The following is a 57,671-nucleotide window of genomic DNA, read 5'->3' as shown; positions in this document are numbered from 1 at the left end:
TGCGCATGGCCGTCCTGTTCCGCCTCCTCATCGGATCGGAGGAGACGCGATGAGCGTGCTGCTGCGGCGGGTGCGTCCGTACGGCGAGGGCGACCCGGTGGACGTACTGATCGAAGACGGGATCATCACGCGGATCGAGGCGGACCTGGACGCGCCGTCGGCCGAGGTGGTCGACGGCGCGGGCGCGATCGTGCTGCCCGGTTTCGTCGATCTGCACACCCACGTCCGGGAGCCCGGACGGGAGGACACCGAGACCATCGAGACGGGGTCGGCCGCCGCGGCGCGCGGGGGTTACACCGCGATCTTCGCCATGGCCAACACCTCGCCGGTCGCCGACTCGGTGGTGGTGACGGACCACGTGTGGCGTCGCGGTCGCGAGGTCGGGCTGGTGGACATCCACCCGGTGGGTGCGATCACGGTGGGTCTGAAGGGCACCGCGCTGGCCGAGATGGGCACGATGCACGCCGGGGAGGCCGGAGTGCGGCTCTTCTCCGACGACGGTCACTGCGTCGCCGATCCGCTGCTGATGCGGCGGGCGCTCGAGTACGCCGCCGGTCTCGGTGTCGTCGTCGCGCAGCACGCGGAAGAGCCGCGCCTGACGGAGAACGCCGTGGCCCACGAGGGCGCCACCGCGGCACGACTGGGCCTGACGGGGTGGCCCCGCTCCGCCGAGGAGGCCATCGTCGCGCGCGACGCGATCCTGGCCCGCGACGCCGGCGCCCGCGTCCACATCTGTCACGCCTCGACCGCGGGAACGGTGCAGCTGCTGGACTGGGCGAAGAAGCAGAACATCGCCATTACCGCCGAGGTGACCCCGCACCACCTCTTCCTCGACGACTCCCGTCTCGAGACCTACGACGCCGTGAACCGGGTCAACCCGCCCCTGCGCGAGGTCTCCGACGTCGCCGCGCTGCGCGAGGCCCTGGCGTCGGGCGTCGTGGACTGCGTCGCCACCGACCACGCGCCGCACGCCGAGCAGGACAAGTGCTGCGAGTTCTCGCAGGCGCGCCCCGGCATGCTCGGTCTCGAGACCGCGTTGTCGGTGGTCGTGGCCTCGATGGTCGAGACCGGCCTGCTGGACTGGCGCGGCGTCGCCCGCGTCATGAGCGAACGGCCCGCGGAGATCGTCGGTCTCACCGATCAGGGGCGTCCGATCGCCGTCGGCGAGCCCGGGACGCTGACCGTCGTCGATCCGGACACGCGCTGGACCGTCGCGGCGCAGGATCTGGCCTCGCTGTCCGCCAACACCCCGTTCGACGCGCTGGAGCTGCCGGCGGTGGTGACCACCACGGTGCTGCGCGGCCGCGTGACGCACCGCCGCACGACGAGTGAGGTGTCCTGATGGATCGTGTGCTGCTCGTGCTGGCCTTCCTGCTCTTCTGGTTGGCGATGATCGCGCTGATCCTGTGGGGCTGGCGAAACCGACAGCGACGCCAGCAGGACGTGATCGGTGAGCTGCCGGCCGTGCCCGCCGACCTCGGGGCCGTGCTCGTCCCGCCCTGCACGGGCCTCTACGTGGGCTCCACCATCGCGCCGAGCTGGCAGAACCGCATCGCCGTCGGTGACCTCGGGCATCGCGCCACCGGCACCCTCACGCGCTACGAGGCGGGCATCCTCCTCGAGCGCACGGGGGAGTCGGCGGTGTTCGCGCCGACGGACTCGCTGCGCGCGATCCGGACCGAGCGGGGACTGGCCGGGAAGGTCATGACCCGCGACGGCCTGTTGGTGATCCGGTGGGAGTTGCCCACCGGCACCGAGATCGACACCGGCTTTCGAGCCGACGACAAATCGGTCTACCCCGCGTGGGTGGACCGTCCCGACACCACACCGGACGACGGTCCGGACGATTCGATCGAGAAGAAGGAGACGGCGTGAGCAAGCCCGACGCCGCGGCACTGGTCCTCGAGGACGGGCGGGTCTTCCGCGGAGCCGCGTACGGCGCCGTGGGTCAGACCCTCGGCGAGGCCGTGTTCTGCACCGGTATGACCGGCTACCAGGAGACCCTGACCGATCCCAGCTACCACCGCCAGATCGTGGTCGCGACCGCACCGCAGGTGGGCAACACCGGTTGGAACGGCGAGGACAACGAATCCGTCGGCCCCGACGGGTCCGCGAACGACGCGAAGATGTGGGTGGCGGGGTTCGCCATCCGCGACGCGAGCCGCCGCGCCTCGAGCTGGCGCGCGAACGGCACGCTCGACGAGGAGATGCGTCGCCAGGACGTCGTCGGCATCGCCGAGATCGACACCCGCGCGGTGGTCCGTCACCTGCGCACCCGCGGCTCGATGAAGGCGGGCATCTTCTCCGGCGACGCGCTGGCCGACGTCGACACGCTCGTCGAGCGGGTGCAGTCCCAGCCGTCGATGGCCGGGGCGGACCTGGCCGGCGAGGTCAGCACCACCTCGGGCTACGTGGTCGAGCCCGAGGGTGAGGCCCGCTACTCGGTGGTGGCGGTGGACCTCGGGATCAAGTCCAACACTCCGCGCATGTTCGCGCGACGCGGGATCCGCGTTCACGTGGTGCCGGCGACGGCGACCATCGATCAGGTGCGCGAGATCGGCGCGGACGGCTTCTTCCTCTCCAACGGTCCGGGCGACCCGGCGACCGCCGACTCGGTGGTGCGTCTGACCGAGGAGGTCCTCGGCGACGGGACGCCGATGTTCGGCATCTGCTTCGGCAACCAGATTCTCGGCCGCGCCCTGGGCCGCGGGACCTACAAGATGAAGTTCGGCCACCGCGGACTGAACATTCCGGTGATCGAGCACGAGACCGGCCGGATCGCGATCACGTCGCAGAACCACGGGTTCGCACTCGAGGGCGAGGCGGGCGAGGAGTTCGACACGCCGTTCGGCCGCGCGATCGTCAGCCACACCTGCGCGAACGACGGTGTGGTGGAGGGGGTTCGACTGCTGGACGATTCGGCCTTCTCGGTGCAGTACCACCCCGAGGCGGCCGCCGGTCCGCACGACGCCGAGTACCTCTTCGACCGGTTCCTGACCCTCCTCGACAAGAAAGTCGGCAAGTAATGCCACGGCGTACCGACCTGAAGCACATCCTGGTCATCGGCTCCGGGCCGATCGTCATCGGACAGGCCTGCGAGTTCGACTACTCGGGCACCCAGGCCTGCCGTGTCCTGCGCGAGGAGGGCCTGCGCGTCAGCCTGGTCAACTCCAACCCCGCCACGATCATGACCGACCCCGAGTTCGCGGACTCCACCTACGTGGAGCCGATCACGGCGTCGTTCGTGGAGAAGGTGATCGAGAAGGAGGCCGCGGCCGGCCACCCCATCGACGCCGTGCTCGCGACCCTCGGTGGTCAGACCGCGCTCAACTGCGCCGTCGCGCTGCACGAGCAGGGCATCCTGGCCAAGCACGACGTCGAGCTCATCGGCGCGGACTTCGACGCCATCCAGCGCGGTGAGGACCGGCAGAAGTTCAAGGACATCGTGGCGAAGGTCGGCGGCGAGAGCGCCCGCTCGCGCGTCTGCTACACGATGGACGAGGTCCACGACACGGTGGCCGAGCTCGGACTGCCGGTGGTCATCCGCCCGAGCTTCACCATGGGCGGACTCGGCTCCGGCATGGCGTACACGCACGAGGACCTCGACCGGCTCGCCGGCGGCGGACTCGACGCCTCGCCGTCGGCCAACGTGCTCATCGAGGAATCCATCTACGGATGGAAGGAATACGAGCTCGAGCTGATGCGCGACAACCGCGACAACGTGGTGATCGTCTGCTCGATCGAGAACGTCGACCCCATGGGCGTGCACACCGGTGACTCGATGACGGTGGCGCCGGCGATGACGCTGACCGACCGCGAGTACCAGACCATGCGCGACCTCGGCATCGCGATCCTGCGCGAGGTCGGGGTGGACACCGGCGGCTGCAACATCCAGTTCGCGATCAACCCGGCGGACGGCCGACTCATCGTCATCGAGATGAATCCGCGCGTGTCCCGGTCGAGTGCGCTGGCCTCGAAGGCGACGGGCTTCCCGATCGCGAAGATCGCGGCCAAGCTCGCCGTCGGGTACTCGCTGGACGAGATCGTCAACGACATCACCCGCGAGACCCCCGCCTGCTTCGAGCCGACGCTCGACTACGTGGTGGTCAAGGCCCCGCGGTTCGCGTTCGAGAAGTTCCCCGGCGCCGACGGCACGCTCACCACGACCATGAAGTCGGTGGGCGAGGCGATGGCTCTCGGCCGCAACTTCACCGAGGCGCTGGGCAAGGTGCTCCGGTCCCTCGAGACCAAGGCCGCCGGATTCTGGACGGTGACCGACGACGTCCTGGCGGGCGAGCGTGCCCGTGACCTCGACGCCGTGCTCGCGGACCTGAAGGTCGCGACGGAGGGTCGGATCTACGATGTCGAGCTCGCCCTGCGGCTGGGCGGCACCGTCGAGCAGGTCGCCGCGGCGTCCGGCGTGGACCCGTGGTTCGTCGACGAGATCGCCGGGCTGGTGGAGCTGCGGGCACGCCTGATCGATGCGCCGGTGATCGACGAGGACCTGCTCCGGCGCGCGAAGCACGCCGGTCTGTCCGACCGGCAGATCGCCGCTCTGCGGCCGGAACTCGCCGGCGAGGACGGTGTCCGCTCGCTGCGCCACCGGCTCGGCGTGCGACCGGTGTTCAAGACGGTGGACACCTGCGCCGCCGAGTTCGAGGCCAAGACGCCGTACCACTACTCGTCCTACGAGCTCGACCCCGGCGCCGAGACCGAGGTCGCCCCGCAGACCGAGCGCGGCAAGGTCCTCATCCTCGGATCGGGTCCCAACCGCATCGGGCAGGGCATCGAGTTCGACTACTCCTGCGTCCATGCGGCCACCACGCTGTCCGCGGCGGGCTACGAGACCGTCATGGTCAACTGCAACCCCGAGACCGTCTCGACGGACTACGACACCGCCGACCGCCTCTACTTCGAGCCGCTCACGTTCGAGGACGTGCTCGAGGTCTACCTGGCCGAGAAGGAATCCGGTCGCGGCGGACCCGGCGTGGTGGGCGTGCTCTGCCAGCTCGGCGGGCAGACCCCGCTGGGCCTGGCGCAGCGCCTGCAGGACGCCGGCGTGCCCATCGTCGGCACCTCGCCCGAGGCCATCGATCTCGCCGAGGATCGCAAGGAGTTCGGCGAGGTCCTCGTGGCCGCCGGCCTCCCGGCGCCGAAATTCGGCACCGCGACCACCTTCGACGGGGCCAAGCGCATCGCCGGCGAGATCGGCTACCCGGTCCTCGTCCGGCCGTCGTACGTCCTCGGTGGGCGGGGTATGGAGATTGTCTACGACGAGGCGTCGCTGGACGACTACATCTCCCGCTCGACCGAACTGACGCCCGAGCATCCGGTGCTGGTGGACCGATTCCTCGAGGACGCGATCGAGATCGACGTCGACGCCCTGTGCGACGGCACCGAGGTCTACCTCGGCGGGGTCATGGAGCACATCGAGGAGGCCGGCATCCACTCCGGCGACTCAGCGTGCGCCCTGCCGCCGATCACTCTCGGTCGCACCGACATCGACGCCGTGCGACGGTCCACCGAGGCGCTCGCCCGCGGTATCGGCGTACGAGGCCTGCTCAACGTGCAGTACGCCCTCAAGGACGACGTGCTGTACGTGCTCGAGGCCAACCCCCGCGCGTCGCGCACGGTGCCGTTCGTGTCCAAGGCGACGGCGGTGCCGCTGGCCAAGGCGGCCGCGCGGATCGCGCTGGGCGCCACCATCGCCGAGTTGCGGGCCGACGGCGTACTGCCGGCCGAGGGCGACGGCGGACACGCCGCGTTCGACGCCCCGGTGGCGGTCAAGGAAGCCGTGCTGCCGTTCAACCGCTTCCGCAAGGCCGACGGCAGCAGCGTCGAATCGTTGCTCAGTCCCGAGATGAAGTCCACCGGCGAGGTCATGGGCATCGACGGCGACTTCGGCACCGCTTTCGCCAAGTCGCAGACGGCCGCCTACGGCTCGCTGCCCCTCGCCGGCTCGATCTTCGTGTCCATCGCCAACCGCGACAAGCGGTCCATGGTGTTCCCGGTCAAGCGGCTCGCGGACCTGGGTTTCCGCATCCTCGCGACCGAGGGCACTGCGGAGATGCTGCGCCGCAACGGCATCGCCAGCGACGTGGTGCGCAAGCACTCCGACGTGGTCGCCGAGGGGGAGCGCACCGTGGTCGACCTCATCAAGGACGGCGAGGTGCACATGGTGCTCAACACCCCGTTCGGCAACAACGGGCCGCGCGTCGATGGTTACGAGATCCGCAGCGCCGCTGTCGCCCGCAACATCCCGTGCATCACCACGGTGCAGGGCGCGGCCGCGGCCGTGCAGGGCATCGAGGCGAGCATTCGCGGTGACATCGGGGTCCGGTCCCTGCAGGACCTGCACAGCACACTCGAGGCCTACTCCACCGCCGGGGAGGGCCCGGTCACCGGAGTGGCCGAGACGGCGGCTGCGTCGTCGTGACCGCCCCGGTCGTGACCGGTTCCGTGGCAGGACGGTGGCGGACCCGCCTCGAGGCGGCCGTCACCGCCCGGGGGCGGCTCTGCGTCGGTATCGACCCGCACGCGGCTCTTCTGGAGTCCTGGGGGCTCGAGGACACCGCCGCGGGCCTCGCCGCCTTCGCCGAGACGTGCGTGGCGGCGTTCGCGGACGAGGTCGCCGTCGTCAAGCCGCAGGTGGCGTTCTTCGAGCGCTTCGGGTCGGCGGGCTACGTGGTGCTCGAACGCACCATCGCGTCGCTGCGCTCGGCCGGGGTCCTGGTGATCGCCGACGCCAAGCGCGGGGACATCGGGAGCACGTCGGATGCGTACGCGGCCGCGTGGCTGGACCCGGCGTCGCCGCTGGCCTCCGACGCCGTGACGGTGTCCCCGTACCTCGGTCCGGGTGCCCTCGAGCCCTTCGTGCGGCGCGCGGTCGCGCACGAGGCGGGTCTGTTCGTCCTCGCCCGGACGTCGAACCCCGAGGGCGAGCAGGTCCAGACCGCGCGCACGGGGTCGGGTGAGACCGTGGCCCAGCACGTCGTCTCCGCCGCGGAGGCGGTCGACCGGGAGGCCGGAGACGCCGTCGCGGGCCTGGTGGTCGGCGCGACACGCGGACACGGTCTCGATCTGCGGGAATTCTCGGGTCCGATCCTGGCTCCCGGGCTCGGCGCGCAGGGCGCATCGGCCGCCGACCTGCCGTCTTTGTTCGAGGGTGCATCGAAGTTGTTGCTGCCCAACTCTTCTCGTGACATCGCGCGGCACGGCCCGGACGTGACGGCGCTCCGCGACGCCGCACGGCGGGTTCGTGACGAGGTCGAACGGGCCCTCGCATAGCCGACGCACCGTCCGCGACACGGGCGGGGGGCCGGTTCGCAATCGTGGGCAGGCCCGACTACGGTCGCTATCGCCGCTGGTCGACACCGGTGGCACACCGGTCGACCGACCTCTCCGCCGCGCCGCACCCCGTGCGGGACTCACCGTCTCGTACGCGCCGTTCGGCACGGACGGACGGCGGACGCCGACCGATACACAAACGACGAGACGGAGGAACCGTGGCCCTTCCCCAGTTGACCGACGAGCAGCGCGCTGCTGCTCTGGAGAAGGCGGCAGCTGCACGTCGTGCCAGGGCAGAGCTCAAGGAGCGCCTCAAGCGCGGCGGCACCGATCTGAAGCAGGTGCTCAAGGATGCCGAAGAGGACGAGATCCTCGGCAAGATGAAGGTCTCGGCGCTGCTCGAGGCCCTGCCCAAGGTGGGCAAGGTCAAGGCGCAGGAGATCATGACCGAACTGGAGATCGCCCCGACGCGTCGTCTCCGCGGTCTCGGCGATCGTCAGCGCAAGGCGCTGCTCGCTCGGTTCGATTTCGAAGCCTGACAGGCGCGTGTCCGACAGTGACACCCGGGCGCGAGCGTCCGACCGTGCCACCGTCACCGCACCGGGGAGGGGTCGGCTGGTAGTTCTGGCCGGCCCCTCCGCCGTCGGGAAGTCCACCGTGGTGGCCCGCGTTCGCGCGGCCCTGCCGGACCTGTTCTTCAGTGTCTCGGCCACCACGAGGGCGCCCCGACCCGGCGAGGTGGACGGACGGGACTACCGCTTCGTCGCCCCCGCCGAGTTCGACCGCATGATCGAGGCCGGTGAGCTGCTCGAGTGGGCCGAGATCCACCGCGGTCTGCACCGCAGCGGAACGCCGGCCGAACCGGTCCGCCGCGCACTGGCCGCCGGGGACCCGGTCCTGCTCGAGGTGGACCTCCAGGGCGCCCGCGCCGTGCGGGCCGCCGCGCCCGAGGCTCGGCTCGTCTTCCTCGCCCCGCCGTCCTGGGAGGATCTGGTGACGCGACTGACGGGCCGCGGGACGGAACCACCGGACGTCGTCGCGCGTCGGCTCGACACCGCACGCGAGGAATTGGCGGCACAGGGCGAGTTCGACACGGTCGTGGTGAACGACGATGTCGAGCGAGCGAGTGCCCAGTTGGTATCCTTGTTGGTCGACGGCGACCCGGTGGACCCCGCAGTCCCCGGCGACGACCGTCCCTAGTCGGAGCATCCGCTCCGGCCACAGCGTTCGAAAAGCATTCAGGAGCATTTCGTGAGTAGTCCCGTAGCAGGCGTGTCGCGTTCCGAGATCGCTGCATACGACACCCCCCTGGGCATCACCAACCCGCCCATCGACGAACTGCTCGACCGCACGTCGTCCAAGTACGCCCTGGTGATCTACGCCGCCAAGCGTGCTCGCCAGATCAACGACTACTACAACCAGCTCGGCGACGGCATCCTCGAGTACGTCGGCCCCCTGGTCGAGCCGGGTCTGCAGGAGAAGCCGCTCTCGATCGCGCTCCGTGAGATCCACGCCGACCTGCTCGAGCACGTCGAAGGCGAGTGAGTCCGCTGTCCTCGCAGCGCCGACGCGTCGTCGTCGGTGTCGGCGGCGGCATCGCCGCCTACAAGGCCTGCGGAGTGATCCGTCACTTCACCGAGGCCGGGGACGACGTCCGCGTCGTCCCCACCGAGTCCGCCCTGCAGTTCGTCGGGCGGGCCACCTTCGAGGCACTGTCCGGCAACCCCGTGCACACCGGCGTCTTCGCCGACGTGCCCGAGGTCCCGCACGTGCGACTCGGGCAGGAGGCCGACCTGGTGGTCGTCGCCCCGGCGACGGCCGACCTGATGGCGCGTGTCGCTGCGGGCCGGGCGGACGACCTGCTGACCGCGACGCTGCTTACCGCCCGGTGCCCGGTGGTGTTCGCCCCCGCGATGCACACCGAGATGTGGGAACACCCCGCCACCGTGGACAACGTCGCCACGCTGCGGCGGCGCGGGACCGTCGTGATCGAGCCCGCGTCGGGCCGCCTGACCGGCAAGGACACCGGTCCGGGCCGCCTTCCCGAGCCCGACGAGATCGCCGCGGTCGCCGAGCTGCTCGCCGAGCGCGCCGACGCGCTGCCCCGCTCGCTCGAGGGTCGCCACCTCGTGATCTCGGCGGGCGGCACCCGCGAACCGCTCGATCCGGTGCGCTTCCTCGGCAACCGCAGTTCCGGCAAGCAGGGGTACGCCCTCGCCCGCGTCGCCGCCCAGCGCGGCGCACGGGTCACCCTCGTCTCGGGCTACACGTCCGACCTCGCGCCGCCGTCGGCGGTGACCGTGGTGCCGGTCCGGACCGCGCAGGACATGCAGACCGCCGTCCGGGAGGCCGCCGGGCACGCCGATGCCGTGATCATGGCCGCCGCCGTCGCGGACTTCCGGCCCAGCACCGTCGCCACCAGCAAGATCAAGAAGGGTGCGGACGAGCCGGACACCGTGCCGCTCACCCGTAACGACGACATCCTGGCGGGCCTGGTCGCCGCGCGCGCCGACGGCGAGTTGCGGGCCGAGACGGCCATCGTCGGATTCGCCGCCGAGACCGGTGACGAGAACGGCGACGTCCTCACCCACGCCCGCGCCAAGTTCGCGCGCAAGAAGTGCGACCTCCTCGTGGTGAACGCCGTCGGTGAGGGCAAGGCGTTCGAGATGGACAGCAACGCCGGCTGGATCCTGTCCACGGACGGATCCGAGACGGCGCTCGCGCACGGGTCGAAAGCACTCATGGCCTCGCGGGTGCTCGACGCGTTGACCCCGCTGCTCGCGCCGACCACCGCGGACGGGCAGTGTACGAACACCGGCGACTCGCGCTGATTCGTGCGCGAGTGGTCGGTGACGCCCGGTCCTGCTGTCCCCACCGATTCGGGGTACCCGGTCGGCGGTAGCCCTGTCCGTGTACGAGAGGAAACATCTGTGAGCACGTCCGCACGTCGGCTCTTCACCAGCGAATCGGTCACCGAGGGTCATCCCGACAAGATCTGTGACGCCATCAGCGACTCGATTCTCGACGCGCTCCTCACCGAGGACCCCCGGGCACGGGTCGCGGTGGAGACTCTGGTGACCACCGGCCAGGTGCACGTCGCCGGCGAGGTCAACACCACCGCCTACGCCGACATCCCTCACATCGTGCGCGAGAAGGTGCTCGAGATCGGCTACGACTCGTCGGCCAAGGGCTTCGACGGCAACTCCTGCGGCGTCAACGTCGCCATCGGTGCTCAGTCGCCGGAGATCGCGCAGGGCGTCGACAACGCGTACGAATCGCGCGTCGAGGGCCTCACGGACGACGAGATCGATCGCCAGGGCGCCGGTGACCAGGGCCTGATGTTCGGGTACGCCATCAAGGACACTCCCGAGATGATGCCGCTGCCGATCGCGTTGGCGCACCGTCTGTCGCGTCGGCTCACCGAGGTGCGCAAGACCGAGGTGCTGCCGTACCTGCGGCCGGACGGCAAGACGCAGGTCACCATCGAGTACGACGGCGCTCGTCCGGTCCGGCTCGACACGGTCGTGGTCTCCACTCAGCACGCGGCCGACATCGACCTCGAGAACATGCTCACCCCGGACATCCGGACGCACGTGCTCGACGCGGTCGTCGCCGATCTCGTCCACGACACGCTCGACACGTCGTCGGTGCGCCTGCTGGTCAACCCCACGGGCAAGTTCGTCCTCGGTGGCCCGATGGGCGATGCCGGGTTGACCGGTCGCAAGATCATCGTCGACACCTACGGCGGCTGGGCCCGGCACGGCGGCGGCGCCTTCTCCGGCAAGGACCCGTCGAAGGTGGACCGCAGCGCCGCATACGCGATGCGCTGGGTCGCGAAGAACGTCGTCGCGGCAGATCTGGCCGAGCGGGTCGAGGTGCAGGTCGCCTACGCGATCGGCAAGGCCGCGCCCGTCGGACTGTTCGTGGAGACCTTCGGCTCCGAGAACGTCGACCCCGCGAAGATCCAGTCGGCCATCACCGAGGTGTTCGACCTGCGTCCCGGCGCGATCATCCGGGATCTCGACCTGCTGCGTCCGATCTACGCACCCACGGCGGCCTACGGCCACTTCGGTCGCACGGACATCGACCTGCCCTGGGAGAACACCGACCGCGCCGAGAAGCTGCGGTCGGCCGCGGGGCTCTGACCGGCACTCCGCGGCCGGCGGAGTGCGCGCCGATCGCGCGCGTGGTCCCGCTGCTCGCGCTCGCCCACCTCGACCGGGACTTCGACTACCTGGTCCCGGTCGAGTGGGACGAGGCCGCGCAACCCGGTGTCCGCGTGCGTGTGCGGTTCGCCGGCCGTCTGGTCGACGGGTTCCTGATCGAGCGTCGGGACACGACCGACCACCCCGGCAAGCTGGGCTTCATGGACAAGGTGGTCTCCCCGGAAGTGGTGCTCACCGCGGAGGTCGCCGACCTGGTGACGGCCGTGGCGGCGCGATACGCGGGCACGCGGTCCGATGTGCTGCGCCTGGCCGTCCCGCCGCGTCACGCCCGCGTCGAGACGCAGGCACGAGCGTCCGGCGCATCCGCCGCGCCCACCGTGTCGAGCGACGGGTGGGCACGGTATCGGCACGGCCGGGAGTTCGTCGCCGCCCTCGCCGACGGACGGGCGCCGCGGGCGGTGTGGCAGGCCGTGCCGGGGGAGGACTGGCCGGCTCGCCTCGCCGACCTGGCGGCCGCGACGGTCGCGACGGGTCGCGGCGCCCTGCTCCTCGTGCCCGATCAACGCGACCTCGACCGGGTCGAGGCCGCCTGTCTCGGTGTCCTCGACCCCACTGCCGTCTCGGTGCTGTCCGCCGGCCTCGGGCCCGCCGAGCGCTACCGTCGTTGGCTCGCCGTCGCCCGCGGCACGGCCCGGGTGGCGGTCGGCACGCGCAGTGCCGTGTTCGCACCCGTCCACGACCTCGCGCTGGTCGTGGTGTGGGACGACGGCGACGAGTCGCTGGTGGAACCGCGCGCGCCCTATCCGCACGCCCGCGACGTCGCGCTGCTGCGTGCCCATCGCGCCGGGACCGCGGCGGTGGTGGGCGGCGTCGCGCGCACGGCCGAGGCGCAGGCGCTGGTCGAATCCGGGTGGGCGCAGGATCTGCTCGCCGCGCGGGACACCGTGCGCGCCGCGGCGCCGCGCATCACCGCGCTGGCCGACAGCGAGCACGCCCTCGTGCGCGACCCGTCCGCCCGCGCCGCCCGACTGCCCGCGGTCGCCTTCGCGGCCGCCCGCACGGCGTTGGCCGCCGGCCGGCCCGTCCTGGTCCAGGTGCCTCGGCGGGGCTATGTGCCGTCGCTGGCCTGCGGGAAGTGCCGCACCCCGGCGCGCTGTCGCCGATGCCACGGTCCGCTGGCGTTGCCGTCGGCACCCGGCGCCGACGGCGTCGGCAGCCCCACGTGTCGCTGGTGCGGCACCGCGGACGCGGCGTACTCGTGCCCGACCTGCGGGTCGCGAGCGCTGCGAGCGACGGTGATCGGTGCGGGGCGCACGGCGGAGGAACTGGGCCGGGCGTTCAGCGGCGTCACGGTGCGACAGTCCGGGGGCAGCGCGGTGCTGGCGTCGGTGCCCGCCGGACCGTCCCTGGTGGTCGCTACGGTCGGCGCGGAGCCCGTCGCCGAGGGGGGATACGGCGCCGCGCTGCTGCTCGACGGGTGGGCGATGCTGGGCCGGGCGGATCTGCGGGCCGCGGAGCAGACGGTGCGACGCTGGATGTCCGCGGCGGCCGCCGTCGTCCCCGCGTCGGAGGGCGGCGAGGTGGTGGTGGTCGCCGAGGCGGACCTGCCCGCCGTCCAGGCGTTGATCCGGTGGGACCCGGTCGGTCACGCCGCCGCCGAGCTCGCCGAACGCGCCGAGGTGGGATTCCCGCCCGCCGTGCACCTTGCCGCGGTGGACGGTGCGCCCGACGCGGTGCGGACGCTGCTCGACGCTGCACGGCTGCCCCCGGACACCGTCACCTTAGGACCCGTCGACCTGCCGCCGGGGGAGCGCCCACCGGTCGGCGCCGACAGCGCCGAGGACCCGTCCGCCCCCGTCGAACGTGTGCTGCTGCGGGTGCCCCGACGGTCGGGGTCGGCGCTCGCCCGCGCCCTGGCCGAAGCCCGCGCGGTGGTCGGGGCGAAGAAGGCGACGACGTCGGCGCTGCGCATCCAGGTCGACCCGCTCCGCATAGGCTGACCCGCGTGCGTCTCGTCTTCGCCGGAACTCCCGAACCCGCTCTGCCCGCTCTGCGACGTCTGCTCGCTTCGCCCCGACACGAGGTGGTGGGCGTACTCACCCGCCCCGACACGGTTGCCGGACGGGGTCGCCGGGTGGTGCGCTCGCCCGTCGCACAGTTGGCGGACGAGCACGCGATCCCGGTGCTCCAGCCGCACCGACCGGGCGACGCCGACGCCCTGCGCACGCTGGCCGAGTGGGAGCCGGACTGCTGTCCCGTCGTCGCCTACGGGGCGCTCCTGCGTCCGCCGCTGCTCGAGCTGCCCCGCCACGGCTGGGTCAACCTGCACTTCTCGCTGCTCCCGGCGTGGCGGGGCGCCGCTCCGGTCCAGGCCGCCCTCGCCGCGGGAGACGAGGTGACCGGTGCCACGACGTTCCGCATCGAGGAGGGGCTGGACACGGGGCCGGTGTTCGGAGTGGTCACCGAGACCGTGCGCGCCGACGACACCGCGGGCGATCTGCTCGGCCGCCTGGCCGAGAGCGGCGCCGGGCTGCTGGAGGCGACGATGGACGGTCTCGAGGACGGCGCACTGACCGCGGTGCCGCAGTCGACCGACGGCGTCTCGGTGGCCCCGAAGGTCACCGTGGACGCCGCGCGGGTCGACTTCACCCGTCCCGCGGTCGCCGTGGACCGCCACGTGCGCAGTGTCACACCGGCACCCGGGGCGTGGGCCGAGCTCCACGATCAGCGCCTCAAGCTGGGCCCCGTGACCGTCACGGAGGAATCGTTGCCTCCCGGCGTCGTCGAGGTGCGCAAGCGGGCCGTGCTGGTGGGAACCGCCACCGCCGCGGTGGAGTTGAGCTGGGTACAGGCTCAGGGGAAGAAGCAGATGGCGGCGACCGACTGGGCACGAGGAGCGCGGGACGTGGACGGGGCGGTGATCCGATGAGCGAGAATCAGGGTCGCTCCGGCAAGCGTCGCCCGTCCAGGACCCGTGCCGGCAACCCGGCGCGGAGCAACACCCGACCCCGCCAGGCGAACCGCCCGAACCCCGCGGAGGCCGGACTCGACCCCGCGCGCGTCGCGGCACGCGACGTCCTGCGCGCGGTCCGGGAGCGGGACGCCTACGCCAACCTCGTCCTGCCCGCCCTGCTCCGCGAGCGGCGTCTCGGTGAGCGGGACGCGGCGCTGGCCACCGAACTCGCCTACGGCGCCTCGCGCGCTCGCGGACTGCTGGACGCCGTGATCGCGCACGCGGCATCACGCTCGGTCGAGGAGATCGACGGGCCGCTGCTCGACGTCCTCCGCCTCGGGGCCTACCAGCTCCTGCGCACCCGCATCGCCCAGCACGCCGCGGTGGCGACGTCCGTGGACATGGTGCGCGCCGAGGCCGGCCCCGGGAAGTCCGGCTTCGTCAACGCCGTGCTGCGGCGCGTGTCCGAACGCACCGAGGCCGACTGGGTCGCGGAGTTGGCCCCGCCGGCCGACCGCGACCCCGTGGGGAACGCGGCCTTCCGTCATGCGCACCCGACGTGGATCGCGCAGGCCTTCCACGACGCTCTCGGCGCGGACGCCGGCGAACTCGACGAACTGCTCGCGGCGGACGACGCGCGCCCGGCCGTCCACCTGGTCGCACGGCCGGGGGAGATCTCGGCGGACGAGCTGGCCCTGGTCACCGGTGGCGAGGTCGGTCCGTGGTCGCCCTACGCCGTGCACCTGGACGGCGGGGATCCCGGCCGCCTCGACGCGGTACGCGAGGGACTGGCCGGCGTGCAGGACGAGGGCAGTCAGCTCGTCGCCCGAGCGCTCGTCGAGGCGCCCCTCGAGGGTGACGACGGCGGCCGCTGGCTGGACCTGTGCGCGGGGCCCGGCGGCAAGGCCGCACTGCTGGGCGCACTGGCGGCCGTGGACGGTGTGACCGTCGACGCGGTGGAGCCGTCCGAGCATCGCGCCGATCTGGTGCGGTCGTCGACGCGCGACCTGCCGGTCACGGTGCACACCGTCGACGGTCGGTCCAGCGGTCTCGAGCCGGGCTACGACCGCATCCTCGTCGACGCGCCGTGTACCGGGCTCGGAGCACTGCGTCGCCGCCCCGAGGCGCGCTGGCGTCGTCGGCCGGAGGACGTCGCGGGCCTGGTCGCTCTGCAACGCGAGCTGCTCGCCGCAGCCGTCGCGCTCGTCCGCCCGGGCGGGGTCGTGGTCTACGCGACCTGCTCGCCGCACCTGTCCGAGACGATCGGCGTGGTCGGTGACGCGGTGCGACGCCATGGGTTGATCGGTCTCGACACCGGGGTGACGGTGCCGGGTGTGCCGCGATCGACGCGGCCGACGCCGGGGCGCGACGGATCGGCCGGAACCCACGTTCAGCTGTGGCCGCACCGGCACGGCACCGACGCCATGTTCTTCGCGGCCCTGCGACGTCCCGGCGGTGCGCAATGACCACGCGCGGTGCGGTGGCCGTACTCGCCGGGCTGGCACTGCTGGGCGCCGGGTGCGCGGCCGGAACGACGTCGACCGCCCCGGTCGCCGCTCCCGATCCGGTGCCGGCGTCCGTCGCCGTCGCCGAGAACGCCGCGACGGCCTCACCGGAGCGGGTGGCCGTCCTCGGCGACTCCTTCTCGTCGGGCTCCGGCAACGACGTGGTCTGGCCGGAGGTGCTCGCCGACGAACACGGCTTCGACCTGATCAACGTCAGTCTCGGCGGTGCCGGCTACGTGGCGGGTGACGACGAGTGGGGAACGTTCGGCGACGAGGTCGACGACGCCGTGGCCGCGGATCCCGACGTCGTGCTGGTGGTCGGCAGCGAGAACGACGTGGACGAGGACCCGACCGAGGTGTACGAGGCCGCTCTGACGCTGTTCGCCCGGCTGCACGCCGGAGCTCCGGCGGCCGAGGTCGTGGCCGTCGGCCCCATCTGGAGCGGCGACGTCCCGGTCCCGGCGGAACTGCGCGACGTCGATTCCGCGGTGGAGGCCGCGGCGCTCGCCTCGAACGTGGACTATGTCGACACCCTCGACGCGGGATGGCTCGCCGACCCGGCGATCATCCAGGACGACGGGGATCACCCCACCGACGCCGGCCAGTTCCTGCTCGCCGACGCCATCGACGATGCCGTGGACGTCGTGGAACCGGGGCTGCTGGGGTGACGGGGACCCGGTTAGGCTCCATGCCCGTGGCTCCTACCGATACGTCCCCGACCCCGCGGCACCCGATGATCGCGCCGTCGATTCTCTCGGCCGACTTCGCTCGACTGGCCGACGAGGCCGCCGCCGTCGCGGGAAGCGACTGGCTGCACGTCGACGTCATGGACGCCCACTTCGTTCCCAACCTCACGCTCGGACTGCCCGTGGTGTCCAGCCTGCTGAAGGCGACGGACATCCCGCTCGACTGCCACCTGATGATCGAGGACCCCGCACGGTGGGCGCCGCCGTACGCCGAGGCGGGCGCCTACAACGTCACCTTCCACGCCGAGGCCGCCGACGATCCGTCCGGGGTGGCCCGCGACATCCGGGCCGCCGGGGCCAAGGCCGGTCTGTCGATCAAGCCGAACACCCCGATCGAGCCGTACCTCGAGATTTTGCGCGACTTCGACACGCTGCTGGTGATGAGCGTCGAGCCGGGATTCGGCGGCCAGAGCTTCATGCCCGAGGTCCTGGACAAGGCCCGCACGGTGCGCCGACTGGTCGACGCCGGTGAGTTGCGTCTGGTGGTCGAGATCGACGGCGGCATCAACGACGACACGATCGCGCAGGCCGCCGAGGCCGGCATCGACTGCTTCGTCGCCGGGTCCGCCGTCTACAACACCGACGATCCGGGGCGCGCGGTGGCGGCTCTGCGCGCCGCCGCGGCGTCGGCGTCACCCCACCTCACCGCCTGATGGTTCCGCTGCCGTCGGCGGTCGTCGACGAGGCGATGCGGATCGCCGTCGCCGTCAGCGAGTCGGCGCGCGGAATCAGCACGCCGAATCCGCCCGTGGGCGCGGTGATCCTGGACGCCGAACACCGCGTCGTGGGCACCGGGGCCACGGCGGCCCCGGGCGGACCGCACGCGGAGGTGGTCGCCCTGCGCGAGGCCGGTGTCGCCGCGGCCGGCGGCACGGCCGTGGTGACCCTCGAGCCCTGCGACCACACCGGCCGCACCGGCCCGTGCACCGAGGCGTTGCTCGCCGCGGGTGTGGCGCGCGTCGTCCACGCCCTCGCCGATCCGACGCCCGCCGCGTCCGGCGGTGGCGAGACGCTCACCCGTGCAGGCGTCGCCGTGGAGTCCGGGCGCCTCGCCGACGAGGTCGCTCGCGGTCCGTTGCGGGCCTGGCTGCACCGGCAGCGCACCGGTCGACCGCACGTCACGCTGAAGCTCGCCTCGACCCTCGACGGGCGGATCGCCGCACCGGACGGCACCAGCCGGTGGATCACCGGTCCCGCCGCGCGCGCGGACGTGCACGCCGAACGCGCCCGGCTCGATGCGATCGTCGTGGGAACCGGCACGGTCCTGGCCGACGATCCCGCACTCACCGCGCGGGGCGACGACGGCACGCTCGCGGCGCGGCAGCCGCTGCGGGTGGTGGTCGGCCGTCGGGACCTGCCCACCGGTCTGCGCGTTCTCGACGACTCGGCGCCCACCAGGGTCGTGCGCGACCACGATCCGCACGTCGTCCTGGCCGCGCTGGACGACGTGAACGACGTCCTGGTGGAAGGCGGCGCCACACTGGCCGCGGCCTTCCTCGACGCCGACCTGGTGGACCGACTCGTCGTGTATCTCGCGCCGACGGTGCTCGGCGCAGGCCGCAGCGCCGTGGAGTCCACGGTGGTGGGAACACTCGCCGACGCCCGGCGGTTCCGACGGGAGTCCGTCACCGCGCTCGGCGAGGATCTCCGCCTCGACCTCGTCCCCGCCGCAGCCCCCTCCCACCCCGCCGCAGCCCGAACCCAGCAGGAGCAGACATGTTCACCGGAATAGTCGAAGAACTCGGCACGGTCACCGCGAAGGAAGACCTGGCGGACGCCGCCCGGTTCACCGTCGAGGGCGCCGTGGTCACCTCGGACGCCTCGCACGGGGACTCGATCGCGGTCAACGGCGTGTGCCTGACCGTCGTCGAGGTCCGCGAGGGGGCGTTCACCGCGGACGTGATGCAGGAGACCCTGTCGCGCTCGTCGCTCGGGTCGCTCCGAGTCGGCAGCCGGGTCAACCTCGAGCGCGCGGCGTCGCTCGGCTCCCGTCTCGGGGGACACCTCGTGCAGGGCCACGTGGACGGCACGGGCACGGTGATCTCGCGCACGCCGTCGGAGAACTGGACGGTGGTGCGCGTCGCCCTGCCGCGCGAGGTCGCCCGGTACGTCGTGCACAAGGGATCGATCACCGTCGACGGAGTGTCGTTGACCGTGTCGGCGCTCGATGGAACCGGCGACGACCAGTGGTTCGAGGTCTCCCTGATCCCGACCACGCTCGGCCTCACGACCCTGGGTACCGCCGAGCCGGGAACCACCGTCAACCTCGAGGTCGACGTGATCGCCAAGTACGTCGAGCGGCTGCAGAACGCCGACTGAACTCCGACCGATCGCCGGGCCGACGGTGCCCGGACCGTAGTCTGATAGGACCGACCCCGCCCGCACCGCCGCGGGCGGCCTGACGTGGGGAGCGCGACGCGTGACCAGGTTCGACACCATCGAGCGAGCAATCGCGGACATCGCGGCCGGCAAGGCCGTCGTCGTCGTGGACGACGAGGACCGCGAGAACGAGGGCGATCTCATCTTCGCCGCGGAGAAGGCCACCCCGGAACTGGTGGCGTTCATGGTGCGCTACACCTCGGGTTACCTCTGTGTTCCGCTGTCCGGTGAGGACTGCGACCGCCTCGGTCTGCCGCCGATGTACGCGACCAACCAGGACAAGCACGGCACCGCGTACACCGTCACGGTCGACGCCCGCGAGGGCATCGGGACCGGCATCTCCGCATCGGACCGCGCCGCGACGATGCGTCTGCTGGCCGATCCCACCACCGGTGCGCACGACTTCACCCGGCCCGGTCACGTCGTCCCGCTGCGGGCGAAGGAGGGCGGCGTCCTGCGCCGCCCCGGCCACACGGAGGCGGCGGTCGACCTGGCCCGAATGGCCGATCTGCGGCCGGCCGGCGTCATCTGCGAGATCGTCAGCCAGAAGGACGAGGGCGCGATGGCGCAGACGGACGAGCTGCGGGTCTTCGCCGACGACCACGACCTCGCCCTGATCTCCATCGCCGACCTCATCGCGTGGCGACGCAAGCACGAGAAGCACGTGGTCCGCGTCGCCGAGGCCCGCATTCCCACCCGCCACGGCGAGTTCCGCGCCGTCGGCTACCAGAGCGTGTACGAGGACGTCGAGCACGTCGCGCTGGTGCGCGGTGATATCGCCGGGCCCGACGGCGACGGCAGCGACGTGCTCGTCCGGGTGCACTCGGAGTGCCTGACCGGCGACGTGTTCGGATCGCTGCGCTGCGATTGCGGCCCCCAGCTCGACGCCGCTCTCGACATGGTGGCGACCGAGGGTCGCGGTGTCGTGCTGTACATGCGCGGCCACGAGGGCCGAGGCATCGGACTGCTGCACAAGTTGCAGGCCTACCAGTTGCAGGACGCCGGCTCGGACACCGTCGACGCCAATCTCGCCCTGGGTCTGCCCGCCGACGCCCGCGACTACGGCATCGGCGCACAGATCCTCGTCGACCTCGGCATCTCGTCGATGCGCCTGCTGACCAACAACCCGGCCAAGCGGGTCGGGCTCGACGGGTACGGGCTGCAGATCACCGAGCGCGTGCCGATGCCGCTGCGCGCCAACGCCGAGAACCTGACGTACCTCCGCACCAAGCGCGACCGGATGGGGCACGACCTGATCGGGCTCGACGCCTTCGACACCCCCACCATCACTCCCGACGCAGGAGGTCTCTAGACATGAGCGGCGCCGGCGAACCCGTCCTGCAGCTGTCCGGGGCCGAGCGGTTGCGCGTCGCCGTCGTGGCCGGCCAGTGGCACGAGAAGGTCAGCACCGCCCTGATCGAGGGGGCCATGCGCAAGGCCGAGGAGGTCGGTCTGACCGACGTCACGCTGGTGCGCGTCGCCGGTGCGATCGAGATCCCCGTGGTGGCACAGCAACTGGCCCGCACGCACGACGCGGTCGTGGCTCTCGGTGTCGTGATCCGCGGCGGCACCCCGCATTTCGAGTACGTCTGCGACGCCGTGACCGCCGGACTCACCCGCGTCTCGCTCGACGAGTCGACGCCCGTGACCAACGGCGTCCTCACCGTGAACGACGAGCAGCAGGCGCTCGATCGCGCCGGCCTGCCCGGGTCCAAGGAGGACAAGGGCGCGCAGGCCGTCGCCGCGGCGGTGGACACCGCGCTGACCCTGGCCACCCTCCGAGGGGAACCCACATGAACGAGAAGGCCGAGACGATGCGGACGACGAGTGCCGAGGGCTGGGAACTCGAGGCGCGTCCCCGCAAGAGCGCCCGCTACGCCGTCGCCGTCGCCGCCCTGCTCGTGGCCGTCCACACCGTGCTCGGCATCCTGCTGCGCACCGGCAACACGGGTGTCTACTTCCAGCGCGTCGACCAACTCGCCATTATCGCCATCGGCTGTGGCATGGGCGCCGGCGTGCTGTTGCTCACCCGACCCCGCATCCGCGTCGGGGCGCAGGGTGTCCTCGTGCGCAACCTGCTGTCGGAGAAGCTCGTGCCCTGGGACCTCGTGCAGGGACTGTCCTTCTCGCCGGGAGCGAGCTGGGCACGCATCGAACTGCCCGACGACGAGTACGTCCCCGTCATGGCCATCCAGGCCAACGATCGCGAGTACGCCGTCCACGCCGCCCGCACCTTCCGCGCCCTCGAGGCGAAGTACACCGACCCGGCCCGTTAACCGCCGGCCACGGTTCCTTCCCGACGCGGATCCGCGCCGCCGGACCAACCGGTCTCCGTCCGAACGAGTGCGCTCGACCCGCTCGTCTGGTCGGCGAGCGACACCTGGTGCCCGCGCTCGCGCAATCCCTGCACCAGAGGGTCGTTCGCTCCGTCGTTCGCGGTGTCGACCGCCGGATGCTCGCCGCCGACGTTGGTGGTCGGGGAGTTGGACGCGCCCACGTTGACCATCGACACGGCCTGCTGCGGATCGAGGCCCCAGTCGAGCATCGCGACCAGGTTCTTCACGACGTACTGGATGATCGCGGACCCGCCCGGTGACCCCGTGACCAGGCGGACATCGCCTCGCCCGCCCGCGTCGTCCCGGTCGAAGACCACGGTCGGCGCCATCGAGCTCCGGGGCCGTTTGCCCGGCTCGACGCGGTTGGCGACGGGCCCGTCCGGGCCGTCGGGAGCGGCGGAGAAGTCCGTCAGCTGGTTGTTCAGCAGGAACCCCTCCGTCATGTGGAACGAGCCGAACGCCGATTCCACCGTCGTCGTCATCGACGCCACGTCCCCGTCGCGATCGGCGACGACGATGTGGGACGTGCCCGACTCGGGACCCCGGTAGCTGCTCATCGGTACCGGCCCGAAATCGCCGGCGACGGCGGTGCCCATGCTGCGACCAGGATCGATGGTCGCCGCCCGCGAGCGCAGGTAGTCCGGGTCGAGCAGGGCGTCCGGCGATCCGCCGGGCAGCGGGATGTAGTCGGGGTCGGCCACGTACTTGTCCCGGTCCGCGTAGGCGAGCCGCTCGGCCTCGGCGATCAGGTGGGCCGCCCGCGGATCGGGCACGCCGCCGTCGGTCTCGGTGTGCTGGGGCGGGTACCGGTCCAGGTCGAACGCGGACAGGATGCCGAGGGTCTGCGCGACGGCGATTCCGCCGGACGACGGACCCGGCATGCCGCAGACCACCGCGTCCCGGTAGTCGCCGCAGACGGGATCACGGTCGATCACGCGGTAGGACGCAAGATCGTCCAGCGTGAGGCGCCCCGCGGTGCGTCCGGCGGTGGTGTCGGCCACGGCGTCGACGATCGACTGCGCGATCGACCCCGTGTAGAACGCGTCGGCGCCATCGGTGGCGATCGCACCGAGAGTCTTGGCCATCGCGGGGTTGGTCAGCACGGTGCCCGCCGACTTCGGCGACCCGTCCGGCTCGAGGAAGTAGGCGGCCGACGGCGGATCGAGCGCGAGCTGCGGCGCGGACCCGGCGATCGACGACGCCATGCGCTCGCCGATCGGGAAGCCGTCGTCGGCCAGCCGCACCGCCGGGTCGAACAGCTCGCGCCAGTCGGTGCGTCCGTGATCGGCGTGGACGCGCTCGAGCAGGCGCACCGCACCCGGAACCCCGACGGCCCGCCCGCTGGACCGGGCGTCGGGCACCGGTGCGCCGAGGTTCGCCGGGCGGTCGGTCGGGGGGACGTCGTCGACGTACCGGAGGTAGTCGCCGGTCGCAGAGGCCGGCGCCGTCTCGCGTCCGTCGTAGGCCTGCAACTCTCCGGTCTCGCCGTCGAGGTACATCAGGAACGCACCGCCGCCGATCCCCGAGCTCTGCGGCTCGACGAGGCCGAGGACCGTCTGGGCGGTCACGAGAGCGTCGGCGGCGGTGCCGCCGTCGCGCAGCACTGCACACGCGGCCTCGGTGGCGAGGGGATTGGCGGTGGCCACCGAGTACTCGGGCGTGGTCACCGCGACCATCCCGCTCCGGTAGCCGGTGCCGATCTCCGGCGCGCCGTCCGCTCCGGTGCTCGGCGCGCCGGTGACGGGTGTGCCTCCGCCGGCGGCGGCGCAGGCTTCCGGGGCCGTACCCGAGGCCGAGGACGAGTCGTCGGAGGACGATCCGGACGTGCAGCCGGCCGCGACGAGGGATGCGGCGATCATCACCGCGACGGCGCGTCGGACGGGGCGGCGGGTGGGCCGATCGGCGGGCGTCATCGGTCCATCACACCCTGCCCGCGCGTTCCCCGAGGCACTTCGGCGAACTCGTTCGGTGCGCGAACCACCGCCCGGCGCCGCGGCGGACGTGTCGCACCCGGCGACTAACCTGGAGACCGTGCCCGACCCCGCTACATACCGCCCGGCCACCGGGACCATCCCGGTCGAGCCCGGCGTCTACAAGTTCCGCGACCCGCACGGACGAGTGATCTACGTCGGCAAGGCCAAGAGCCTGCGCAGCCGTCTCAATTCCTATTTCGCCGACATCGCGGGTCTGCATCCGCGCACCCGCCAGATGGTCACGACGGCGGCGTCCGTCGAGTGGACGGTGGTCACCACCGAGGTCGAGGCGCTGCAGCTCGAGTACAACTGGATCAAGGAGTTCGACCCCCGCTTCAACGTCCGGTACCGCGACGACAAGAGCTATCCCATGCTCGCGGTCACCATGAACGAGGAGTACCCGCGGCTGTTCGTCTACCGCGGGCCGCGCCGCAAGGGCGTGCGGTACTTCGGCCCGTACGCCCACGCCTGGGCCATCCGCGAGACCCTCGACCTGCTGCTCCGCGTCTTCCCGGCTCGCACCTGCTCGGCCGGGGTGTTCAAGCGCCACGGTCAGATCGGCCGCCCCTGTCTGCTCGGCTACATCGACAAGTGCTCGGCGCCGTGCATCGATCGCGTGTCCGCCGCGGAGCACCGTCGCACCGTCGAGGACTTCTGCGACTTCCTGTCGGGCAAGACGGACAAGCTGGTGCGCGAGCTCGAGAACCGCATGCAGGCCGCGTCCGAGGACCTGGACTTCGAGGCCGCCGCCCGCCTGCGGGACGACATCGGCGCCCTCAAGCGCGCCCTGGAGAAGCAGGCCGTGGTGCTCGGCGACGGGACGGACGCCGATCTCGTCGCCTTCGCCGGCGACGATCTCGAGGCCGCGGTGCAGGTGTTCCACGTCCGCGGCGGCCGGGTTCGCGGACAACGCGGCTGGGTCGTGGAGAAGGCCGGCGAAGTCGTCGAGAGCGGCCTCGGGTCGGACTCGGGCTCGACCACCGACCCCGGCGGCGCCGCCGCGATCGATGCCGGCGGCGACGCCGCGATCGACCCCGGCGGCGACGCCGCACTGGTCTCGCAGTTCCTCACCCAGTTCTACGGCGAGCAGGCCGCGTTGTCGGCCACCACCGACGAGGGTGCGGCCACCGCCGTGCCGCGGGAGGTCCTGGTGCCGGTGCTCCCGCCGGACGCGGAGGAGATCACCGCCTGGCTCTCGGAGCTGCGCGGATCCTCGGTCAAGCTGCGGGTGCCGCAGCGCGGCGACAAGAAGGCACTGGCGGAGACGGTGGCGCGCAACGCCAAGGAGGCGCTGCAGCAGCACAAGATGAAGCGGGCCGGCGATTTCACGTCGCGCTCGGCCGCACTGCAGGGGATTCAGGAGGCCCTCGACCTCGACACCGCCCCGCTGCGGATCGAGTGCATCGACATCTCGCACGTCCAGGGCACCGACGTGGTCGCCTCGCTGGTCGTCTTCGAGGACGGTCTGCCCCGCAAGAGCGACTACCGCCACTACGCCATCAAGGAGGCCGCGGGCGACGGGCGCTCCGACGACGTCGCCAGCATCGCCGAGGTCACCCGCCGGCGGTTCCTCCGGCACGGCAAGGACTCCGGCGGCGATCTCGCTCCCGAGGCCGCCCTGGACCCGCAGACGGGTCGGCCGCGTCGGTTCGCCTACCCGCCCAACCTGTTCGTCGTCGACGGCGGTGCTCCCCAGGTGGCCGCGGCCGCCGCGGTGCTCGACGACCTCGGGGTCACCGACGTCGCCGTCGTCGGGCTGGCCAAGCGGCTGGAGGAGGTCTGGGTGCCGGGCGAGGCCGATCCGGTGATCCTCCCGCGAACCAGCGAATCGCTGTTCCTGCTCCAGCGCGTCCGCGACGAGGCCCACCGGTTCGCCATCACCTTCCACCGCAGCAAGCGCAGCAAGCGGATGACCGCGTCGGCCCTGGATTCCGTCCGCGGACTGGGCGAGGCGCGGCGGAACGCGCTGGTGTCGCACTTCGGATCGGTGGCCAAGCTCAAGCAGGCGCAGGTGTCCGAGATCATCGAGGTGCCCGGCATCGGGGAGACCACGGCGCGTGCCGTGCTCGACGCCCTCGGGGTGGGCGCGGTACCCGACTCGCCCGAATCGTCCGATCCCGTGGACCCCGGCGTCGCGGTCGCACCGGACGAGCCGGTGCGCGATGATGGGGCCGACGACGAGGCCGGAGTCGACCGTTCCGCAGCGGAGCCGGCGAGCGCGGTCTCGGGAAGAGGATCGGTCGGCGAGTGACATCACCACGGACGGACAGTGATACCGGTGACCTCCGGAACGTCGGCAGCGACACCGGTGACCTCCGGGCCATCGGCGACGACGACATCGAGGTCGCGCTGGTCACCGGACTCTCGGGTGCGGGACTGGGGACGGCGGCCAAGGTGCTCGAGGACCTCGGGTGGTACGTCGCGGACAACATGCCGCCGGAGCTCATCGGCCGGATGATCGAGATCGGGCGGTCGGCCGAGCCTCGGCTCGAGCGGTTGGCGCTGGTGGTCGACGTCCGTAGTCGACTGTTCAACGGCGACGTACCGAGCCTGCTCGGTGATCTCGCGGCGGCCGACGTGCGACCACGGGTGCTGTTCCTCGACGCGTCCGACGACGTCCTGATCCGACGCTTCGAGTCGGTGCGGCGCAGCCATCCGCTGCAGAACTACGGCGCCGACGGCACGTTGAGCGAGGGCATCGCCCGTGAGCGTGCCCGGCTGGCCCCGGTGAAGGAACGCGCCCACCTGGTGATCGACACGAGCGTGCTGTCGGTCCACGGCCTGCGTGAGCGGATCGCCGCGGCGTTCGGCGACGAGGCGGCCGGCACAGTGGCGGTCACCGTCGAATCCTTCGGCTTCAAGTACGGCCTGCCGCTGGACGCGGACGTGCTGTGCGACATGCGCTTCCTGCCCAACCCGCACTGGGTGCCGGAGCTTCGCGCCCGCACCGGGCAGGACCCGGACGTCGCGAGCTACGTGCTGAACCAACCGGGCGCGGACGAGTACCTCGACCTCTATCACCGGTTGCTGGTGCTGACCCTCGCCGGGTACCGGCGCGAGGGCAAGCGGTACATGACCGTCGGGGTCGGCTGCACCGGCGGCAAGCACCGCAGCGTCGCGGTCACCGAGGCCCTGGCGGCCCGACTGCGGAGCGACGCCGACACGACGGTGCGGGTGGTGCACCGGGATCTGGGCCGCGAGTGAACTCCGACTCCGTGGTGACCGCGCCCCGCATCGTCGCACTGGGTGGCGGTCACGGTCTGTACGCCACGTTGTCCGCCGCCCGGCGCCTGTCCGCCGACGTCACGGCCGTGGTCACCGTTGCCGACGACGGTGGATCGTCGGGCCGACTGCGGGCCGAGCTCGGCATGATCCCGCCCGGTGATCTCCGCATGGCGCTCGCGGCGCTCGCGGGGGAGGACCCCCGGAGCCGGCTGTGGGCCGACGTGGTGCAGCACCGCTTCGGCGGCAACGGCGCGCTGGCCGGACACAGCGTGGGCAACCTCGTGCTCGCCGGACTCACCGAGGTCCTGGGCGATCCGGTGCTCGCGCTGGACGAGCTCGGGCGCGTGCTCGACGTGGCCGGTCGCGTTCTGCCGATGTCTCCGGTGGCCCTCGACATCGAGGCGGACGTCTCGGGTCTCGAGGAGGACCCGCGCGTCAGTCGGGTGATTCGCGGGCAGGTCGCCGTCGCGACCACTCCGGGCAAAGTCCGTCGAGTTCGCCTCCGGCCGGCCGATCCGCCCGCCACCGAGTCCGCCGTGCGCGCGATCGAGCGGGCGGACCTGGTGGTGTTGGGTCCGGGGTCCTGGTTCTCGAGCGTCCTCCCGCACGTTCTGGTGCCCGACCTCTTCGCCGCCCTGGCCGCCACCGCGGCGCGCAAGGTGCTCGTGCTGAACCTGGGCCCGGAGCCGGGGGAGACCGCGGGATTCTCGGCGGAACGTCATCTGCACGTACTGTCCCAACACGCCCCCGGTTTTCGGGTGCACCACGTGGTGGTCGATTCCGCGTCGGTCCCGCCGGGGTCCGAGCGCGACCATCTGGCCCGCGCGGCCGCCCTCTTCGGTGCGGACGTCGTCTACGCCGACGTGGCGTCGGACACGCTGCGCACGCACGACCCCGCCAAACTCGCGGACGTCGTCGCGTCGTGGACCGGCGGCACCCCCAGCAGTGACAGGAAGGACACCTCGTCGTGGCCATGACCGCCGACGTCAAGGACGAACTGAGCAGACTGACCGAGTCGAGGGCGTCGTCTCGGAAGGCCGAGGTTTCCGCCCTCCTGCGGTTCGCCGGCGGACTGCACATCGTCGCCGGCCGCGTCGTCGTGGAGGCCGAGGTGGACCAGCTCTCCATCGCGCGGCGCCTCCGTAGGGAGATCTTCGACCTGTTCGGGTACGGCGCGGACGTGCACGTGGTGGGAGCCGGCGGTCTGCGCAAGAGCACCCGCTGGGTGGTCCGCGTGGCCAAGGACGGCGAGGCGCTCGCCCGGCAGACGGGACTGCTGGACCTGCGGGGCCGACCCGTCCGCGGTCTTCCGGCGCAGGTGGTGGGCGGCACCGTCGCCGATGCCGGCGCGGCCTGGCGCGGCGCGTTCCTCGCCCACGGTTCGCTGACCGAGCCCGGTCGGTCGTCCGCCCTCGAGGTCAGCTGCCCCGGGCCGGAGGCGGCTCTGGCGCTGGTCGGGGCCGCACGTCGTCTCGGCGTCGCCGCGAAGGCGCGTGAGGTCCGCGGGGCCGACCGCGTGGTGGTGCGCGACGGGGAGGCCATCGGCGCGCTGCTCACCCACATGGGCGCGCAGGACACCCGGTTGACCTGGGAGGAACGCCGCATGCGTCGGGAGGTGCGGGCCACCGCGAACCGGCTCGCCAACTTCGACGATGCCAACCTGCGTCGATCCGCCCGTGCGGCCGTGGCGGCCGCGGCTCGGGTCGAGCGTGCCCTGGCCATTCTGGGCGACGACGTCCCGGACCATCTCGCGGCCGCCGGTCACCTGCGGGTCCAGCATCGCCAGGCCTCGCTCGAAGAGCTGGGCCAGTTGGCGGATCCGCCGATGACCAAGGACGCGGTGGCAGGACGGATCCGCCGGCTGCTCTCGATGGCGGACCGCAAGGCGAAGGACACCGGTGTCCCGGACACCGAGTCCGCGGTCACGGCGGAGTTGCTCGACGAGGCCTGAGGGCACCCGTCGAGAGCACGGCCCGCGGGCACTAGGCTGACCGGTACCGACGCGGTCGGATCGACGTGTCCGTAACAGCACCCCCGGGTGCAGACGCAGCTGCGGCAACACGGTCCGCAGCCAGAAGCAAAAGGAGCGAACAGTGACGGTTCGGGTAGGCGTGAACGGCTTCGGTCGTATCGGACGCAACTTCTTCCGGGCGGTCGATGCGCAGAAGGCGCTCGGCACCACCGACATCGAGATCGTTGCCGTCAACGACCTCACCGACAACGCGACGCTCGCTCACCTGCTCAAGTACGACTCCATCCTCGGCCGCCTGCCCTACGACGTCTCGCTCGAGGGCGACGACACCATCGTCGTCGGCGACCAGAAGATCAAGGCTCTCTCGCTGCGCGAGGGACCGTCCGCGCTGCCGTGGGGCGACCTCGGCGTCGACGTGGTCGTGGAGTCCACCGGTATCTTCACCGACGCCGCCAAGGCCAAGGGCCACCTCGACGCCGGTGCCAAGAAGGTCATCATCTCCGCGCCCGCCAAGGGCGAGGACATCACCATCGTCATGGGCGTCAACGACGACAAGTACGACGGCAGCCAGAACATCATCTCCAACGCCTCGTGCACCACCAACTGCCTCGGCCCCATCGCAAAGGTGCTCGACGACGAGTTCGGCATCGTCAAGGGCCTGATGACCACCGTGCACGCCTACACCCAGGATCAGAACCTCCAGGACGGCCCGCACTCCGACCTGCGCCGCGCCCGCGCCGCCGCCCTGAACGTCGTGCCCACCGGCACCGGCGCCGCCAAGGCCATCGGCCTGGTGCTCCCGCAGCTGCTCGGCAAGCTCGACGGCTACGCCCTGCGTGTGCCGATCCCCACGGGTTCGGTCACCGATCTCACCGCCAACGTGCGCAAGAGCGCGTCGGTCGACGAGATCAACGCCGCCATGAAGGCCGCCGCCGAAGGTCCGCTGAAGGGCATCCTCAAGTACACCGACGCGCCGATCGTGTCCTCGGACATCGTCACCGACCCGGCGTCGTCCATCTTCGACTCGGGCCTGACCAAGGTCATCGAGGACCAGGTCAAGATCGTCTCCTGGTACGACAACGAGTGGGGCTACTCCAACCGCCTCGTCGACCTGCTCGGCCTCGTCGGCAAGTCCCTCTGACGCGATGGCGGTCCAGACACTGCAGGACCTGATCGACGCCGGGGTCTCCGGTCGCGGCGTGCTGGTACGGGCGGACTTCAACGTCCCGCTCGACGGCGGCGAGATCACCGACGCCGGGCGCATCGAGGCGTCCCTGCCCACGTTGAACGCGCTGCTCGAGGCGGGCGCGAAGCTCGTCGTGGTGGCCCACCTGGGTCGCCCGGAGGGCGCGCCGGACGCGAAGTACTCGCTGGCGCCGGTCGCCGCGAAGCTCGGTGAGCTGCTCGGTCGGCACGTCCAGCTGGCCGGCGACGTCGTCGGGCAGGACGCCGAGGCCCGCGCCGAGGGACTCACCGACGGCGACGTCCTGCTGCTCGAGAACGTGCGGTTCGACCCGCGCGAGACCAGCAAGAACGACGACGAGCGACTGGCTCTGGCGAAGGAGTTGGCCACGTTGGCCGGCGACGATGCCGCGTTCGTGTCCGACGGCTTCGGCGTCGTCCACCGCAAGCAGGCGTCGGTGTACGACGTCGCGACGCTGCTCCCGCACTACGCGGGCACGCTCGTCGCCACCGAGGTGGACGTGCTGACCCGGCTGACCGAGACCCCCGAGCGGCCCTACGCGGTGGTGCTGGGCGGGTCCAAGGTCTCCGACAAGATCGGGGTCATCGAGGCGCTCGCGCCCAAGGTGGACACCCTGGTCATCGGTGGCGGCATGGCGTTCACGTTCCTCGCCGCGCAGGGCTACTCGGTCGGTTCCTCGCTGCTGCAGGAGGATCGGATCGATACGTGCAAGGACCTGCTCGAGCGGTTCGGCGACGTGATCCACCTGCCCACCGACGTCGTGGTGGCGGACTCGTTCTCCGCCGACGCGGACTCGAAGGTCGTGAAGTCCTCGGAGATCCCGGACGGCTGGATGGGCCTGGACGTGGGCCCGGATTCTGTGAATCGCTTCGACGCGGTCCTCGGCAACGCGAAGACGATCTTCTGGAACGGTCCCGCCGGCGTCTTCGAGTTCGAGAAGTTCTCGTCCGGCACGGCGGGGATCGCGAAGGCCATCATCGCGGCCACCGCCAAGGGCGCGTTCAGCGTCGTCGGCGGCGGCGATTCCGCGGCGGCCGTGCGTACGCTGGGTCTGCCCGAGGACGGCTTCTCGCACATCTCCACCGGCGGCGGTGCCTCCCTCGAGTACCTCGAGGGCAAGACCCTGCCGGGCCTGTCCGTTCTGGAGGGTGACGCATGAGCAGGACGCCGTTCATCGCGGGCAACTGGAAGATGAACCTCAACCACCTCGAGGCCATCGCTCTGGTGCAGAAGATCGCGTTCTCGCTGCCCGCGAAGTACTTCGAGAAAGTCGACGTGGCGGTCATCCCGCCGTTCACCGACATCCGCAGCGTCCAGACGCTGGTCGAGGGCGACAAGCTCCTGCTCACCTACGGTGCGCAGGACCTTTCGCCGCACGATCAGGGTGCGTACACCGGTGACATCAGCGGCGCGTTCCTGGCCAAGCTGGGCTGCACGTACGTCGTGGTGGGCCATTCCGAGCGTCGCGCCGGTCACGGCGAGGACGACGCGACGGTGCTGGCCAAGACCACGGCCGCGCTGAAGCACGGGCTCACCCCGATCGTCTGCATCGGCGAGGGCCTCGACGTGCGCGAGGCGGGCGAGCACGTGGCCCACAACCTCGAGCAGTTGCGCGGATCGCTCGCGGGACTGTCGGCCGACCAGATCGCGAAGGTCGTCGTCGCGTACGAACCGGTCTGGGCCATCGGGACCGGCAAGGTCGCGAGCGCGGCCGACGCCCAGGAGGTGTGCGCCGCGGTGCGCACCGAACTCGCGTCGTTGGCGAACGTCGACACCGCCGCCGCGGTCCGCATCCTCTACGGAGGATCGGTCAGTTCGAAGAACGTCGGCGAGATCGTCGGACAGACCGACGTCGACGGCGCGCTGGTGGGCGGAGCGTCCCTGAAGGCCGACGAGTTCGCGACGCTGTGCGCGATCGCGGCCGGTGGGCCGCTGCCCTGATCGTCCGCTTTCCGATCGAGAAAGGGCACGTCGGACGACGTGCCCTTTCTCGTCGGTCGGAACCGGGCCTGTAGGATCGTCCATCATGCGCACGTTCCTGGACATCCTGCTGGTGGTCACCAGCATCGCTCTGCTGGTCTTCGTCCTGCTGCACCGCGGCAAGGGTGGCGGCCTGTCGAGCCTGTTCGGCGGCGGCGTCCAGTCCTCCCTGTCGGGGTCCTCGGTGGTCGAGAAGAATCTCGACCGCGTCACGGTCTTCACCGGCATCGTCTGGCTGATCTGCATCCTCGGCATCGGCCTCGAGATCAAGTTCGCCTGACCCCCGAACACCCCGGTGTGACCGGGAGCACTCGTCGGCTGCACCGTGTCCGAGCCGGTCGGCGACGATACTGACTCCATGACCACCGTCGATCCCGGTTTGCCCGCCACGGAGCCGCTGCGCGAGGACATTCGCTTCCTCGGCGGCATTCTCGGTGACATCGTTCGCGACCACGAGGGTCCGGAGATCTTCGATCTCGTCGAGCGCGCCCGCGTCGAGTCCTTCCGGGTGCGCCGGTCGGAGATCGATCGCTCGGAACTCGCCGATCTCTTCTCCGGAATCGACATCGCGCGCGCAATCCCGGTCATCCGCGCGTTCAGCCATTTCTCCCTGCTGGCCAATCTGGCCGAGGACCTCCACCGCGAGCGCCGGCGCATGGTGCACGTGCGGGCCGGCGAGCCGCCTCAGGACAGCAGCCTGGCCGCCACGTACGCCAAGCTCGACGCCGCCGACCTCGACGCGGACCGGGTGGCGGATCTGCTGCGCGACGCCCTCGTCGCGCCCGTCATCACCGCGCACCCGACCGAGACCCGGCGGCGGAGCATCTTCGAGACGCAGTCCCGCATCACCGAGCTCATGCGGTTCCGGGAGCGGACCGAGCTCGATCCGGCCGAGGCGCGGGAGACCGAGGTCGGCATCCATCGGCAGATCCTCACGCTGTGGCAGACGGCTCTGATTCGCCTGTCCCGCTTGCGTATCCAGGACGAGATCGACGTGGGCCTGCGGTACTACGACATGTCCCTGTTCGACGTCATCCCGACCATCGACGCCCGCGTCCGCGACGAGTTGCGTCGACGGTGGCCCGAGGCGAACCTGGTGCCGCGTCCGGTACTGCGGCCGGGATCCTGGATCGGCGGCGACCGTGACGGCAACCCGAACGTCACGGCCGAGGTGGTGCGGACCGCCACGGGCCGGGCCGCCACCGTGGCGATCGAGAAGTATCTCGGCCACCTCGCGGAGCTCGAGCGCGAGCTGTCGATGTCGGCGCGTCTGATCGACGTCGACGACGATCTGCAGCGTCTCGCCGACGCCTCCGGCGACGAGTCCGCATACCGTGCGGACGAGCCGTTCCGCCGCGCCGTGCGCGGTCTGCGTCGACGGCTCTCCCGCACGGCGTCGCGCGTCCTGGACTCGGTGCCGACCGGCGCGTTGCCGCCGGAGCAGGTGGGCGACGCCGAGCCGTACGAGCGGCCGCAGGAGCTCCTCGCCGACCTCGACGTGCTCGACCACGCGCTGCGCCTGATCGGGGACGACAGCATCGCCGACGACCGGCTGGGGACCCTGCGTCGTGCGGTCGACACCTTCGGGTTCCACCTCTCCGGGTTGGATCTGCGGCAGAACTCCGAGGTGCACGAGTCGGTGATCGCCGAACTCCTCGCCTGGGCCGGCGTCCACGCCGACTACGCCTCGCTGAGCGAGGACGAGCGGGTGGCCGTGCTGTCCGCCGAGCTCGAGACCCGGCGTCCGCTGGTAGGCGCGCGGGCGGAGTTCAGCGAGCAGACGGCCAAGGAACTGGCCATCGTCACCGCGGCGGCGGAGGCGGTGCGGCGGCACGGCCCCGAGTCGGTGCCGAACTACATCATCAGTATGTGTACCTCCGTCAGCGACATGCTCGAGGCCGCCGTGCTGCTCAAGGAAGCGGGCATCCTCGATCCGGGCGTTCCGGGGGAGGGCCCGACGTCGTCGGTGGGCGTGGTGCCGCTCTTCGAGACCATCGACGATCTGCGTGGGGGCGCCGCGACCATCAGGGCGACGCTCGACGTGCCCGTGTACCGCGCGCTGGTGGAGGCCCGCGGCATGCACCAGGAAGTCATGCTGGGGTACTCCGACTCCAACAAGGACGGCGGCTACCTCACCGCCAACTGGGCGCTGTACCGCGCGGAGCTGGACCTGATCGAGGCCGCCCGCGAGACGGGCATCCGACTCCGTCTCTTCCACGGTCGCGGCGGCACCGTGGGCCGCGGCGGTGGTCCGAGCTACGACGCGATCCTTGCGCAGCCGCACGGTGCGGTGACGGGTTCGCTGCGCCTCACCGAGCAGGGCGAGGTCATCGCGGCCAAGTACGCCGAACCGAAGTCCGCCCGGCGCAACCTCGAGACGCTGCTCGCGGCGACGCTCGAGAGCACGCTCCTCGACGTCGAGGGCCTCGGCGACGGCGCGGACGCGGCGTACGCCGTGCTCGACGACCTCGCGGACCGGGCCCGTGCCGCCTACGGCGCGCTGGTCCACGAGACCCCCGGCTTCGTCGACTACTTCCGCCTGTCGACGCCGGTCGCGGAGATCGGCGAGCTCAACATCGGCTCGAGGCCGGCCTCCCGCAAGCCCACCAATTCCGTGTACGACCTGCGCGCGATCCCGTGGGTCATGTCCTGGAGCCAGTCCCGCGTCATGTTGCCCGGGTGGTACGGCGTGGGGTCCGCGTTCGAGGGCTGGGTCGGCGACGACGAGGAGCGCCTGCGCACCCTCTCCGATCTCTACCGCCGGTGGCCGTTCTTCCGCACCGTGCTGTCGAACATGGCCCAGGTCATGGCGAAGTCGGACCTCGGCCTCGCCGCGCGCTACAGCGAGCTGGTGCCGGACGAGGAGCTCCGTCGCACCGTGTTCGCGATGATCTCCGACGAGCACGCGCGCACCGTGTCCTGGTACCTGAAGATCACCGGACACGACGGACTGCTGGACGACAACCCGGCTCTCGCTCGCTCGGTCTTCAACCGCTTCCCCTACCTCGAGCCGCTCAACCACCTGCAGGTGGAGCTGCTCCGGCAACTTCGTGCGGGGGACGACCGGGAACAGGTCAAGCGCGGCATCCTGCTCACCATGAACGGGCTCGCCACTGCCTTGCGCAACAGCGGGTAGCGGAGTTCGGCAGCGGGGAACCGGACCGTGGCCGGCGGCGTCGAATTCGATGAGCCGCCGGCCCGATCGGGTCGTCGGCACCGTCGACGGAACGAGGGCCGCATGTCCGACTCGCGCGAGAACCGCTGTGCAGCAGCCTCGTCGGCCTGGCGACGCGGGGTCCCGCGACGGTCGGGTGGGGGCCGCGTCCTGTACTCGTGCCGTCGGGATCACCCGGGCGGGACCGACGACGCCCGGCGAGGGGGTGACCCGAACACCGCCGGTCGGTGACGGTCAGAGCCGGGACGCGGAACCCTCGTCGAGGAACCACATAGTGGAGTCCAGACCGACCGCGCCCGCGGCGGGGTGTTCGATCGGGTCGGCTCCACCGACGCAGGCGGCGACGGCGTCGGCCTTGCCCTCACCCGACACGAGCAGGAACACGTGGCGCGAGCGCCGCACCGCGGGGAGCGTGAGCGTGATGCGCTCCGGCGGGGGCTTGGGGGAGTCGGTGACGGCGAGCACCAGGCGCTCGGTCTCGCGCACGGCGTCCGTGCCGGCGAAAATCGAGTTGACGTGGGAATCGGGACCCATGCCGAGGAGGTGAACGTCGAACGTCGGCTCCCCGGACGGACCCGCGAACGCCGCGATGGTCTGGTGGTACGCCGCGGCCGCCGCGACGATGTCGCCGGGCGGGGTGTCGGACGCCGCCATCACGTGGACGCGCGCCGGGTCCACGTCGACGTGATCGAGCAACGCTTCCCGAGTCTGACGGTGGTTGCGCTCCGGGTCGCCCTCGGGCAGAAATCGGTCGTCGCCGTAGAAGACGTCGACGGCCGACCAGTCGACGTCCCCACCCAGGTCACGAACGGCGGTCAGCGTGGCGACGCCCGTGCCGCCGCCGGTGAGGACGAGCGATGCCGAGCCGCGGGCGCGTTGTGCCTCCACCAGGACAGCGACGATGCGCTCGGCGGCCGCGCGGGCCAGGGACCGTTGATCGGCGGAGCGGACGATCTCACTCATACGTCACCTTCCCGAGAGACGCCAGGGCCTCCTCGTAGATCTCGTCGCGGTCGAGGCGCCGCAGTTCCTCGGCCAGGCAGTCGCGGGTCTCGCGCCGCGCGAGCGAGACGAGGGTGTCGGGTTGGCCGGTGCGCCGCAGAGTCGCGGTGGTGCCGGTCTGCGGTCGGGAGATGGAGACGACACCGCCACCGACCAGCCGCATCTCGACGGTCAACGGTCCCACCCGGCGTGTGACGGGCACGGACAGGCGTCCGGCCAGCCACCCGGCGAGGATGTCGAGTGCCGGCTCCTCCCACAGACCCGACACCGCGACGGACTCGACGGGTTCGCTCACCTGGTCGAGCGCAGTGGTGAGCAGGGCGCGCCAGTAGGTGATTCGCGACCACGCGAGGTCGGTGTCGCCCTTCGTGTACGACGCCAGACGACCGGCGATCGCGGAGCGCGGATCGGGCGCGTGGGTGGCGTCCGTGATGCGGCGGATGGCGAGCTTGCCCACCTTGTCCTTGCCCGGAACCGGGGGAGCTTCGTCGGGCCACCAGGCGACGACGGGTGTGTCGGGCAGGAGGAACGGCACGACGACGCTGTCCTCGTGGTCGGCCAGTTCGCCGTGCAGACGCAGGATCACCACCTCGGACGCGCCGGCGTCCCCACCGACGCGGATCTGCGCGTCCAGTCCGGGAGGGGCGTCGCGGTCGTCGGGGGCCAGCACGATGACGCGGCAGGGGTGTTCTCGACTGGCCTCGTTGGCGGCGGCGATGGCGTCCTCCGCGCCGGACACGCTCTTGGTGAGCACCACCAGCGTGAGCACCCGGCCGAGGGTGACCGCACCGCCGGACTCGCGGATCTCCACCAGCTTCTTCGACACGTCACCGGTCGTGGTGGCGGGGAGGTCGACGATCACGGTCTTCTCCATTCACGTCCGGTGCGTTCCATCATCTCGTTGGCCGACTCCGGTCCCCAGGTGCCCGCCTCGTAGGGATCGGCGGTCCCGCCCGACGCCCAGAACTCGAGGATGGGGTCGAGGATCTTCCAGGAGAGCTCGACCTCCTCGTTCACCGGGAAGAGGGACGGCTCGCCGAGCAGCACGTCGAGGATGAGCCGCTCGTACGCCTCGGGGGAGGATTCGGTGAAGGCCTGCCCGTAGCTGAAGTCCATGCTCACGTCGCGCACCTGCATCGACGATCCCGGGACCTTCGAGCCGAAGCGCATGGTCACGCCCTCGTCGGGCTGCACGCGGATGACCAACGCGTTCTGTCCGAGCTCCTCGGTCATGGTCGCATCGAAGGGCAGGTGGGGGGCGCGCTTGAACACCACGGCGATCTCGGTGACCCGGCGACCGAGCGACTTGCCGGTTCGCAGGTAGAACGGCACTCCGCTCCAGCGGCGGGTGTCCACCTCGAGGGTGATCGCGGCGTAGGTCTCGGTGTTCGACTCGGCGTCGAACCCGTCCTCCTCCTTGAGTCCCTTGACGCGCTGGCTGCCCTGCCACCCGGCGGTGTACTGGCCGCGGGCGGCGGTCTCGGCGAACGGTTCGGCCAACTTGGTGGCCGAGAGCACCTTGATCTTCTCGGTCTGCAGCTCGGAGGGCTTGAAGCTGACCGGTTCCTCCATCGCGGTGATGGCGAGCAGCTGGAGCAGGTGGTTCTGGATGACGTCGCGCGCCGCGCCGATGCCGTCGTAGTACCCCGCGCGACCGCCGAGGCCGATGTCCTCGGCCATGGTGATCTGCACGTGGTCGACGTAGTGGGCGTTCCAGATCGGGTCGAACAACTGGTTCGCGAAACGCAGCGCCAGGATGTTCTGGACCGTCTCCTTGCCGAGGTAGTGGTCGATGCGGAACACCGTGTCCTCCGGGAAGACCCGATTGACCACCGCGTTCAGCTCCTTGGCGCTCTGCAGGTCGCGACCGAAGGGCTTCTCGATGACGACGCGCCGCCAGCTGCCGTCGTCCCCGGTGGCCAGGCCGGACGCCGACAACTGCTCGCACACCGTGGGGAAGGCCGCGGGCGGGATCGACAGGTAGAAGGCGTGGTTGCCGCCGGTGCCGCGCTCGACGTCGAGCGTCGCGAGCGTGCTCTTCAGACGCTCGAACGCGGCGGCGTCGTCGAAGGTGCCCTCGACGAAGCGGATTCCCTCGGACAGGCGCTCCCAGACGTCCTCCCGGAACGGCGTCCGGGAATGCTCGCGCACGGCGTCGTGCACGATCGTGCCGAAGTCCTGGTCGGACCAGTCCCGGCGCGCGAACCCGACCAGCGCGAAGCCGGGGGGCAGCAGGCCGCGGTTGGCCAGGTCGTAGACGGCCGGCATCAGCTTCTTGCGGGCGAGATCGCCGGTGACGCCGAAGATCACCAGGCTGCAGGGCCCGGCGATCCTCGGCAGTCGCTTGTCACGCCCGTCGCGGAGAGGGTTCACCGGCCCGGTCGGATCCGGCCCGGCGCCCCCGGCAACGTCGGCCACCGATCAGCTCTTGGCTGCGTCGAGTTGCTCGCGGGTGGCGTCCAGCAGCTCGCCCCACGCGGATTCGAACTTCTCCACGCCTTCGTTCTCGAGAACGAGGAAGACGTCGGTCAGGTCGACACCGAGTGCCGCGATCCGGTCGAAGATCTCCTGCGACTGCGGACCGGTCCCGGTGACCGTGTCGCCGGTGATCTCACCGTGGTCGGCGACGGCATCCAGGGTCTTCTCCGGCATGGTGTTGACCGTGTTGGGTGCGACGAGCTCGGTCACGTACAGCGTGTCGGGGAGCGACGGGTCCTTCACCCCGGTCGAGGCCCAGAGCGGCCGTTGCGGCCGTGCGCCCTTGTCGAGCATGCTCTGGAAGCGCGCGCCGACCTCGAACACCTGCTGGTAGGCGCTGTAGGCGAGACGGGCGTTGGCCAGCGCCGCCTTGCCCTTCAGCTCCGTCGCCTCCGGCGTGCCGATCGCGTCGAGACGCTTGTCCACCTCGGTGTCCACGCGGGAGACGAAGAACGACGCCACCGAGTGGATCGTGTCGAGGTCGTGGCCGGCCGCAGCGGCGGCCTCGAGGCCCTCGAGGTAGGCGTTCATGACGGCCTCGTACCGCTCGACGGAGAAGATGAGCGTGACGTTGACGCTGATGCCCTCGCCGATCACCTTGGCGATCGCCGGGATGCCGGCCTCCGTGGCGGGAATCTTGATCAGCAGGTTCGGGCGGTCGACGATCTTCCACAGCTCGATCGCCTGGGCGACGGTCTTGTCCGTGTCGTGGGCGATTCGCGGGTCGACCTCGATGGAGACGCGACCGTCCACGCCCGCCGTCGCCTCGTACACCGGGGCGAGGACGTCGCACGCGTTGCGGACGTCGTCGGTGGTGACGGTCCGGATCACGGTGTCGACGTCGGCGCCCTGCGCGGCGAGCTGGTTCACCTGCTCGTCGTAGGTGTTCCCGGCGCTGAGGGCGGCCTGGAAGATCGACGGGTTGGTGGTGACGCCCACCACCGACTTGGTGTCGATCAGGTCCTTCAGGTTGCCGGACTCGATGCGGGTGCGGGAGAGATCGTCGAGCCAGACGGACACGCCCGCGGCGGACAGCTGCTCGAGGTTCGTGTTCTGTGTCATGGGTGTCTATCCCTTCACGTTGGCGATGGAACGCTGCGCGGCGGCCACGACGGCGTCGGCGGTGAAGCCGTACTCGCGGAACAGCGTGGCGGCGTCTGCCGATTCCCCGAAGTGCTCGAGCGAGATGATCTCGCCGTGGCCGCCGACGATGCGGTACCACGGCATCGCGATACCGGCCTCGATCGAGACGCGCGCGGTCACGGTGGGCGGCAGGATCTGGTCGCGGTAGTTCTGGTCCTGGCTGAAGAACCACTCCACACACGGCATCGAGACGACCTGCGCGCCGATGCCCTGGGCCTCGAGGGTCTTCTGCGCCTCGACCGCGTACTGCACCTCGGATCCGGTGCCGATCAGCACCACGTCGGGTACTGCCTTCGAGGACTCGACCAGGACGTAGCCGCCCTTCGAGACACCCTCGTAGTCGGTGCCCTCGAGCACCGGAACGCCCTGGCGGGTGAGGGCGAGTCCGACCGGACCGCTGCTGGACGACCGCGCGAGCACGGCGCGCCAGGCGTGCGCCGTCTCGTTGGCGTCGGCGGGACGGACGACGGAGAGGTTGGGGATCGCGCGCAGTGCGGCGAGATGCTCGACCGGCTGGTGCGTCGGTCCGTCCTCGCCGAGACCCACCGAATCGTGGGTCCAGACGTAGATGGGATCGATGTCCATCAGCGACGCGAGTCGGACGGCGGGGCGCATGTAGTCGCTGAACTGCATGAACGTGCCGCCGTACGCGCGGGTCGGGCCGTGCATGACGATGCCGGAGAGGATCGCGCCCATCGCGTGCTCACGGATGCCGAAGTGCAGCGTGCGGCCGTAGGGCTCCGCGTCCCAGTCGTCGGTGGAGATCGACGTGGGGCCGAAGGACTTCGCGCCCTCGATGGTGGTGTTGTTGCTGCCCGCGAGGTCGGCCGAGCCGCCCCACAGCTCGGGCAGGACGGGGCCGACGGCACCGAGCACCTTGCCCGACGCCGCACGCGTCGCGACGGCCTTGCTGCCGGGCTCCCACGTGGGGAGCACGTCCGTCCAACCCTCCGGGAGGGTGCCCTTCGTCAGTCGGTCGAGCAGGACGCGCCGGTCGGGCTCGCGCTCGCTCCAGGCGTCGAAGTCCTTGCTCCAGGCCTCGTGTGCCGCGCGGCCCCGCTGCTGCAGGCCGCGAGTGTGCGCGATGACCTCGTCGGAGACCTCGAACGTCGCGTCGGGGTCGAAGTTCAGCGCCTTCTTCACCGCGGCGACCTCCTCGTCGCCGAGGGCGGCACCGTGGACGGCGCCGGTGTTCATCATGGTGGGTGCCGGGAAGCCGATGATGGTGCGCAGCACGATGATCGACGGCTTGTCGGTGACGGCCTTGGCCGCCTCGATCGCCTCCTCGATGGCCGTGACGTTCTCGCCGCCCTCGACCACCTGCACGTGCCAGCCGTAGGCCTCGTACCGGGCGGCGGTGTCCTCCGACAGAGCGATGTCGGTGGAGTGTTCGATCGAGATCTTGTTGTCGTCGTAGAACAGGATCAGGTTGCCCAGCTGCTGCGTGCCGGCGAGCGACGACGCCTCGCTGGTCACGCCCTCCTCGATGTCGCCGTCGGAGGCGACGACGTAGATGTAGTGGTCGAACGGGCTCTCGCCCCACGCGGGCTCGGGATCGAACAGGCCGCGCTCGCGTCGGGACGCCATGGCCATGCCCACGGCGGAGGCCAGACCCTGGCCCAGCGGCCCGGTGGTGATCTCGACACCCTTGGTGTGGCGGAACTCCGGGTGACCCGGGGTCTTGGACTTGAACGTCCGCAGCGCCTTCAGGTCCTCGAGCTCGAGACCGAAACCGCCGAGGTAGAGCTGAATGTAGAGCGTGAGGCTCGAGTGGCCGCAGGAGAGCACGAAGCGGTCGCGGCCGATCCAGGTGGTGTCGTCCGGATCGTGACGCATGGTGCGCTGGAAGAGGGTGTAGGCCAGGGGAGCGAGGCTCATGGCGGTACCGGGGTGGCCGTTGCCCACCTTCTGGACGGCGTCGGCGGCGAGGACGCGCACGGTGTCCACGGCGCGGGTGTCCAGGTCGGTCCAGTCGCTGGGGTGGTGCGCCCTGGTGAGGGCGGTGACGTCGTCTGTGATCGACACGAGCGAGGGTCTCCTGACACTGTCGGGGTGGGTGGCCAGTAGCAACGGTGCGAGCGGTGACCGCTCACACCGAAGAGCCTAGTTCCCCGGGGTGGGCGGCGCAGTCGTGGTACCCGCCGATTGGGGCGATGACACCGGCGGCGTCTACCATCGCCTGTAGTAGTGCCATCGGTCCGATGGTGACGCGCGCGTGGATGTGGTTGGGAGAATTCGAGTGGCGATGCGGCAGAGCCCGAGTGGACACGGGTTCGCCGACAGTCCGCAGGTGAGCTCCCGGCCGGCACCGACGTCGTTGCCCGGTCGACTGCTCGCGCGGCCTGCGGCGTACCTCGCTCTGACCAAGCCGCGCGTCATCGAACTCCTTCTCGTCGCGACCATCCCGACGATGTTGCTCGCGGACCGCGGCACCGTGAACCTGCCGCTCCTCTTCGCCACGCTCTTCGGCGGGTGGATGGGCGCCGCCAGTGCCAACACCCTCAACTGCGTGGTCGATGCGGACATCGACAAGGTCATGAAGCGCACCGCGCGTCGTCCGTTGGCCCGCGAGGCGGTTCCCACCCGCCACGCACTGGTCTTCGGCGTCGTCCTCGGCGCCGCGTCGTTCCTCTGGCTGTGGTGGGCCGCCAACCTGCTCGCGGGCTCGCTCGTGGTGGCGACCATCCTGTTCTACGTCTTCGTCTACACCAAGGGTCTCAAGCGCCGGACCTCGCAGAACGTCGTCTGGGGCGGAGCCGCCGGGTGCATGCCCGCCCTCGTCGGCTGGTCCGCGGTGACCGGCACGGTGGGCTGGCAGGCCGTGGTGCTGTTCCTCGTCATCTTCTTCTGGACGCCGCCCCACACGTGGGCGCTCGCGATGCGCTACAAGGACGACTACGAGGCCGCGGGCGTTCCCATGCTGCCCGTGGTGGCCACCGAGCAGGTGGTCACCCGCCAGATCGTGATCTACACCTGGCTCACCGTCGCCGCCACGCTGGCCCTCGTGCCCGCGGCCGGCGTGATCTACGCGGCCGTCGCCCTGGTGGCCGGCACGTGGTTCCTCGTCATGGCCCACCAGCTCTACTCCGGGGTGCGCAAGGGTCGGCCGGTCAAACCGTTGCGTCTGTTCCTGCAGTCGAACAACTACCTCGCCGTCGTGTTCCTCGGACTCGCGGTGGACGCCGTGATCGGCGGCGCCACCGTGAGCGAGATGCTCGGCTTCTAGGCCGTTCCGGCCATCACGGCTCCAGCACGATCGAGCCCGTGGTCCGCCGTCCCTCGAGGTCCTCGTGCGCCCGCCGCGCCTCCGCCAACGGATAGCGATTCCCGACGCGCACCGTCAGCGTGCCGTCCGCCAGCGCCCGCATGACGTCACCGGCCCGCCACTCCAGTTCGGCGCGGTCCCGTACGTGGTGAACCAGGGTGGGCCGCGTCAGGAACAGCGAGCCCCCGCGGTTGAGAATTTGCGGATCGACGGGTGGGACCGGTCCGCTGGCGGCGCCGAACAGCGCGACGGTGCCGCGCACGCGCGTGCTCGCGACGCTCGCGTCGAACGTGCTGCGGCCGACGCCGTCGTACGTCGCGGCCACTCCCTCGCCGCCGGTGAGGTCGCGGACACGAGCTGCGATGTCCTCGTCGTACCGGAGCACGTGCGTGGCGCCGGCCCGGCGGGAGAGCTCGGCCTTCTCGTCGGTGGAGACCGTCGTGATCGCGGTTGCGCCCTTCGCGACGACGAGCTGGGTGAGGAGAAGCCCCACGCCACCCGCGCCGGCGTGCACGAGCACCGTGTCCCCGGCCTGCACGGGGTACGTGGACTCGACGAGGTAGTGGGCGGTCATGCCCTGCAGCAGCACGGACGCCGCCTGCGGCGCGTCCACCCCGTCCGGCACGCGGACGGCGACCGCGGCGGGGACGACGGCGAGTTCGGCGTAGCTGCCCGGCGCGGAGGCCCAGGCCACGCGGTCCCCGACCGAGAAGTCCCCGTCGGCACCGTCGACACCGTCACCGACCGCCTCGACGACGCCGGTTCCCTCGTCGCCCGGGACGTAGGGCAGGTCGCGCGGATAGGTTCCGGTGCGGAAGTAGGTGTCGATGTAGTTGATGCCGGCGGCGTCGACGCGCACGAGCAGATCGCCCGGTCCGGGCGTCGGATCGGGCACGTCGGTGAGGTCGAGGACGTCGGGTCCGCCGGTTCGGGTGACGAGAATTGCGCGCATGAGCGCAGTCTTCCACCGGCATCGGCGGCGGGAAGGATCCGGCGGAGGTTACTCGTCGGTAGCCTCCGGTCGACCTCGCACCCGGATCGGCTATCGTCGCAGTCATGACCTCCGAGAGCCTCGAGAACGCGCCGAAAGGCGACTCGCCGCAGAGCACGGAAACCGCGGCGCCGCCGTCACGCCTGCGCTCGTCCATCTCGTCCTTCGTGGACGCGCACGGCGGATCGGCCACGGCGGTTCTGCAGCCGCTCGGGCGGGCGGGGGTGCGGGTCACTCTGGTCGGAGCGGACGGCATCCTGGGCGATCGAGTGGCGCCGGATCTACGCACCGCTCACGCGGTGGTGGACAGCCTGGACTCGGTCACCGTGGGCGAGTGGGACCGCGACCTCAGCTCGGTGGTGACTCCCCGCAAGGGGCACTTCGCCCAGATGGCCGGCTGGGTGGCCGGTCAGACGCGGTTCCCGAAGGCCCGCAACGGGCTCTGAGCCTCGGCGCCGGGCGCCTCCTCGCGCTCTCGACAGGCCGCCCACACGGCAGCTGTCGCGGCGGTGCACAGTGCGGCTCCGGCGACGTGCACGGCCACCAGGGCGGCCGGGACGTCGGTGAAATACTGGACGATGCCGACGACGGACTGGGAGATCACGAGTGCCAGCAGGACGTGCAGGCGCCGCTTGAGCGGGGTCACCCCGGCGCGGCCCACGGCGTACACGCCGAACGTCAGGCCGACCAGCAGGGCGAGGTAGCCCACCAGCAGTTCGGCGTGCAGGTGCACCAGGGTGACGATCTCCACCTCGAGGCGCGCGACGTCCGCGTCGCCGGCGTGCGGTCCCGCGCCGGTGACCATGGTGCCCGCGACCAGGACGCCGGCGAGGACCGTCGCGGACAGAGCCGTGAGCCAGCGCAGCGGTGCAGGCACGGTCGCGACGGACACCGCGTCGTCCTGCTCGCCGATCTTGTGGAACAGCAGGGTGGCGAGCCAGACCATGAGCATGGAGATGATCAGGTGGACGGCCACCGTCCACCACAGCAGGCCGGTGAGCACGGTGATGCCGCCGACGCCCGCCTGGAGCACCGTGCCTGCCGGCATGAGCCAGGCGTAGGCGACGATCTCGCGTCGGCGACGGGCGCGGGTGACGGCCAGGACGATCGCGGCCGCGGTCAGGACCACCAGTAACGTGAGCATCCGATTGCCGAACTCCACGGCCTGATGCAGGACGGGGACCTCCGAGACCCCCACCGGCGTGAAGCTGCCGGGGAAGCACTGCGGCCAGGTGGGGCAGCCCAGTCCGGAGCCCGTCACGCGCACGACGGCGCCGGTGACCGAGATGCCGCCCTGGGTCAGAATCACCAGGAACGCGATGATGCGCTGCGCGCGCACAGACGGGAGAGGAAGCCGGTCGACGAGGGAGAAGTAGGCGCGACGCACGGGACCGATGGTAGTCGCCCGACTCCTACACGCTGTAGTTGACGGCCCCCGGCCGGTCGACGACCCCGTGCGCGCGATCTCCGCCGGTCAGGTGAACGAGAACTTCCGGGTGGCCCACACACCGCAGACGGCGGCCCAGATCACCAGGACGAGGATGCCCATCGAGTCGACGTGCCCGACGACGGCTTGTTCGAGCGTCTCGGTCATGGCACCGCTCGGAATGCACCGGGCCAGCGTCCGCACGATGCCCGGCAGGGCGTCGGTCGCGAAGACCACGCTGCCGACACCGAGCATGACGAACCAGGCGATGTTGGCGAGGGCGAGCACGATCTCGGCGCGCAGGGTACCGCCGAGCAGCAGGCCCATCGTGGCGAACGTCACCGTGCCGAGGGCGATGACCACCGCACCGACGCCGAGCCCGAGCAGAGTCGGGCGCCATCCCAGCGCCGCGCCGATGATGCCGAGCACGACCGACTGCAGCACCACGACCACGCTGACCGCCAGCGATTTGCCGGCGATGATGCCCCAGGAGGGCAGCGCGGTGGCGCCGAGGCGTTTCAGCGCGCCGTAGCGCCGGTCGAATCCGACGGCGATCGCCTGTCCGGTGAAGGCCGTGGACATGACGGCGACGGTCATGACCGCGGGCACCACGGTGTCCACCCGGACACCGCCGAGATCGCCGAACGGCAGCAGCGTCAGGCCGACCAGCAGGGTCACCGGAATGAAGAGGGTGAGCAACAGCTGCTCGCCGTTGCGGAGCAGCAGCACCAGTTCGAGGCGCGTCTGCGCGGCCAGCATCGACGCGCGGGCCGCCGGGCGGGGATCGGGGGTGAACGTGCCGGGGGCGAAGCGCTCGGTCGCGGCGCCGCCGGGCAGATCGGAGGACCCGCTGGGGTCCGACATCGTGGTCACTCGTCCGTCTCGCTTCCCGGTCTTCAACTTCTCAGTTCCCGACCGGTGAGGTCGAGAAAGACGTCCTCGAGGCTGCGTTGCTCGACCCGCAGATCCGTCGCGAGCACGTTGATCCGCGCGCACCACGAGGTGACCGTGGCGATGACCTGCGGGTCGATCGTCCCCTCGACCAGGTAGGAACCCGGCGCGGTCTCCTTCGGGTCGAAGCCCTCCGGCAGCACGGTCTGCAGCAACGTCAGGTCCAGACCGGGAGGTGCCGTGAAGCGCAGTTGCCCCTCGGCGCCGCGCCGAGTCAACTCCGCGGGCGTTCCCGACGCCACCACCCGGCCGTGGTCGATGATCACCAGATCGTCCGCGAGCGTCTCGGCCTCGTCCATGAGATGCGTCGTCAGGAGGACGGAGACGCCGTCGCGGCGCAGGGCCCGGATCAGATCCCAGACCAGTAGGCGGGCCTGAGCGTCGAGCCCGGCCGTCGGCTCGTCGAGGAAGACCAGTTCCGGTCGCCCCACGAGCGCGCACGCGAGGGACAGGCGCTGTTGCTGCCCGCCCGAGAGTCGCCGGTACGGGGTGCGCACCTGGTCCGCCAACCCGAGTTGCGACATCAACCAGGCTGGATTCAGCGGGTCGGCGGAGTACGCGGCGACCAGATCGAGCATCTCGCCGGCCCGCGAACCCGGGTAGGCGCCGCCGCCCTGGAGCATGACGCCGATGCGTGAGCGGACCTCGTCCGATGCGCGCGTCGGGTCGAGCCCGAGCACGCTGACACTGCCCTCGTCCGGGGCCAGGAAGCCCTCGCACATCTCGACGGTCGTGGTCTTGCCGGCTCCGTTGGGGCCGAGGAGTGCGAGGACGCGGCCCCGTCCCAGCGTGAAGTCGAGACCGTCGACGGCCGTGGTGGAGCCGAACCGCTTGACGACGCCGGAGACGCACACCGCGGGCGATTCGGTGGTCGCGGCGGGCGGAGTGGGTCGATCGGTCACGAGGGTCCAGCGTAGGCGTCGGCCCGCGGGGGCGGCGTTCCTGCCCCGTCCGACACCGTCGTGCGTGCCCGCCAGGGCAGGGACCGGCGCGTCGCCGCGTACACGACGCCGAGGGTGACCACGGTCGCCAGCGCGGCCTGGACGATCACGAACGGCTGCACCTCGCCGCCGGTGGGCATGACGATCAGGGAGACGAAGGCGGAGAACGCGATCACGGGAACCCGGAACGCCGGACGAGTGGCCCACGCCGCGAGCGGGGTTACCGCCCAGAGCAGGTACCAGGGCTGCACCACGGGGAACAGCAGGACGAGGGCGCCGATGGAGACGCCGAGTCCGCCGATCGGGTGCAGGCGCCCGAGCAGCGTGGCGACCAGCATGCGGGCGATGACGACGGCAGCGACCGCGGACGCGATCGGTCGGGTGAGCGACAGGACCGCCGTCGTGTGGTCGCCGATGCCCAGGAGCACGCCGGCGCCCCCCGTCGCGAGACCGAGCAGGGTGGGCAGGGACATCCAGCTGCGCACTGCGTTCGCCGTCCCCAGGGTGCCCAACCAGCCGAAGCCGAGGCCGCTGACCAGGCTGACCCCGACGATCACGACGGCCGCGACGACACCGAGGACGACCGCCGCACGGACGACGTCTCGAAGCCGCCCGCCCCGACGCCGGGCCAGGGCCATGCCGACGAAACCCAGGGCGATGAGCGACGGAATCTTCACCGTCGCCGACAGTGCGATGACGGCGGCGCCGACGAGGAGAAGTGCGCGGCCGGTGCGGCGACGTGTCACGTCGTCGAGTGCGTCGATGCCGCGGAAGCACAGTTCGAGTCCGGCCAGCATGAGGCCGAGCATCAGCGCCTCGTTGTGGATGCCCGCCACGAGGTGGAACAGCAGGAGCGGGTTCGCGGCACCGAGCCACAGGGCGGCGACGGAGGACACTCCGCAGCGCGCCGCGAGGCGGGGGAGCGCCCACACGATCAGCGCCACGCCCACCAGCGCCACCGCGCGGTGCAGGAAGATGCCGGAGACGATGTCGTCGCCCGTCAGCGCGGTGATACCGCGGCCGATCCACAGGAAGAAGGGTCCGTAGGGCGCCGGCGTCTCGCGCCAGATGTTGGGCACCGTGCGGGTGAGGACGTGGTCGACGCCGAGCGCGGCCTGGGGGCCGATCTCGTACGGGTCGAGTCCGCGGGCCGTGATCTCGCTCTGCGCGAGGTACGAGTAGACGTCCTTGCTGAACATCGGCGGTGCGACGCACAGGGGAAGGATCCAGAGCGCCAGCGTCCGGTCGAGCTGGGATCGGGACAGTCGACGCGGGGAGGTGCCGCGGCCGAACGATCCGATCGCCAGTCGGCCGAGCAGGAGCCAGGCGACCACCACCAGAACCGTTCCGATCAGGGTGACGGTGAGCGCCGCGGGCAGCGCGCGGGCGAACAGGCCGAGGACGCGGACGCCCTGCACCGGGTTCTGCAGAACGGGCTGTGCGCCCGCCCCGAGGGCGCCGAGCGCCATCATGCCCGCGCCGACGGCGCCGAAGCGGCGGATGCGGGTGAGGTCCCGGATCTCGGCGGCGTCGAGCGGGGGGCGTTCGGGCTCGTTGTCGTGGAGATAGGCCACCCGATCGGTCCGCGAGGTCCCGTCGACGCCGAGCGCCCGACGCACCACCCTGCGCACCTGGCTCGAGGCGCGTCGAGCGCGGGAGCGGTCGACCGTCGCCTCGGCCGTCGCTCCGGCATTCTCTGCACCCACGGTTCGGAGCGTAGGCGACCGAGCGGCCTGCCCGAGCCCCGACTCGGACGCGTCTACCCAGGGTGCCCTTGCTGGAACCGCCCTCCCAATTCCGTCACACTGGTGTTGTGAAAACGACCGAACACCGATCCGCGAGTGGCGACGCGCCGCTCGAGGGCGGCGTGTCGACGGACGGCAGCACGCGGTCCGCGGTGGTCGACCTTCTCCTCGAGGAGGGGCCGATCAGCGCCTCCGAGGTGGCATCGCGCCTGGGTATCAGTGCCGCGGGCGTCCGGCGCCACCTCGACGCCCTCGTCGATTCCGGGGCGGCGCGGGTGTCGTCGGCCGTCGGTCCGCGTAGTCGCGGTCGCGGCCGTCCCGCCAAGATGTTCGCCCTCACCTCGCATGGTCGGTCCCGTCTGGGTCACGCCTACGACGATCTGGCGGGGGCCGCGATGCGCGAGATCCGCGCGATCGGCGGCGACGACGCCGTCCGCGTCTTCGCGAAACGCCGGATCCTGTCCATCGTGCGCGATGTCACACCGGCCGACGGATCCGCCGAGTCCGCGGCGGCGACGGCGGACGCGATCGCCCGAGCGCTCAGCGAGGCCGGGTTCGCGGCCTCGACCCGCCCGGTCGGCGCCGGGGTGCAGATCTGCCAGCACCACTGCCCGGTCTCGCACGTGGCCGAGGAGTTCCCCGAACTCTGCGCCGCGGAGCGGGAAGCGTTCGCCGACCTGCTGGGCACGCACGTCCAGCGCCTGGCCACCATCGCCAACGGCGACTGCGCCTGCACCACCCACGTGCCGCTCGGCACACCCGCCGTCTCCCGGGACGGCAATAAGTCGGCGTCCGAACGCGTTGCACGAGACACCGACACCTCAGCCACAGTTCAGCCCAGCCCCACCCGTGATCGCCTCCGGAAGGAGCCCGCATGACCGTCACACCCGACCAGGTGACCCCTCCCACGGCCCCGCTCACCCAGGACGAGACCATCGCGTCCCTGGGCAACTACGGGTACGGCTGGGCGGATTCCGACGTCGCCGGCGCCGCCGCGAAGCGCGGCCTCAGCGAGGCCGTGGTGCGGGACATCTCGGCCAAGAAGAGCGAGCCCGAGTGGATGCTCGAGGCGCGCCTGAAGGCGCTGCGCACCTTCGACCGCAAGCCGATGCCGAACTGGGGCTCGGACCTCGACGGCATCGACTTCGACAACATCAAGTACTTCGTGCGCTCGTCCGAGAAGCAGGCGGCCACGTGGGACGATCTGCCCGAGGACATCAAGAACACCTACGACAAGCTCGGCATCCCCGAGGCGGAGAAGCAGCGCCTGGTCTCCGGTGTCGCGGCGCAGTACGAGTCCGAGGTGGTCTACCACTCGATCCGCGCGGATCTCGAGGAGCAGGGCGTCATCTTCCTGGACACCGACACCGGCCTGCGCGAGCACCCGGAGCTGTTCCAGGAGTACTTCGGCTCGGTCATCCCGGCCGGGGACAACAAGTTCTCCGCCCTGAACACTGCGGTGTGGTCCGGCGGCTCGTTCATCTACGTCCCGCCGGGCGTCCACGTGGACATCCCGCTCCAGGCGTACTTCCGCATCAACACCGAGAACATGGGCCAGTTCGAGCGGACGCTCATCATCGTCGACGAGGGTGCCTACGTGCACTACGTCGAGGGCTGCACCGCGCCGATCTACAAGTCGGACTCGCTGCACTCGGCCGTCGTCGAGATCATCGTGAAGAAGGGTGGCCGCTGCCGCTACACGACCATCCAGAACTGGTCGAACAACGTCTACAACCTGGTGACCAAGCGAGCCAAGGCCGAGGCCGGCGCCACCATGGAGTGGATCGACGGCAACATCGGCTCCAAGGTCACCATGAAGTACCCGGCCGTGTGGATGACCGGCGAGCACGCCAAGGGCGAGGTGCTCTCCGTGGCGTTCGCCGGCGAGGGCCAGCACCAGGACACCGGCTCGAAGATGCTGCACCTCGCGCCGAACACGTCGTCGAACATCGTGAGCAAGTCCGTCGCCCGCGGCGGTGGCCGCGCGTCGTACCGCGGTCTGATCCAGATCAACAAGGGCGCGCACGGGTCGAAGTCGACCGTCAAGTGCGACGCGCTCCTCGTGGACCAGATCAGCCGCAGCGACACCTACCCCTACGTCGACATCCGCGAGGACGACGTGACCATGGGCCACGAGGCCACCGTGTCGAAGGTGAGCGACGACCAGTTGTTCTACCTCATGAGCCGCGGTCTGACCGAGGACGAGGCCATGGCGATGGTGGTGCGCGGGTTCGTCGAGCCCATCGCCAAGGAGCTCCCCATGGAGTACGCCCTCGAGCTCAATCGCCTGATCGAACTGCAGATGGAGGGATCGGTCGGATGACCGTGCCGCAGACCGAAGACAAGCGCGCGATCGTCGCCAACAAGGGCGCGCAGTTCTCGTCGTACGACGTGAACGCGTTCGAGGTGCCGTCGGGGCGCGACGAGATCTGGCGCTTCACCCCGCTGCGCCGCTTGCGGGGCCTGCACGACGGCTCCGCCGTGGCCACCGGTTCGACCACGGTCACGGTGTCCGGCGCTCCCGAGTCGGTGCGCGTCGAGACCGTCGGGCGTGACGACGCTCGTCTCGGCACCGCAGGTGTGCCCACGGACCGCATCGCGGCCCAGGCCTACACGTCCTTCGCCGACGCCACCGTGGTCACCGTGGCGTCCGAGGCCGAACTCGACGACCCGCTGACGATCACGGTCGAGGGGCCCGGCGTCGACGCGGTCGCGTTCGGCCACGTGCAGATCCGGGTCGAGGCGTTCGCCAAGGCCACCGTCGTGCTCGAGCAGCGCGGCAGCGGAACGTACGCGGAGAACGTCGAGTTCGTGGTCGCCGACAGCGCGCAGCTCACTCTGGTCGCGCTGCAGGAATGGAACGACGACGCCGTTCACGTCGCCTCCCACCACGTGAAGGTCGGTCGTGACGCCACCCTCCGCTACTTCTCGGTCAGCCTGGGCGGGGACCTGGTGCGCCTGACGCCGGTGGTGGAGTTCGACGGTCCCGGCGGCGACGCGGAACTGCTCGGCCTCTACTTCGCGGACGACGGTCAGCACCTCGAACAGCGTCTGCTGGTCCACCACAGCGCCCCGCACTGCCGGTCCAACGTGGTGTACAAGGGCGCGCTGCAGGGCGATCCGGCCTCGGCCAAGCCGGACACCCACACCGTGTGGATCGGCGACGTCGTCATCGGTGCGACGGCCGAGGGCACGGACACGTTCGAGCTCAACCGCAACCTCATCCTCACCGACGGGGCGCGTGCCGATTCGGTTCCGAACCTCGAGATCGAGACCGGCGAGATCGCCGGTGCAGGTCACGCCAGCGCCACCGGACGGTTCGACGACGAGCAGCTCTTCTACCTGCGTGCGCGCGGCATCCCGGAGGCCCAGGCCCGCAAGCTGGTGGTGCGTGGGTTCTTCCACGAGATCATCGCCCGGATCCCGGTGGACTCGGTGCGGACCCGCCTGTCCGACGCGATCGAGGCCGAGCTCGCCGTCACCGGCGTCTGATCCGGCCGCTCGCCAGCATTCATCCACTCGTAGACGAAGGAAGTACATGTCCACCCTCGAAATCCGCGACCTGCACGTCGACGTCGCCCAGTCCGACGACGCGGCACAGCCGATCGAGATCCTCAAGGGCGTGAACCTCACGGTCTCGTCCGGCGAGACGCACGCCATCATGGGCCCCAACGGCTCCGGCAAGTCCACGCTGTCCTACGCCATCGCCGGCCACCCCAAGTACCGGGTGACCTCCGGGTCGATCACGCTCGACGGCGAGGACGTCCTCGAGATGTCGGTCGACGAGCGTGCCCGCGCAGGCCTGTTCCTGGCGATGCAGTACCCGGTCGAGGTGCCGGGCGTGTCGATGTCGAACTTCCTGCGGACCGCCGCCACCGCCGTCCGCGGCGAGGCGCCGAAGCTCCGCCACTGGGTCAAGGAAGCCAAGGAGGCGATGACCGAGCTCGACATCGATCCCGCCTTCGCCGAGCGCAGCGTCAACGAGGGATTCTCCGGTGGCGAGAAGAAGCGCCACGAGATCCTGCAGCTCGGGTTGCTCGCACCGAAGATCGCCATCCTCGACGAGACCGACTCGGGTCTGGACGTCGACGCACTGCGCGTCGTCTCCGAGGGTGTCAACCGGTACAAGGAGCGCCAGAACGGCGGCATCCTGTTGATCACGCACTACACGCGCATCCTGCGGTACATCACCCCGGAGTTCGTGCACGTCTTCGCGGGCGGACGCATCGTCGAGTCGGGTGGGGCGGAACTCGCCGACGAGCTCGAGACCAACGGGTACGAGCGCTTCACGAAGTCCGCCGCGAGCGCATGACCGCGTCCGTCGCTCTCGACGTCGCCCGGGTGCGGGCCGACTTCCCGATTCTCGGACGGACGGTCCGCGACGGGAAGCCGTTGGTGTACCTCGACTCCGGGGCGACGTCGCAGCGGCCGATGCAGGTGCTCGACGCCGAGCGGCACTTCCTCACCACGTGCAACGCCGCGGTTCACCGGGGCGCGCATCAGTTGGCGGAGGAGGCCACCGACGCCTACGAGGGTGCTCGCGCGGCCATCGCCGCGTTCGTCGGTGCGGACGCCGACGAGGTGGTCTTCACCAAGAACGCCACCGAGGCGCTCAACCTGGTGACCCACGTTCTCGCGGACGACCGGTTCGACCGGGCGCTGGGTCCGGGCGACGAGATCGTGATCACCGAGCTCGAGCACCACGCGAACCTCGTGCCGTGGCAGGAGCTCGCCCGGCGCACCGGGGCGACGCTGCGGTGGTACGGCGTGACCGACGACGGCCGGATCGATCTGTCCTCGCTCGAGCTGACGGACCGCACGCGGGTGGTCGCCTTCACGCACCAGTCCAACGTCACGGGTGCCGTCGCTCCGGTCGAGGACCTGGTGCGCCGGGCCCGCGCGGTCGGGGCGCTGGTCGTGCTCGACGCATGCCAGTCGGTGCCGCACATGCCGTTCGATTTCCGGGCACTGGACGTCGACTACGCCGCGTTCTCCGGGCACAAGATGCTCGGGCCGTCGGGCGTCGGCGTCCTGCTGGCCCGGCGCGACCTGCTGGCCGCAATGCCGCCGTTCGTGACCGGCGGCTCCATGATCGAGACCGTGACCATGGAGGCCACCACGTACGCGGCGCCGCCGCAGCGCTTCGAGGCGGGTGTCCCCATGACCTCGCAGGTCGTCGGTCTCGGTGCCGCGGTCGACTATCTGACGGCACTGGGCATGGACGCCGTGGCCGCCCACGAGCACGAGCTCACCGCCGCGACGCTGGCGATGCTGGCCGATCTCGACGGGGTCCGCGTGATCGGCCCCACCGACACGGCGGATCGCGGCGGCGCCGTGTCCTTCGTGGTCGACGGGGTCCACGCGCACGACCTGGGTCAGATCCTCGACGACGAGGGCGTGGCCGTGCGGGTGGGCCACCACTGCGCGTGGCCGCTGCACCGCCGGTTCGGCGTGGCCGCGACCGCGCGGGCGTCGTTCGCGGTGTACAACACCCTCGCCGAGGTCGATGCACTCGCAGCCGCGATCGTGCGTGCGCAGGACTTCTTCGGGGTGCGCCCGTGAGAATGGACGCGATGTACCAGGAGGTCATCCTGGACCATTACAAGCACCCCCACGGTCGCGGACTGCGCGATCCGTTCGACACCGAGGTCCACCACGTCAACCCGACGTGCGGTGACGAGGTGACTCTGCGCGTGCACGTGGTCGACGGCACCGTGGCCGACGTCTCCTACGACGGTCAGGGTTGCTCGATCAGCCAGGCCGCGACGTCGGTGCTCACGGACCAGGTCATCGGCAGGGCGGTGACCGACGCCCTGCGGACGGTCGACGCCTTCGCCGAGATGATCGGCAGCCGCGGCCGCGTCGAGGGCGACGAGGACGTCATCGGTGACGGCATCGCGTTCGCCGGCGTCGCGCAGTACCCCGCGCGGGTGAAGTGTGCCCTGCTCGGCTGGATGGCGTTCAAGGACGCCGTCGCGCAGTCCGCCACCAGCGCTCCCGACCCCGTTCCCACCCTGCCGCACCCCATCGGAGGACAGTCATGACCGACACCAACGAGGCCCCCGTCACCCCCGAGACGTCCGAGACCCTCGAGAATGCCGAGACCCCGGAGAACGCCGCGATCATCGCCGATCTCGAGGAGGCGATGCGTGACGTGGTCGATCCCGAACTCGGCATCAACGTGGTCGACCTCGGTCTCGTCTACGGCATCGCCATCGACGACGACGCCGTGGTCACCCTGGACATGACCCTGACGTCGGCCGCGTGCCCGCTGACCGACGTCATCGAGGATCAGAGCCGCAACGCGCTGGTACGCAGCGGTCTGGCCGAGGAGCTCAAGATCAACTGGGTCTGGATGCCGCCGTGGGGTCCGGACAAGATCACCGACGACGGCCGCGAGCAGCTGCGCGCGCTCGGGTTCACGGTGTGATCGAGCGCTCGTAGATGCGGTAGGTCCGCGTCGGATCCACCGGATAGGACGCGAGCACCGAGCGGAACCATCCGCCGTCCGACTGGACCGGCGCGGCCTCCACCGACCGGTAGCCCTGGTCGTGAATACGCTCGAACAGCTCGAAGATCAGCAGCGCGGACACGCCGCGGTCGGGGCACGACGGGTCGACGAACATCATGTCCAGGCGGACGTGGTCCCGACGGGCTCGACCGCCGGGTCCACGCCAGCGCAGCAGGGTGTGCAGGTCCCGCACCAGCCCGAACCGAGACCGGACGGCGCCGAGTGCGGCGCGGTTGACGTCGGGCAGGCCCATGACGAAGCCGACCAGCTTGCCGTCGAGTTCGGCGAACAGGACGATCTCCGGGTCCATGACGGGCCGCATGGTGGCGGCCAGGGCTCGCATCTCGTCGGCGTCGACGGGCGTGAAGCCCCAGAAGTCGGCGAACGCGGTGTTGTACAGCACGCGGACGCGTTCGAGGTCCTCGTCGAACGTCGCCGGGTTCATCGGCCGCACGGTGACGGAGGACCGCGCCTTCCACCTCTTGCCCATCTCGTACTTGCGGGCGAAGATCGGCGTCTGCACCAGGGTGTGCGGGTCCTCGCTGAAGAAGCTGTGGAAGTCCTTCGCGCCGGTCAGACCCCACGACTCGAGGTGGTCCGCGTAGTACGGCGGGTTGTGCGGCATTCCGACCAGGGGAGGAATGTCGTTGCCGTGCACCAGAACTCCCGCACTCCAGAGCATCGACGGGCTCATCGGGCCGACGACGGCGGTGAGCGAGCGTGCACGTCCCCACGCGGCGACGGCGTCGAGCAGTGCGTGCGAGACGGCCGGGTCGTCGACCGCCTCGAAATACCCGAAGAAGACCGTGGACGCTCGGTACTGCCGATCGAAGACGTGATCGTGGATCGCGGCGATGCGCCCGACGGCGCGACCGTTGCGGTACGCGAGGAACGCTCGCGTGGTGATGCGACTGCGTGTCCCCGCCGACGGCGATACCAGGATGTCGCCGACGTCCGCCGCGTCCCCCGGGATCCAGTTCGGATCGTCGCGGTAGACCAGGAAAGGCACACCGCGGAAACGCGCCCAGTCGCGACGGGTGCGGACGGGCCGCACGTCCACGTCGGAGCGTCGGGTGATGGTCGCGGTCATGTCGTCCTCCTCGGGCCGAGGCCCCTGATCGCCCCGACCGTCGGTTCGTCGGGTTCGGTGGGGGTGCGGGCCGCCGCCCTCACGCGGGCGAGCACGGATTCGCCGGCCCACACGTACTGGCCGGGCCGGACGTCGACGGCCGACACGAGCGAGTCCGGCAGGAACACGTCGCACTGCGAGCCGAACCGGATGAGTCCGTACTGCTCACCCCGGGCGAGGTGGTCACCGGGCCGGGTGTGGGCGACGATGCGATCCACCCACAGGTCGGCGATCTGCGTGACGTAGACGACCGCCCCGGTGGCGTGCCGCAGTCCGATGGTGAGACGCTCGTTGGTGAGCAGGTACTCGCAGTCCCGGTCGTACGGCCGTTGCCGCAGAACGAGATTGGCGGTCATGCGGGCCATCGACCGGTTGAACGGGGCCGCGCCGCGGTGCTCGCGCAGGGTCACCGTGCCCTCGACGGGTGCCCGGTTCCGGTGGACCGAGTGCTCGGTCATGTAGGTCCCGACCAGCCATCCCGAGACGCCGGGTTCGGAGGGGTCGGCGGCGGCCACGCCCGCGTACTCGGTGAGCGGGATGGACCGCCGCTTCTTGATCGCGACGGGGACCTCACCGTCGTCGACACGCTTGACGTAGGTGACGTACCCGTCGGCGGCGGCGACGACGGTGTCCTCGTCCTCCGGAGGAACGCGCACGGGGTCGCGCAGGAAGGCGGCGCTGCGCCAGTACGAGTACCCGGCGACCACCGCCGCTGCGGCGGCGGCCGCCGCAGCCCGCGGCCGGGTCATGCCGCCCCGCCGTGGTCGATGCGTTCGGCGAGGCTCACGAACCGGTCGTAGAGCCGGGTTCCCAGAAGGCGGTCGAGGAGCACGGCGGGTGCGCCGAGCGCGACGACGGCGAGGTAGTAGACGAGCCCGAGGACGAACTGCACGAGGTCCCCGGTCCAGGTGCGGACGGCGTACCGACGCCCCGGCTGGACGAACACCGGTTGCGTCGGTACCCGGCCGGAGGGCGGCGGGCGGTGCGGGTGGGGACGCGGCGTCACGCCGAGACGAGGCCGGTACGCCGACCGGTGATGTCACGGAACTCGATGTGCGCGAGGTACTTCGCGAACAGCGCCGTATGGTCCCACCACGAGGTGTCCGTGCCGGCGGGCAGCACCGACGGAGCGTTGGAGCGGCGGATCAGATCGTTGACGTCCGACCCGAGCAGAGCCGCGGTGCGCGC

54 protein-coding genes (2 of these 54 cut by a window edge) are annotated in these 57,671 nt (G+C 71.0%); 39 read left to right on the top strand and 15 right to left on the bottom strand.

Features of this window, described 5'->3' with window-relative positions:
- From BMZ18_RS07685 to BMZ18_RS07585, 21 genes are all read left to right on the top strand, one after another.
- Nucleotides 1-53, top strand: the 3' end of a protein-coding gene (locus BMZ18_RS07685; protein WP_068362077.1) for an aspartate carbamoyltransferase catalytic subunit. The gene continues 892 nt to the left of window position 1, outside the view; only the last 53 of its 945 coding nucleotides appear in the window; the start codon falls outside the window, past its left edge; it ends in the stop codon at nt 51-53.
- On the top strand, nt 50-1,342 hold the full coding sequence (locus tag BMZ18_RS07680) for a dihydroorotase (RefSeq protein WP_068362073.1): 1,293 nt from the start codon (nt 50-52) through the stop codon (nt 1,340-1,342). The genes BMZ18_RS07685 and BMZ18_RS07680 overlap by 4 nt, the downstream gene beginning before the upstream one ends.
- Nucleotides 1,342-1,875 (top strand): PH-like domain-containing protein, encoded by a 534-nt coding sequence (locus tag BMZ18_RS07675; RefSeq protein WP_235606512.1) that lies wholly within the window; start codon nt 1,342-1,344, stop codon nt 1,873-1,875. The genes BMZ18_RS07680 and BMZ18_RS07675 overlap by 1 nt, the downstream gene beginning before the upstream one ends.
- A complete protein-coding gene (carA, locus tag BMZ18_RS07670) occupies nt 1,872-3,026 on the top strand; it encodes a glutamine-hydrolyzing carbamoyl-phosphate synthase small subunit (protein ID WP_068101042.1) in 1,155 nt (384 codons plus the stop codon). Before BMZ18_RS07675 ends, carA begins: the two co-directional genes overlap by 4 nt.
- A complete protein-coding gene (gene carB, locus BMZ18_RS07665) occupies nt 3,026-6,436 on the top strand; it encodes a carbamoyl-phosphate synthase large subunit (RefSeq protein ID WP_068362070.1) in 3,411 nt (1,136 codons plus the stop codon). The genes carA and carB overlap by 1 nt, the downstream gene beginning before the upstream one ends.
- Nucleotides 6,437-6,447: 11 nt before the next feature.
- Nucleotides 6,448-7,287, top strand: a complete 840-nt coding sequence (pyrF, locus tag BMZ18_RS07660; protein ID WP_244516456.1) for an orotidine-5'-phosphate decarboxylase — start codon at nt 6,448-6,450, stop codon at nt 7,285-7,287.
- A gap of 218 nt (nt 7,288-7,505) precedes the next feature.
- On the top strand, nt 7,506-7,826 hold the full coding sequence (gene mihF / locus BMZ18_RS07655; RefSeq protein ID WP_068101046.1) for an integration host factor, actinobacterial type: 321 nt from the start codon (nt 7,506-7,508) through the stop codon (nt 7,824-7,826).
- A gap of 76 nt (nt 7,827-7,902) precedes the next feature.
- A complete protein-coding gene (gene gmk / locus BMZ18_RS07650; RefSeq protein ID WP_068105634.1) occupies nt 7,903-8,487 on the top strand; it encodes a guanylate kinase in 585 nt (194 codons plus the stop codon).
- A gap of 51 nt (nt 8,488-8,538) precedes the next feature.
- The gene (rpoZ, locus tag BMZ18_RS07645) at nt 8,539-8,832 is read left to right on the top strand and encodes a DNA-directed RNA polymerase subunit omega (RefSeq protein WP_068101049.1); all 294 of its coding nucleotides are present in this window, start codon (nt 8,539-8,541) and stop codon (nt 8,830-8,832) included.
- The gene (gene coaBC / locus BMZ18_RS07640; protein WP_068362067.1) at nt 8,829-10,118 is read left to right on the top strand and encodes a bifunctional phosphopantothenoylcysteine decarboxylase/phosphopantothenate--cysteine ligase CoaBC; all 1,290 of its coding nucleotides are present in this window, start codon (nt 8,829-8,831) and stop codon (nt 10,116-10,118) included. The genes rpoZ and coaBC overlap by 4 nt, the downstream gene beginning before the upstream one ends.
- 99 nt (nt 10,119-10,217) lie before the next feature.
- Nucleotides 10,218-11,432, top strand: coding sequence for a methionine adenosyltransferase (metK, locus tag BMZ18_RS07635; RefSeq protein ID WP_068362064.1), 1,215 nt, complete (start codon nt 10,218-10,220; stop codon nt 11,430-11,432).
- Entirely contained in the window at nt 11,429-13,453 is a 2,025-nt protein-coding gene (locus BMZ18_RS07630; protein WP_211267476.1) for a primosomal protein N', read from the top strand. Before metK ends, BMZ18_RS07630 begins: the two co-directional genes overlap by 4 nt.
- A 5-nt stretch (nt 13,454-13,458) precedes the next feature.
- Nucleotides 13,459-14,382, top strand: a complete 924-nt coding sequence (fmt, locus tag BMZ18_RS07625; RefSeq protein ID WP_068362058.1) for a methionyl-tRNA formyltransferase — start codon at nt 13,459-13,461, stop codon at nt 14,380-14,382.
- On the top strand, nt 14,379-15,872 hold the full coding sequence (locus BMZ18_RS07620) for an RsmB/NOP family class I SAM-dependent RNA methyltransferase (protein WP_068362055.1): 1,494 nt from the start codon (nt 14,379-14,381) through the stop codon (nt 15,870-15,872). Before fmt ends, BMZ18_RS07620 begins: the two co-directional genes overlap by 4 nt.
- The gene (locus tag BMZ18_RS07615) at nt 15,869-16,579 is read left to right on the top strand and encodes an SGNH/GDSL hydrolase family protein (RefSeq protein ID WP_068362051.1); all 711 of its coding nucleotides are present in this window, start codon (nt 15,869-15,871) and stop codon (nt 16,577-16,579) included. Before BMZ18_RS07620 ends, BMZ18_RS07615 begins: the two co-directional genes overlap by 4 nt.
- Nucleotides 16,580-16,644: 65 nt before the next feature.
- Entirely contained in the window at nt 16,645-17,310 is a 666-nt protein-coding gene (gene rpe / locus BMZ18_RS07610) for a ribulose-phosphate 3-epimerase (protein WP_068101071.1), read from the top strand.
- Nucleotides 17,310-18,389 (top strand): bifunctional diaminohydroxyphosphoribosylaminopyrimidine deaminase/5-amino-6-(5-phosphoribosylamino)uracil reductase RibD, encoded by a 1,080-nt coding sequence (ribD, locus tag BMZ18_RS07605; RefSeq protein ID WP_074922068.1) that lies wholly within the window; start codon nt 17,310-17,312, stop codon nt 18,387-18,389. The genes rpe and ribD overlap by 1 nt, the downstream gene beginning before the upstream one ends.
- On the top strand, nt 18,374-18,976 hold the full coding sequence (locus BMZ18_RS07600) for a riboflavin synthase (RefSeq protein WP_068101078.1): 603 nt from the start codon (nt 18,374-18,376) through the stop codon (nt 18,974-18,976). The genes ribD and BMZ18_RS07600 overlap by 16 nt, the downstream gene beginning before the upstream one ends.
- A gap of 100 nt (nt 18,977-19,076) precedes the next feature.
- Nucleotides 19,077-20,348: a bifunctional 3,4-dihydroxy-2-butanone-4-phosphate synthase/GTP cyclohydrolase II gene (locus tag BMZ18_RS07595; RefSeq protein WP_068101081.1), complete on the top strand. Its 1,272-nt coding sequence runs from the start codon at nt 19,077-19,079 to the stop codon at nt 20,346-20,348.
- Between the two features lie 2 nt (nt 20,349-20,350).
- On the top strand, nt 20,351-20,833 hold the full coding sequence (ribH, locus tag BMZ18_RS07590; protein ID WP_068101089.1) for a 6,7-dimethyl-8-ribityllumazine synthase: 483 nt from the start codon (nt 20,351-20,353) through the stop codon (nt 20,831-20,833).
- A complete protein-coding gene (locus BMZ18_RS07585; protein ID WP_244516455.1) occupies nt 20,830-21,312 on the top strand; it encodes a PH domain-containing protein in 483 nt (160 codons plus the stop codon). Before ribH ends, BMZ18_RS07585 begins: the two co-directional genes overlap by 4 nt.
- Here the strand turns inward: BMZ18_RS07585 and ggt are convergent.
- The gene (ggt, locus tag BMZ18_RS07580; protein ID WP_068363227.1) at nt 21,309-23,285 is read right to left on the bottom strand and encodes a gamma-glutamyltransferase; all 1,977 of its coding nucleotides are present in this window, start codon (nt 23,283-23,285) and stop codon (nt 21,309-21,311) included. The genes BMZ18_RS07585 and ggt overlap by 4 nt on opposite strands.
- A gap of 118 nt (nt 23,286-23,403) precedes the next feature.
- On the opposite strand from ggt, the gene uvrC reads away from it, so the two are divergent.
- The 9 genes from uvrC (at nt 23,404) to ppc (ending at nt 34,862) form a co-directional block, all read left to right on the top strand.
- The gene (gene uvrC / locus BMZ18_RS07575; RefSeq protein WP_068363296.1) at nt 23,404-25,596 is read left to right on the top strand and encodes an excinuclease ABC subunit UvrC; all 2,193 of its coding nucleotides are present in this window, start codon (nt 23,404-23,406) and stop codon (nt 25,594-25,596) included.
- A gap of 71 nt (nt 25,597-25,667) precedes the next feature.
- Nucleotides 25,668-26,549 carry an RNase adapter RapZ gene (gene rapZ / locus BMZ18_RS07570; protein ID WP_068105643.1) on the top strand — a complete coding sequence of 294 codons (882 nt, stop codon included), beginning with the start codon at nt 25,668-25,670 and terminating at the stop codon, nt 26,547-26,549.
- Nucleotides 26,546-27,547, top strand: a complete 1,002-nt coding sequence (locus BMZ18_RS07565; RefSeq protein WP_280141956.1) for a gluconeogenesis factor YvcK family protein — start codon at nt 26,546-26,548, stop codon at nt 27,545-27,547. The genes rapZ and BMZ18_RS07565 overlap by 4 nt, the downstream gene beginning before the upstream one ends.
- Complete coding sequence (gene whiA / locus BMZ18_RS07560) at nt 27,538-28,521, top strand: DNA-binding protein WhiA (protein WP_068363230.1); 984 nt, start codon at nt 27,538-27,540, stop codon at nt 28,519-28,521. The genes BMZ18_RS07565 and whiA overlap by 10 nt, the downstream gene beginning before the upstream one ends.
- Nucleotides 28,522-28,663: 142 nt before the next feature.
- Nucleotides 28,664-29,683: a type I glyceraldehyde-3-phosphate dehydrogenase gene (gap, locus tag BMZ18_RS07555; RefSeq protein WP_068101102.1), complete on the top strand. Its 1,020-nt coding sequence runs from the start codon at nt 28,664-28,666 to the stop codon at nt 29,681-29,683.
- A gap of 4 nt (nt 29,684-29,687) precedes the next feature.
- Nucleotides 29,688-30,905, top strand: a complete 1,218-nt coding sequence (locus BMZ18_RS07550; protein WP_068363233.1) for a phosphoglycerate kinase — start codon at nt 29,688-29,690, stop codon at nt 30,903-30,905.
- A complete protein-coding gene (gene tpiA / locus BMZ18_RS07545) occupies nt 30,902-31,687 on the top strand; it encodes a triose-phosphate isomerase (protein ID WP_068101108.1) in 786 nt (261 codons plus the stop codon). Before BMZ18_RS07550 ends, tpiA begins: the two co-directional genes overlap by 4 nt.
- Before the next feature lie 85 nt (nt 31,688-31,772).
- Complete coding sequence (gene secG / locus BMZ18_RS07540; RefSeq protein WP_068101111.1) at nt 31,773-32,006, top strand: preprotein translocase subunit SecG; 234 nt, start codon at nt 31,773-31,775, stop codon at nt 32,004-32,006.
- A gap of 78 nt (nt 32,007-32,084) precedes the next feature.
- On the top strand, nt 32,085-34,862 hold the full coding sequence (gene ppc / locus BMZ18_RS07535) for a phosphoenolpyruvate carboxylase (protein ID WP_068363298.1): 2,778 nt from the start codon (nt 32,085-32,087) through the stop codon (nt 34,860-34,862).
- A 273-nt stretch (nt 34,863-35,135) separates the two neighbouring features.
- Here the strand turns inward: ppc and pgl are convergent, their stop codons facing one another.
- From pgl to tkt, 5 genes are read right to left on the bottom strand one after another with little or no spacing between them, the layout of a single operon-like run.
- On the bottom strand, nt 35,136-35,864 hold the full coding sequence (pgl, locus tag BMZ18_RS07530) for a 6-phosphogluconolactonase (RefSeq protein WP_068363239.1): 729 nt from the start codon (nt 35,862-35,864) through the stop codon (nt 35,136-35,138).
- Nucleotides 35,857-36,765, bottom strand: a complete 909-nt coding sequence (gene opcA / locus BMZ18_RS07525; RefSeq protein WP_170851472.1) for a glucose-6-phosphate dehydrogenase assembly protein OpcA — start codon at nt 36,763-36,765, stop codon at nt 35,857-35,859. The genes pgl and opcA overlap by 8 nt, the downstream gene beginning before the upstream one ends.
- Nucleotides 36,762-38,321, bottom strand: a complete 1,560-nt coding sequence (zwf, locus tag BMZ18_RS07520; RefSeq protein WP_068363247.1) for a glucose-6-phosphate dehydrogenase — start codon at nt 38,319-38,321, stop codon at nt 36,762-36,764. The genes opcA and zwf overlap by 4 nt, the downstream gene beginning before the upstream one ends.
- A 3-nt stretch (nt 38,322-38,324) precedes the next feature.
- A complete protein-coding gene (tal, locus tag BMZ18_RS07515) occupies nt 38,325-39,443 on the bottom strand; it encodes a transaldolase (RefSeq protein ID WP_068363250.1) in 1,119 nt (372 codons plus the stop codon).
- Nucleotides 39,444-39,449: 6 nt separating this feature from the next.
- Nucleotides 39,450-41,549 carry a transketolase gene (tkt, locus tag BMZ18_RS07510; RefSeq protein ID WP_068363253.1) on the bottom strand — a complete coding sequence of 700 codons (2,100 nt, stop codon included), beginning with the start codon at nt 41,547-41,549 and terminating at the stop codon, nt 39,450-39,452.
- Nucleotides 41,550-41,769: 220 nt separating this feature from the next.
- Here tkt and BMZ18_RS07505 point away from each other — a divergent pair, with 220 nt between their 5' ends.
- Nucleotides 41,770-42,750 carry a heme o synthase gene (locus BMZ18_RS07505; protein ID WP_068363256.1) on the top strand — a complete coding sequence of 327 codons (981 nt, stop codon included), beginning with the start codon at nt 41,770-41,772 and terminating at the stop codon, nt 42,748-42,750.
- 13 nt (nt 42,751-42,763) lie between these two features.
- Here BMZ18_RS07505 and BMZ18_RS07500 read toward each other — a convergent pair whose 3' ends face one another.
- Complete coding sequence (locus tag BMZ18_RS07500) at nt 42,764-43,741, bottom strand: quinone oxidoreductase family protein (protein ID WP_068363259.1); 978 nt, start codon at nt 43,739-43,741, stop codon at nt 42,764-42,766.
- A gap of 104 nt (nt 43,742-43,845) precedes the next feature.
- Here BMZ18_RS07500 and BMZ18_RS07495 point away from each other — a divergent pair, with 104 nt between their 5' ends.
- Nucleotides 43,846-44,226, top strand: coding sequence for a hypothetical protein (locus BMZ18_RS07495; RefSeq protein ID WP_068101145.1), 381 nt, complete (start codon nt 43,846-43,848; stop codon nt 44,224-44,226).
- Here BMZ18_RS07495 and BMZ18_RS07490 read toward each other — a convergent pair.
- The 4 genes from BMZ18_RS07490 to mptB form a co-directional block, all read right to left on the bottom strand.
- A complete protein-coding gene (locus BMZ18_RS07490; protein ID WP_068363262.1) occupies nt 44,190-45,167 on the bottom strand; it encodes a COX15/CtaA family protein in 978 nt (325 codons plus the stop codon). The two genes, BMZ18_RS07495 and BMZ18_RS07490, sit on opposite strands and share 37 nt — an antisense overlap.
- An 87-nt stretch (nt 45,168-45,254) precedes the next feature.
- The gene (locus BMZ18_RS07485) at nt 45,255-46,070 is read right to left on the bottom strand and encodes an ABC transporter permease (protein WP_068363301.1); all 816 of its coding nucleotides are present in this window, start codon (nt 46,068-46,070) and stop codon (nt 45,255-45,257) included.
- Between the two features lie 32 nt (nt 46,071-46,102).
- On the bottom strand, nt 46,103-47,059 hold the full coding sequence (locus BMZ18_RS07480; protein ID WP_068363264.1) for an ABC transporter ATP-binding protein: 957 nt from the start codon (nt 47,057-47,059) through the stop codon (nt 46,103-46,105).
- A complete protein-coding gene (mptB, locus tag BMZ18_RS07475) occupies nt 47,056-48,729 on the bottom strand; it encodes a polyprenol phosphomannose-dependent alpha 1,6 mannosyltransferase MptB (protein WP_371828493.1) in 1,674 nt (557 codons plus the stop codon). The genes BMZ18_RS07480 and mptB overlap by 4 nt, the downstream gene beginning before the upstream one ends.
- Nucleotides 48,730-48,911: 182 nt before the next feature.
- On the opposite strand from mptB, the gene BMZ18_RS07470 reads away from it, so the two are divergent.
- Genes BMZ18_RS07470 through BMZ18_RS07440 form a run of 7 tightly spaced genes read left to right on the top strand, consistent with a single transcriptional unit; the run spans nt 48,912 to nt 55,273 of the window.
- Nucleotides 48,912-49,721 carry a helix-turn-helix transcriptional regulator gene (locus BMZ18_RS07470; RefSeq protein WP_068363268.1) on the top strand — a complete coding sequence of 270 codons (810 nt, stop codon included), beginning with the start codon at nt 48,912-48,914 and terminating at the stop codon, nt 49,719-49,721.
- Nucleotides 49,718-51,166, top strand: a complete 1,449-nt coding sequence (sufB, locus tag BMZ18_RS07465) for a Fe-S cluster assembly protein SufB (RefSeq protein WP_068101156.1) — start codon at nt 49,718-49,720, stop codon at nt 51,164-51,166. Before BMZ18_RS07470 ends, sufB begins: the two co-directional genes overlap by 4 nt.
- Nucleotides 51,163-52,335 (top strand): Fe-S cluster assembly protein SufD, encoded by a 1,173-nt coding sequence (sufD, locus tag BMZ18_RS07460; RefSeq protein WP_068363269.1) that lies wholly within the window; start codon nt 51,163-51,165, stop codon nt 52,333-52,335. The genes sufB and sufD overlap by 4 nt, the downstream gene beginning before the upstream one ends.
- A gap of 46 nt (nt 52,336-52,381) precedes the next feature.
- A complete protein-coding gene (sufC, locus tag BMZ18_RS07455; protein WP_068101160.1) occupies nt 52,382-53,155 on the top strand; it encodes a Fe-S cluster assembly ATPase SufC in 774 nt (257 codons plus the stop codon).
- Nucleotides 53,152-54,405: a cysteine desulfurase gene (locus BMZ18_RS07450; RefSeq protein ID WP_068363272.1), complete on the top strand. Its 1,254-nt coding sequence runs from the start codon at nt 53,152-53,154 to the stop codon at nt 54,403-54,405. The genes sufC and BMZ18_RS07450 overlap by 4 nt, the downstream gene beginning before the upstream one ends.
- Nucleotides 54,402-54,887, top strand: coding sequence for a Fe-S cluster assembly sulfur transfer protein SufU (sufU, locus tag BMZ18_RS07445; RefSeq protein WP_068101164.1), 486 nt, complete (start codon nt 54,402-54,404; stop codon nt 54,885-54,887). Before BMZ18_RS07450 ends, sufU begins: the two co-directional genes overlap by 4 nt.
- Nucleotides 54,884-55,273 carry a metal-sulfur cluster assembly factor gene (locus BMZ18_RS07440; RefSeq protein ID WP_068101167.1) on the top strand — a complete coding sequence of 130 codons (390 nt, stop codon included), beginning with the start codon at nt 54,884-54,886 and terminating at the stop codon, nt 55,271-55,273. Before sufU ends, BMZ18_RS07440 begins: the two co-directional genes overlap by 4 nt.
- On the opposite strand, the gene BMZ18_RS07435 is transcribed toward BMZ18_RS07440, so the two are convergent.
- The 4 genes in view from BMZ18_RS07435 to BMZ18_RS07420 are tightly spaced (at most 56 nt apart) and all read right to left on the bottom strand, a layout consistent with a single transcriptional unit that may run on beyond the window.
- A complete protein-coding gene (locus BMZ18_RS07435; protein WP_068363275.1) occupies nt 55,263-56,444 on the bottom strand; it encodes a GNAT family N-acetyltransferase in 1,182 nt (393 codons plus the stop codon). The genes BMZ18_RS07440 and BMZ18_RS07435 overlap by 11 nt on opposite strands.
- On the bottom strand, nt 56,441-57,232 hold the full coding sequence (locus BMZ18_RS07430; protein WP_068363278.1) for a phosphatidylserine decarboxylase: 792 nt from the start codon (nt 57,230-57,232) through the stop codon (nt 56,441-56,443). The genes BMZ18_RS07435 and BMZ18_RS07430 overlap by 4 nt, the downstream gene beginning before the upstream one ends.
- A complete protein-coding gene (locus tag BMZ18_RS07425; RefSeq protein ID WP_068363279.1) occupies nt 57,229-57,429 on the bottom strand; it encodes a hypothetical protein in 201 nt (66 codons plus the stop codon). The genes BMZ18_RS07430 and BMZ18_RS07425 overlap by 4 nt, the downstream gene beginning before the upstream one ends.
- 56 nt (nt 57,430-57,485) lie before the next feature.
- A protein-coding gene (locus tag BMZ18_RS07420) for an SDR family oxidoreductase (RefSeq protein WP_068363280.1) crosses the window boundary here: on the bottom strand, nt 57,486-57,671 show its final stretch. The gene runs 1,062 nt beyond the window's last position; only the last 186 of its 1,248 coding nucleotides appear in the window; its start codon lies beyond the right edge, outside the window — the gene reads right to left on this strand; its stop codon occupies nt 57,486-57,488.

It is taken from the genome of Rhodococcoides kroppenstedtii (genome assembly GCF_900111805.1).
GTDB classification, from domain to species: Bacteria; Actinomycetota; Actinomycetes; order Mycobacteriales; family Mycobacteriaceae; genus Rhodococcoides; species Rhodococcoides kroppenstedtii.
Note: the sequence above shows the minus strand (reverse complement) of the source record. Positions and strands in the feature narration are given on the sequence as shown.

Bases quoted from the DNA above. Each gene is read 5' to 3' on its own strand.
- BMZ18_RS07615 (WP_068362051.1), top strand. From the start codon at position 15,869: ATGACCACGCGCGGTGCGGTGGCCGTACTCGCCGGGCTGGCACTGCTG.
- pgl (WP_068363239.1), bottom strand. From the start codon at position 35,864: ATGAGTGAGATCGTCCGCTCCGCCGATCAACGGTCCCTGGCCCGCGCG.
- BMZ18_RS07585 (WP_244516455.1), top strand. From the start codon at position 20,830: ATGAACGAGAAGGCCGAGACGATGCGGACGACGAGTGCCGAGGGCTGG.
- BMZ18_RS07620 (WP_068362055.1), top strand. From the start codon at position 14,379: ATGAGCGAGAATCAGGGTCGCTCCGGCAAGCGTCGCCCGTCCAGGACC.
- secG (WP_068101111.1), top strand. From the start codon at position 31,773: ATGCGCACGTTCCTGGACATCCTGCTGGTGGTCACCAGCATCGCTCTG.
- BMZ18_RS07430 (WP_068363278.1), bottom strand. From the start codon at position 57,232: ATGACCCGGCCGCGGGCTGCGGCGGCCGCCGCCGCAGCGGCGGTGGTC.
- BMZ18_RS07675 (WP_235606512.1), top strand. From the start codon at position 1,342: ATGGATCGTGTGCTGCTCGTGCTGGCCTTCCTGCTCTTCTGGTTGGCG.
- BMZ18_RS07505 (WP_068363256.1), top strand. From the start codon at position 41,770: ATGCGGCAGAGCCCGAGTGGACACGGGTTCGCCGACAGTCCGCAGGTG.
- BMZ18_RS07500 (WP_068363259.1), bottom strand. From the start codon at position 43,741: ATGCGCGCAATTCTCGTCACCCGAACCGGCGGACCCGACGTCCTCGAC.
- BMZ18_RS07485 (WP_068363301.1), bottom strand. From the start codon at position 46,070: ATGTCGGACCCCAGCGGGTCCTCCGATCTGCCCGGCGGCGCCGCGACC.
- ribH (WP_068101089.1), top strand. From the start codon at position 20,351: ATGAGCGGCGCCGGCGAACCCGTCCTGCAGCTGTCCGGGGCCGAGCGG.
- sufD (WP_068363269.1), top strand. From the start codon at position 51,163: ATGACCGTGCCGCAGACCGAAGACAAGCGCGCGATCGTCGCCAACAAG.
- BMZ18_RS07600 (WP_068101078.1), top strand. From the start codon at position 18,374: ATGTTCACCGGAATAGTCGAAGAACTCGGCACGGTCACCGCGAAGGAA.
- BMZ18_RS07495 (WP_068101145.1), top strand. From the start codon at position 43,846: ATGACCTCCGAGAGCCTCGAGAACGCGCCGAAAGGCGACTCGCCGCAG.
- BMZ18_RS07435 (WP_068363275.1), bottom strand. From the start codon at position 56,444: ATGACCGCGACCATCACCCGACGCTCCGACGTGGACGTGCGGCCCGTC.
- ribD (WP_074922068.1), top strand. From the start codon at position 17,310: ATGGTTCCGCTGCCGTCGGCGGTCGTCGACGAGGCGATGCGGATCGCC.
- ggt (WP_068363227.1), bottom strand. From the start codon at position 23,285: ATGACGCCCGCCGATCGGCCCACCCGCCGCCCCGTCCGACGCGCCGTC.
- tpiA (WP_068101108.1), top strand. From the start codon at position 30,902: ATGAGCAGGACGCCGTTCATCGCGGGCAACTGGAAGATGAACCTCAAC.
- tal (WP_068363250.1), bottom strand. From the start codon at position 39,443: ATGACACAGAACACGAACCTCGAGCAGCTGTCCGCCGCGGGCGTGTCC.
- sufB (WP_068101156.1), top strand. From the start codon at position 49,718: ATGACCGTCACACCCGACCAGGTGACCCCTCCCACGGCCCCGCTCACC.
- BMZ18_RS07680 (WP_068362073.1), top strand. From the start codon at position 50: ATGAGCGTGCTGCTGCGGCGGGTGCGTCCGTACGGCGAGGGCGACCCG.
- carB (WP_068362070.1), top strand. From the start codon at position 3,026: ATGCCACGGCGTACCGACCTGAAGCACATCCTGGTCATCGGCTCCGGG.
- rpe (WP_068101071.1), top strand. From the start codon at position 16,645: ATGATCGCGCCGTCGATTCTCTCGGCCGACTTCGCTCGACTGGCCGAC.
- BMZ18_RS07440 (WP_068101167.1), top strand. From the start codon at position 54,884: ATGACCGACACCAACGAGGCCCCCGTCACCCCCGAGACGTCCGAGACC.
- sufC (WP_068101160.1), top strand. From the start codon at position 52,382: ATGTCCACCCTCGAAATCCGCGACCTGCACGTCGACGTCGCCCAGTCC.
- BMZ18_RS07550 (WP_068363233.1), top strand. From the start codon at position 29,688: ATGGCGGTCCAGACACTGCAGGACCTGATCGACGCCGGGGTCTCCGGT.
- ppc (WP_068363298.1), top strand. From the start codon at position 32,085: ATGACCACCGTCGATCCCGGTTTGCCCGCCACGGAGCCGCTGCGCGAG.
- BMZ18_RS07450 (WP_068363272.1), top strand. From the start codon at position 53,152: ATGACCGCGTCCGTCGCTCTCGACGTCGCCCGGGTGCGGGCCGACTTC.